The organism is Pedobacter miscanthi (assembly GCF_003315595.1).
GTDB classification, from domain to species: domain Bacteria; phylum Bacteroidota; class Bacteroidia; order Sphingobacteriales; family Sphingobacteriaceae; genus Pedobacter; species Pedobacter miscanthi.
In genome coordinates this window covers 1-46,266 of record NZ_QNQU01000037.1, presented here as the reverse complement: position 1 = coordinate 46,266, position 46,266 = coordinate 1, and the positions used below count along the sequence as shown (strand labels likewise).

Genomic DNA, 46,266 nt, shown 5'->3' with positions numbered 1-46,266 from the left:
ACGAGCCAAGGCTTTGAAGCGGATAGCAGGAACACACCTATATAGTAGCACGGAACTTGCTTTGCTAAAAAAAGAAAAACACTACCTAATTTAGAAACGTCCATCCTTATATAGGTTAAAATCTCTTGACTGTTATGAAGCTTTGCAGCGGATAGCAGGTGCACACCTATATAGTATAGAAATACCTATCCTTATATATATGTTAAAATTTGTTAACTGTTATATTGTACTGAATTGCTTTGCATAGCTTAGCGGCGAATTGTTTTTATTGATGTTATCGTATTATTAATTATCTTTGCAGAATGTTTAAAGTTAAACACTTAATTATTTTAGTATTTGTTGCCGCTCTGGGTATTGCGGGTTGTAAAAGTCGTTTCGAGAAATTGAGAGCGAGTAACGATGTTGCAAAAAAGTACCAGGAGGCACTTCGTTTGTATAATAAACGCGATTACAGTAAAGCACTGGTGCTTTTTGAGGATCTATCTCAAAAATACCGTGGCCGTGCAGAAGCTGAGGATCTGAACTATTATTATGCTTATACACTATACAGATTAAGTGATTATACTACGGCCAGGTACCAGTTTAAAAGTTTTGCAGATACTTACCCGGCAAGTAAAAATGCTGAGGAAGCCAGGTATATGGGCGCTTACTGTTACTATTTGGAATCGCCAAGTTTCTCTTTAGATCAGGAAAATACCTATAAAGCTATTGATGCGTTACAATTGTTCATCAACTTATACCCTACCAGCGATCGTGCTGCAGCTGCAGGTAAATACATTGCTACTTTACGGGGCAAGTTAGAGGATAAAGCTTTTGAAAATGCAAAAATGTATTTAACTACCGGCCCAAGTAACGTAGATAACTACAGGGCTGCCGTTATTGCTTTAAAAAATGCCCAGAGAGATTTCCCAGACATTAAATATGCTGAAGAAATGGATTTCCTGATGATTAAAGCGCAATATTTATACGCAAAAAACAGTTATATCATCCGTCAGGAAGACCGTTATAATGAAGCACTTGCTTTATATACAGAGTTTACGGAAAACCATCCTGACAGCAAATGGACTAAAGAGGCAAAAGGCCTTAAAACTGATGTTGAAGCGGGTATTGTACTTACCAAACAAGAACTGGCATTATATGCTGCCGATCAGGAAAAATACAAGCAAATGTTAATCAGAACAGGTAAATTAAAGGATACTGTTTCTGCCAAACCAACAAATGCCGATAATACGAATATTAAAAACAAGTAATAGATGAATACTAACAAACCTGCTGTACCAAATACTACAGTAACCAGAAACGTACACGATTTAGATAGAACTACTGATAACCTTTACGAATCATTAGTGGTAATTGCTAAAAGGGCAAATCAGATTTCGAACAACGTTAAAGAGGAGTTACACGGTAAATTGGCAGAATTTGCTTCGAGCAACGATAATTTGGAAGAAATTTTCGAAAACCGTGAGCAGATCGAAATCAGCAAGCACTACGAGCGTATGCCGAAGCCTGTTTTGGTTGCTATGGATGAATTTTTGAATGGTAAAGTGTACCACAGAAATCCTGCTAAAGAACAAAAGTAATCGGCGTAGCGCATAGCGTTTAGGGCAAAGCGTTTAGCACTACGCTCTATGCTCCATGCCTTATGTACTCTGCGCATTATGCTAAAAAATAAAAATATAATCCTTGGCGTTTGCGGTAGCATCGCGGCATATAAGTCGGCATTTTTGGTCAGGCTGCTCGTTAAAGCTGGTGCAAACGTAAAGGTTATTCTTACCCCTGATGGTGCTAATTTTATTACACCACTTACCCTTGCTACGCTTTCTAAAAACCCGGTTTACACCCAGTACTTCGAAGAAGAAACGGGCGTGTGGAGCAATCATGTTGAACTGGGCCTATGGGCTGATCTGATAATCATCGCCCCGATAAGCGCCAATACCCTGGCCAAACTTGCTACCGGAATATGCGATAATTTATTAACTGCGATTTACCTTTCGGCCAAATGCCCGGTTTACGTTGCGCCTGCAATGGACCTGGATATGTGGAAACACGAAACTACCCAAAATAATATTGAACGCATCATTAGTTACGGCAATACAGTTATTGCCCCTGCAAACGGCGAACTGGCGAGCGGACTTTGGGGCGAAGGCCGCATGGCCGAACCTGAAGAAATTGTTTCTTTTCTGGCTAATGCGATTAAAACAGCATCGCCTCTTCTTGGTAAAAAGGTGATGGTTACTGCAGGTCCTACTTACGAGGCGATTGATCCGGTACGTTTTATCGGGAACCATTCTTCGGGCAAAATGGGTTTTGCTATTGCAGATGAACTGGCAAAACTCGGTGCGGATGTTACTTTAATTGCAGGACCTACGGCTCAGAAAGCCGCACAAAGTTTAAAAAGAATTGATGTAGTAAGTGCCCAAGAAATGTTCGATGCCTGTTCGTCGGTTTTCCCAACAACTGATATTACGGTAATGTGTGCTGCTGTGGCTGATTATCGCCCGAAACAGGTTGCCACACAAAAAATCAAAAAGCAAGACAGCGACCTGGTACTGGAGCTTGAAAAAACAACCGATATCCTGGCCTCATTAGGGAAAGCGAAAAAAGCAAACCAGATTCTGGTGGGTTTCGCCTTAGAAACCAATGATGAAGAGAACTATGCCAAAGGCAAACTGGAGAAGAAGAACCTCGATCTGGTTGTTTTAAATTCTTTAAATGATAAGGGTGCAGGTTTTAAATCAGATACCAATAAAATTACTATTTTTAACAAAGCTTTAGAACGTACGGTATTCGAGATGAAATCGAAAACCGATGTAGCTAAAGATATTTGTGCTGCCATTTTAAAAATTGAGAAATGATAAAAAAGATTTTTTGGATATTGTTATTGCTTGGTTTCGGGAAATTACAGGCGCAGGAGTTAAATGCAAGGGTAACTTTACTCGCGCCACAGGTTTCGAACATCAGTAAACCAACAATAGAGGCACTTCAAAAAACCATCCGCGATTTTTTAAACAACAATAAATTCAGTAACGAAAGTTATAAACCACAGGAACGCATTGAGTGTAGTTTTGTGATTACCATTAACTCCTGGGATGGTGGTTCGGGCTATACGGCCGAAGCACAAATCCAGAGCAGCCGACCTGTTTTTAACAGTTCTTATAACAGCACGCTCTTAAACATGAGTGATAAGAATTTCGATTTCAGCTACCTTGATGGCTCAACAATCGATTTTTCTGACCAGAATTATATTTCGAACATCAGTGCCCTCCTCTCCTATTATGCCTATACCATTATCGGTATGGATAAAGACAGTTTTAGCAAAATGGGCGGCACACCTTTTTATAAAAAAGCACAGAACATCATTAATCTGGCACAAGCTTCAGGTAATACGGGCTGGAAAGCGGCCGACGGCTTGCGGAACCGGTTCTGGTTTAATGAAAACGTGCTGAACCCGATTTTCAGCGAGCTGCGTACATTTATTTATAGCTATCATTTAAGTGGCTTAGATCAGCTTACGGATAACGATAAGGGTTTAACACAAATTGTGGCTGCCTTACCCGCCCTGGCGCAGATGGATAAACAGAAACTGGGCTCCATTTTCCCGAATGTTTATTTTGCATCAAAGGCAGAAGAAATAACCAACGTACTCTCTAAATTAAACGGGCAGGAACGCATGAAAGCCTATAATATGCTGGCAGAAATCGACCCAGCGAATATTGGCAAGTACGAAGGACTGAAGAAAAATTAGTTGTTTGTTGGTTAACCGGTTAATTGTTTAAATCGGTTAATCGACCCGCGATACGCCAAACGCCAAACGCTAAACCAGCATATTTGTTATATTGACTGATTTACTTATAGCTATTTTTCAGAAAAACAGCAACAGTATTTCAATTAAAAGCCAGTCCTGTTTTTGTTCATACCTACCCGATATATTCAGGCGGGCGCCTGCAGACCTTACTAACAGGCCGGTATCCACGGCAATCAGGTTTAACAACCTAAGTCAGTTTTTCATAGGTCGGTTTTCCTTTCTAAAGCTTAATAGCTGTGCTACACTCCCTCCCGTCCGCACCTATATCAGTTAACTGATTAGCCAGTTTATACGGTAAACTCCTTTCAAATATAACATTCTCTCTTTTCCCACATGCTACACCACAGTTAACCAATTAACCGATTTATACAGTTAACCCTTTTTTAGATGCAACATTTCCCCTACTCCTGCGTCTTATCCTACAGTTAATCAATTAACCAGTTTATACAGTTAACCAGTTTATTGTACAGTTAACCCAAACACAAAAGTTAAAAATCTGTTAAAATATTTTGATATTACGAATATCTTCGTACATTTGATTACGAAATAATTCGTACAACATGTAACATATGAGTAATCAGAACATCAAACCTACAGAAGGTGAAATGGAAATCCTTCAGGTGCTATGGCAAAAAGGCAATGCAACGGTAAGGGAAGTGCACGAGGCTTTGAATAAAAAAGACTCGGGTTATACCACCACTTTAAAACTGATGCAGATTTTGCATGAAAAAGGCATGGTAGAAAGGGATACCAACCAAAAAACACATATTTATAAAGCATTGGTAAGTCAGGATAAAACTGAAAAGCAACTGGTAACCAAAATGATCGATAATGTATTTAATGGTTCGGCGGCAAGATTGGTGATGCAGGCTTTGGGTAACCACAGTGCGAGTGCGGATGAGATTGATGAAATAAAAAAATATTTAGATAGCCTTAAATAAGGTTAGGTGTAAGGTTGAAAGGTGTAGGGTTTAGATCCCTAATCAAACAGTAACATTTTCGGTTTATCCGGTATAAAAAATTAAAATCACCGTTATGGAAACTTTATTACAACAGTTCATTAAAGCATTTGGATGGAGCATTTTAAACTCGCTTTGGCAAAGTGCAATTATTTATGGCATCCTGTTCATCATCATGCTAAGTTTACCCAAATTGGCAGCAAAATACAAGCACAATCTTGCTTTCGGTGCAATTATTTTAATGTTTGCCGGTTTCGCCTATAATTTCATCAACCATTTAATGCATAGCCTGAGTAGCCAGGCTGCCGCCATTAATCCACAAAACATACAGGTTTATCAATATTTCAATAACCTTCCCCCAAGTTTCAGCAGCAGGGCAGAACAGTATTTTCCTATTGTTGTAGTATTTTATATTATTGGTATCCTGTTGCAATTATTTGTGATTGTAAAAGGCTACGGACAGCTTTCGAAATTGAAAAAAGAAAGTTTAAGTGTTATTCCTGACAGCTGGAAAGCCATTTTCGAACAGGTAACCACGCAACTTAAAATCAATAAAACAATTAAGTTCCACTTATCTTCTATTGTAAATGTACCCCTGGTTATCGGTTATTTAAAACCTGTGGTATTGTTTCCGCTGGCTTTGGTAAACCAATTGGATAACGATCAGGTAGAAGCAATTCTAATCCACGAGCTATCGCACATCAGAAGAAACGATTTTTTGTTAAACCTGATTAAAACCGCAATCGAAACGCTATTATTCTATAATCCTTTTGTATGGATGGCCGGTAGGTTTATACACATTGAGCGAGAACATGCCTGCGATGACCTGGTTCTGAAAATTACCGGAAAGCCATTAAACTATGCCCATGCCCTGCTTAAACTCGAACTTTTAAAAGATAAAAACAGTCCGGCTTATGCACTTGCGGCTACAGGCAAGACCCAAAATTTATATCAACGCATAAAAAGAATAACCAACATGAAAACGAATTATTTAAATGCCAAACAACAAATGGCAGCCCTTACATTGGGTGTAGCCTGCTTGTTTTCTATCGCCTGGATCAATCCGACAGAAAAGAAAAAAGAGACCAAAAAACTACATAAACAGGAAATATTGAGTGTACAACTTGTTTCGAACAACGATACAAAACACCTGATATGTACCGATACTACTAAAAAGCGTAAAATCAAAATCGTTACCATTGATGCAAACGGGAACAAAACCGAATACAACTCGGTAAAAGAAATGCCGGATAGCATTAGAAAAGATTTTTACAGGGACGAGCTTTTTGGAAGCAAAGGTGTATATCGCATCAATCTTGACAGTTCTTTTAGGTACAGGTTTAAGGATTCACTTTTCCGTACAAAAATCGATAAGGAATTTAACTCACCAGAAGCTCAGGCAAAATGGAGAAAATTTGGTGAAGATGTAGCCAAACAATACAACTCACCAGAAGCTCAGGCCAAATGGAAAAAATTGGGCGAAGACATGGCCAAACAATACAACTCACCTGAAGCACAGGCAAAATGGAAAAAATTTGGGGAAGATATAGCCAAACAATACAATTCGCCTGAAGCACAAGCCAAATGGAAAAAAATGGCCGAAGAGATGAGTAAAAAAATGAACTCGCCGGAAGCACAGGCAAAGTGGAGAAAGATGGGCGAGGAAATGGCTGCCAGATTTAATACGCCTGAATTTAGGGCGCAGATTGATAATATCAGATTGCAGGCATTAAAATCAGGTGATATGGTAAACTTATCAGGATTAACAAGATTAAATTCAGATTCATTGTTTAAAGGCAACAGAAATATGCTTACAGTTCCGGATGGCGCAGTGTTCTATTATAACGATAATAATAATAGCAACAGCAAAGTAAGGCAGACTGAAGAATACAAAAAGCTTAAAGAAAAATTCGATAGCGAGGTAAAAGAATTAAAAGAAAAGCTGGAAAAGAAAGAGAAAAAGGAAAAAGTTGAAGGCGGAAATAAAGGTACACAGGTAAGTCCTGCCATTATGATTTACGATAATAAAAACTTTACCAGCCCTGCAAAAGCACTGAACATTGAAAATGCAGTGGTAACTTACAAAAAAGCAGATTTTAAAAAAGCAGATCAACTTGCTGTAAAAAGTTTTGTGAAAGCCGATAGTCCAATTACCGTTGCGAATAACAATAACCTCAGCATTACGATTAAATAAAAACAGCACACAACCAAACAGATTATTGAACAGCGGGGATTATTCTCCGCTGTTTTTGTTTTGTATTAAACTGTTGACATAAATTTTAATATTTTTGCTTAGCATGCTACAAAAACTTTCCATTCGTAATTACGCATTAATTGATAGTCTGGATATCGAATTCGATAAAGGCTTAAATATTATTACAGGTGAAACCGGTGCCGGTAAATCCATCATATTGGGTGCATTATCGCTTATTCTCGGTCAGCGGGCAGAAAGCAAATACTTTTTTAACCAGGATAAAAAATGTGTTATAGAAGGCAGTTTTGTTTTGGCAGATGAAAACCTGAAAGAACTTTTTGAAGAAAATGATCTCGATTTTTCGAATGAAAGTCTCTTACGCAGGGAAATTTCTATTGATGGTAAAACAAGGTCGTTTATTAACGATACGCCTGTTAACTTATCCATTTTGAAACAGATTGGCGAAAAACTGATCGATATCCACTCGCAACATGCTACACAGGAAATAAATGATGCCGATTTTCAATTACTGATTGTAGATTCACTGGCCAATCATCAATCACTCCTGTTTAATTACCGCAACGGATTTAAAAAACTGAAACAGGATACTTCCCTGTTAAAAAAACTAATCGCCGATGCCAGCGAAGCCCGTAACAAACAAGACTACGAACAATTTTTGTTTAACGAACTCGAGCAGGCAAAATTGCAGGAGGGCGAACAGGAAGAACTGGAGCAGGAATTAGAGCGTTTAACCCATGCCGAAACCATTAAAAGGGCTTTACTTACGGCTTCAGGGTTAATTAACGAGAGCGAACCTTCTGCCCTTCAGATTTTAAAAGAAGCTTCGTTACAATTACAGGCTATCGAAAAATTTGATCCGGCAATTAATGTACTGTACGAACGTTTGCGATCATCAATTATTGAAATTAAGGATATTACCGATGAGGTTTCGGCCATAGAAGAAAATACTTTACACAGTGCCGACCGCCTCGAAATTGTAAACCAGAGGCTGGATCTGTTTTATTCGCTGCAACAAAAGCACAGAGTTGCCGACAACACAGAACTGCTGGCGCTTCAAAAGCAATTGGAAGAGAATCTGAATAAGTTATTATCTTCTGATGAACATAGTGAAAAGCTTCAGGCAGCAATCGACCAGCTGAAAAAAGAGCTGCATAAACAGGCTGATCAGTTAAGCGCAAACCGTAAAAAAGCCATTAAAACTGTTGAAGAGCAAACCGGTATCACCCTTAAAAAAGTAGGTATGTTAAATGCCAAACTGGTTTTGGATCAAAAAACTTTATCAGAGCTGAATAAAGATGGTCTGGACGAAATCAGTTTACTTTTTACCGCAAATGCCGGTCAGGCGCCAGCCCCGGTAAACAAAGTAGCATCAGGAGGTGAGTTGTCGCGTTTAATGCTGGCCATAAAAGCATTACTGGCCAAACATACTTCCTTACCAACCATCATTTTTGATGAGATTGATACTGGTATTTCAGGCGAAACAGCTTTAAAAGTTGGAGAAGTAATTGCCGACCTTGGCAAAAACATGCAGGTAATTTCGATTACACACCTACCGCAAATTGCCGCCAAAGGTACTTCGCACTACTTTGTACATAAAAATGAAGAGAAAGGAAAAACTACTACCGGAATCCGCAAACTTAAACAGGAAGAACGTATTGGCGTAATTGCAGAAATGTTGAGCGGGAAAAATCCGGGGGCATCTGCAATCGAAAATGCAAAAGAATTATTGGCTTAATCATCTACCGCCATGGTCTTTGTCTCCACATACCATTTCTAAATTAAAAATCAACAAAATTACTTGAGTGGTGGTCTGTGAGGACACAGACCATGATATTTGTGCCGTAAGATGTTACCATCTTACGGTTAAAATTAACCTGGCGCCTCGCTAAATCATTTGAAACCATGTCAGATGGTAACATCTGACAACCCTACTAAGTAATATTTCTTTTGCATCTTGAATAAACTAACTAATTAGTTTATATTTATTTCATGAAATCCTTATTCATTCTAATTTTATTATGTATTGGCGGGTCCTCTTTCGCCCAGCAAAGTTATATCCTATCGGGTACGGTTAAAGATAAACGCGGCGAAGGTTTGCCTGGTGCCGGAGTTTATATAAGTGGTTATAAAATTGCTACTGTTACCGATAATGATGGCAAATATACCCTACCCTTAAAACCGGGTAACTACGATATTTTAGTGCAGCTAATTGGCTACAAGGCCCTGAATCAAAATGTAGTCGTTTCTGACAAAGCTGTAAAACTCGATCTGATTTTCGACGAAAGTATAACCCAACTGGCCGAGGTTACCATTAAACCTGATCCAAACAGGGAGCATTACATCAACATGTTTAAAGATTTCTTTATCGGTACCACACCCAACGCCGAGCAATGTAAACTCATCAATCCAAACGTTCTCATCGTAGACTACGATAAAGAAACCGCTAAACTCACCGTCAAAACTACCCAGTTCCTGATTGTGGAGAACAAGGCACTTGGTTATCGCATTAAATACCTGCTGAACAATTTTGAGTACGATGGTAAAACGAGGATTATTTATTATGAAGGTTTTCCCTATTATGAAGATTTAAAAGGATCGGCACGAAGAAAGAAAATTTGGGAGCAAAAGCGGATCACAGCTTATCTAGGCTCTTCGCAACACTTTTTTAAAGCCCTTTTTAATCGGCGTGCTACCGAAGAAGGTTTTATTATTAACAAACTGATTTCAAAAGAAAATCCCGACAAACCTTCCGACAGTATTATTAATGCCAATATTAAACGGTTAACCAAGGCACAAACCGGTTTAACCAGGCCTTTAACCCTTACCGTGGGCGATTCATTAAGTTATTGGTTAAGAAAGAAAAACCTGCCAAACGGAATCTCGATTTTAAGCCGCGCCCCTATTGCACAGGATACGCTGGTACATGTAAAGAACGAAAATATAAAAAGCATCAACTTTACCGATAAACTTTATGTGGTTTATACTAAGGAACGCGAAGATCCGGCTTATGCCAATCGGATTGGTTTATCAATTGCAAGGCCATTGGATATGCCCGATTATCAGATTTCGACCATCAGTTTACAGCTTGCGCCGGTATATTTTTACCAAAATGGTTCAATTTATAATCCACGATCGATGATTTATTCAGGTTATTGGGCCTGGGAAAAAATTGCCGATAGTGTACCGATGGATTATTTGTTGCCAGTTGATGTTGAGGGGAAAAAATAGAAATATCAATAGATAATTATCAGGTTCGATTTTTTCCTTTTTTTGAAAAGCAGGTACAGTGCTATTCGGTTCAAACAGTCCCGCCCTTCGTTACAAATCCTCGCCCTCATGCTTCGGGCTGTGGGTTTTTCACTGCGGTCGGGTTTAGGTGGCAGGGATTATAACACTATTTGGGTTTTTGAGTAATGCATAAACAGACTTTGCTTCGAAGAACAACGCTCTGGTCTTAGCGTCTCGCTAAGACCAGAGCAAAAAACAGACTAAATCCGTTTAAAATATGGAATGTCGTAGCGAGACGCTACGACTAGAGTAGATTTCTCTTCTATGTTGCACTCCGCTCGAAATGACGGCTAATTTAAAATGTTAAATTTGTTAAAAATCTTTTCCGTCTTTAATAAATATTAAGCCTTTTAATTACATTCGTCTCTATGATTAAAAGCTTTTTAGTAGCCCTTATGCTGATCATTTTGGGTACTAATGTTGATGCTCAAAACACCTTCTCCATCAGTGGCCTGGTTCGGGATCAAAAAGACGGATTACCCGGTGCAAGCATTTATTTAAGTGGTTATAAAATTGCTACGGTTGCTGATAACGACGGACGCTTTAAATTATCAAACCTAAAACCCGGCAGCTACGATATCCTTGTTCAGCTGGTGGGATATCTACCCTACTCTAAAAGTGTAATTATTTCGGATAAATCGGTACAGGTAGAACTGGTGCTGAAAGAAAATGTTGCCCAGCTGGAAGAAGTAGTGATCAGGGCCGATCCTAACCGGCAGAAATACATCAATCAGTTTAAAGAATTTTTTATCGGCAAAACACCCAATGCCACCCAGTGCAAAATATTAAATCCACAGGTTTTAAATGTAGATTTTGACGTCACCAAAAGTACTTTAACCGTATCCACCACCGAATTTTTAGTGGTAGAGAATAAGGCTTTAGGTTACCGCCTTAAATACATGCTCGATCATTTTGAGTATAATTCGCGTACGCATATTATTTATTATTCTGGTCACCCGTTTTTTGAAGAGCTTAAAGCTTCGGCAGCAAAAAAGAAAAAATATATCGCCGCACGCGAAATCGCCTATTATGGTTCTTCGCAACATTTTTTCCGTTCACTTTATGCCAACAAAGCACAGGAAGAAGGTTTCATCATTAACAAAATGATCAAAATCCCCAATCCAAACCGTTATCCGCAGTACGTAATCAATACCAATTTAGAGAAGATTAAAGCCGTACCCGAAAAAACAGGCATCAGGCAAACGAAAGGAAAAATAGATACTGCATTACTGGCCTTTTGGACCAAGCAACAGGAGATGCCCAAAACCATCGATAAATTTTCGAGGGCTGATGTACTTACCGATACGCTGGTACATTATTACAACCAGAATTTAAAATACCTCAGTTATACGGATGCTTTGCTGATCCAATACACCAAAGAAAAAGAGTCGCTTGCCTACTCTAAAACGGGTTTCTGGATTTTCAGGCCACTGGATGTACCCGAAAACGAAATTTCTGTTGCCAATTTAACAGGTGAGGGTGTACGTTTTTATGAGAATGGCGGCATTTACGATTCCCGGTCGCTGCTTTACGAAGGTTATTGGGCTTATGAAAAAGTAGCTGATATGGTGCCGATGGATTATGTGCCACTCCCAAAAAGTAATAAAGCCATTGTTGAAAAGTAGCTATTGATCTCACTTTAAAATTACTAAAAATATTAGTAATTTTAATTTATGATTGGCGAAGAAGAAAAACATTATTTTAAAGGACGGGGCGCTCAGGTTAATCCGCATAATAAGTTTTTAAAAGATGTTTACATTAAAGAACACAATGAAGGGATTGATGACTGGGAAGAGAGTGATCGTAAAACTTCTTTCATTTTCGAAAATTCAAAAACCATTGTCAATAAAGTAGATAGTCCGGATGTGGGCATGGCTTACTCACTCAATCCCTATCAGGGTTGCGAACATGGCTGTACCTATTGTTATGCACGCAATTCGCACCAATACTGGGGCTACAGCGCAGGGATTGAATTTGAACGGAAAATCATCGTCAAAAAAGACGCCCCTGCCCTGTTTAAAAAATTTCTGGAGAAAAAAGGCTGGGATGCCACTACGATTTCACTCTCTGGCAATACCGATTGTTATCAACCGGCCGAAAGAAAATTTAAACTTACCCGCCAGCTGCTTGAAATTGCTTTGGCCTACAAACAGCCAATCGGCATGATTACTAAAAATGCTTTGATCCTCCGCGATCGGGATATTTTGCAGGAGATGGCCAAGCTAAATCTCTGTATGGTGTATGTTTCGATCAATAGTCTGAATGAAGATCTCCGACAGGTGATGGAACCCCGCACAACAACGGCCAAACAACGTTTAAAAATAGTAGAAGAATTGAGTAAAGACGGAATACCCATGGGTGTAATGGTTGCGCCATTGGTACCAGGTTTAAGCGATCATGAAATTCCAAAAATTTTAAAAGCCGTCGCCGGTGCCGGAGCCATTAAAGCAGGTTATACCGTAGTGCGTTTGAACGGGGCTATTGGGCAGATTTTTGAAGACTGGCTCAGAAAAAACTTTCCCGATCGTTTTGATAAGGTTTGGCATGCGATACAGAGCTGTCATGGTGGCAATGTTAACGACAGCCGTTTTGGCGACCGTATGCGTGGTGACGGAAATATTTCGCAAATGATCAGGGATAATTTCAGGCTCCACTGCCGTTTAAATGGCTTAAATGTAAAAGATATTATTTTAGACCACACACTGTTTAAAATACCCAGCAACCAGGTGAGTCTGTTTTAACATTCGGGGAGAAAAATCCCTGGCGCTCTCGGCCGTGGTTTATAATCACGGCCATCTCAACATCGTTGGTCCTGATTTGCAATTGGGGCCCTTGAGCTGTGGATTTGTAATCCACATCCATGGTTAAAAATTCAAAAACCAATTTGTAATCTACCCCTATAAAACTTAGTTTTAACGCCATGAAGATTGCATTGATTACCTACCTTGATAAAGGTGCCTATGATACCACCACAGTTGAAAGCGAAGACGACAAACTCCTGTTTTTTTTAAAGGAAAAGGAACTAAATATTGAACAGGTAATCTGGAATGATGAGAACATTAATTGGGAAGATTATTCGCTTGCTATATTAAAATCACCCTGGGATTATTTCGACCTGATTAAAGATTTTTATCAATGGCTAAATCTTTTAGAAGAGAAAAAAGTAAAATTACTTAATCCTGTAGAGGTTGTGAGGTGGAACTCAGACAAAAAGTACCTTCAGGAAATTGAAACTGCAGGCTTAAAAATTATTCCAAGTGCCTTTATCAATAAACAGGAAAAGGTAAATCTTGAAGATTACTTTAAAAAATTTAATACCGATAAGTTAATTGTAAAACCCTGCATTAGTGGTGGGGCAAAAAACACATTTAAAGTAACTACAGAGAATGTTGAAGAAGTAAACCAAAAGCTAAACCAGCTGATTCAGGAGGAAGATTTTATTATCCAGCCATTTTTACCCGAAATACTGGAAAGTGGTGAGTGGTCTTTTATTTTCTTCAATGGTGTATATAGCCATTCCTTAATCAAACAGGCAAAAGCTGGCGATTTTAGGGTTCAACCCGCACATGGCGGAACAGTTCATCCACAAAAGCCAGATCAGGACTTAATTGCAAGAGCACAAAAATATGTCGATTTATTTGCTAAAAACTGTCTGTATGCAAGGGTGGATGGCACTTTTGTAAACGGCGAGTTTTTATTAATGGAGCTTGAACTGATAGAACCATTTCTTTTCTTAAATACCGAACCAAAAATTTATGAGCGGTATTATCAGGCTTTAAAGGAGTTGATGTAAAAAAGTTATCAAGCTGGAGATTATTCCATCCAGCCGTCACCCTGAACTTGTTTCAGGGGCTTTCCTGCAAGATTAGACCTCTCCACTCCGCTATGCTTCGGTCGAGGTGACGTAAGAAGGTCGGGATTCAAATCCCGACCAACCTAACATTATTATTTCGCAGCAAAAACCTGCACCCAGTAGTTATCTGAGGTTTTGGCTGCTCCCATTTCTTTAAAAGAAGCATTCATAATGTTTTTACAATGGCTTTCACTGGCAATCCACTCATTAAAAACCTGTACTTCGGTAGTTTGACCTGAAGCTAAATTTTCGCCAACGGTAGTCCAGGTATAACCGGTTGCAGTAACGCGATCGCCTACAGTTTCTCCATTGGCAGAGGTATGTACAAGACTTTTTACCGAAGCAATGTATTTACTCTGGTAAACTGCTGCAGCACCTAAGTTTACATTCCATGTAAGGGCGGCAACGGGCGGCATGGTAACTGTACCGCATTTACATCCAACCAAACGGGTATCGTTAACCAGTTTTAGCAACGCATCATTGTTGATATTGGTCGCGGTGGAAATTTCGATTTTAAATGTTTTGGTGTTTGTTTCCGGGTTATTGGAATCAGATCCTTTTTTACAGGACAACGCACAGCACAGCGCTATGCACATTAGTGGAAAGACGATAAACTTCATTTTATAGTTTCTTTAAGGAAAGGTACGAGGTTTTTATAAAAAAAATAATTTTCCCTCTATCTTTTTTGCATTCCGAAAACAACTAAATTTTGTTTGTAAATTCCGTTTTAAACAAAAAAACTCCCGGTTTTTACCGGGAGTTTTAAATTTTATTTTGAAGAATCTTCTTCTTGCTTTGGTTCTTCTTTTTTCTTCTCGCCTTTTTTATGTGCAATCAAAATTTGTTCAGAAGTTTTATCGTAATCGATTTCCAGCACATCCCCGTCGGTTAATTCACCTTTAAGGATTTCTTCAGCAATCGGATCTTCAAGGTATTTCTGGATTGCTCTTTTTAGCGGGCGTGCTCCAAAATTACTGTCGAAACCTTTATCAGCAATGTAATCTTTAGCATTATCGGTTAATGCGATATCGTAACCAAGGGTATGAACGCGACCGAATAAAGCTTTTAATTCAATATCAATAATCCTGAAGATTTCTTCTTTACCTAAGCTGTTGAATACAACTACATCATCTACACGGTTTAAGAACTCAGGGGCAAAAGCGCGTTTCAAAGCACTTTCGATTACGCCACGACTGTGAGAATCGGCCTGGTTTGTTTTTGCTGTTGTAGAAAAACCAACTCCCTGTCCGAAATCTTTTAGCTGACGGGCACCAATGTTAGAGGTCATGATGATGATTGTATTTCTAAAATCAACTTTACGGCCTAAACTATCAGTTAACTGTCCTTCATCTAAAACCTGCAATAAGATATTGAATACATCCGGATGGGCTTTTTCAATCTCATCCAATAAGATTACGGCATAAGGTTTTCTTCTAACTTTCTCAGTTAACTGTCCACCTTCTTCGTAACCCACATATCCCGGAGGCGCTCCCACTAAACGTGATACCGCAAATTTCTCCATGTACTCACTCATATCAATCTGAATCAGCGAATCATCGCTGTCGAACATGAAACGGGCCAGTTCTTTTGCCAATTCAGTTTTACCTACTCCGGTTGGACCTAAGAAAATAAATGAACCGATTGGTTTTTTAGGATCTTTTAATCCAGCTCTTGTACGTTGGATAGCTTTGGTCAATTTCTTGATCGCATCATCCTGACCGATAATTTTCTCAGCCACTTTATCGTACATGTTCAACAGTTTCGCACTATCTGTTTGGCCAACACGTTGAACAGGGATTCCGGTCATCATCGAAACCACTTCGGCTACGTTATCTTCTGATACTTCGTAACGTTTAGTTTTGGTTTCGGCTTCCCACTCTGCTTTTGCTTTATCTAATTCTTCAATTAAATTTTTCTCTGTATCGCGGAGTTTTGCAGCTTCTTCGTATTTCTGGCTACGTACAACCTTGTTTTTCTCTAACTTAATATCTTCGATCTTCGCTTCGATATCGATAATATTCTGCGGAACGTGAATATTGGTAAGGTGAACACGCGAACCGGCCTCATCTAAAGCATCAATAGCTTTATCAGGCAAGAAACGGTCTGAAATGTAGCGCGACGTTAAAGTAACGCAGGCTTCAATAGCTTCCTGGGTATAAGTTACACCGTGGTGTTCCTCATATTTATCTTTAATACGGCTTAAAATTTCGATAGTTTCATCTGGTGTGGCAGGTTCTACCATTACTTTTTGGAAACGACGATCTAAAGCACCATCTTTTTCAATGTATTGACGGTATTCATCTAAAGTTGTTGCACCGATACATTGAATTTCGCCCCTTGCCAAAGCAGGTTTGAACATGTTAGATGCATCTAACGAACCTGATGCACCACCGGCACCAACAATGGTGTGGATCTCATCAATAAATAAAATTACATCGGTCGATTTTTCAAGCTCGTTCATCACGGCTTTCATACGTTCTTCGAACTGACCGCGGTATTTTGTACCTGCTACCAGCGATGCAAGATCGAGGGTAACCACACGTTTGCCAAAAAGCACACGCGAAACTTTACGTTGTACAATACGCAAGGCCAAACCTTCTGCAATTGCCGATTTACCAACACCTGGTTCACCGATCAAAATCGGGTTATTCTTTTTCCTGCGGGATAAAATCTGCGATACACGCTCGATTTCTTTTTCGCGGCCAACAATCGGATCTAAACGACCCTCTTCTGCTGCTTTAGTCAAGTCGCGACCGAAATTATCAAGAACCGGGGTTTTGGATTTAATATCCGAAACCTTTTTTGGTGTACTAAAGCTTTCTTCTTCGCGATAATCATCATCACCTCCTGTTGAAGCGCTGTTTGAGATATCGTCTCTAAAACCATTTTTATTCACTTCAACCTCCTGTTTAAAAACATCATAAGTAACGCCATACTGCAATAAGATCTGCGAGGCGATGTTATCATCATCTCTCAAAACCGATAACAATAAATGTTCGGTGCCAATTAAATCGCTTTTAAATATTTTAGCTTCTAAATAAGTGATTTTTAAAACTTTTTCTGCCTGTTTTGTTAATGGAATATTGCCTAAGTTTACTGTAACACTCGAAGTACCGCGAACGGCATCTTCAATTGAGCGGCGCAATTTACCGGTATCAACCCCTAACGATCGTAAAATTTTTATAGCCATACCATCGCCTTCGCGTATGAGGCCCAATAATAAATGCTCGGTTCCGATGTAATCGTGCCCTAAGCGGAGCGCTTCCTCCCTACTAAAAGAGATTACATCTTTAACCTGTGGTGAAAATTTTGCTTCCATAATACCTTTCTTAACAGCTACGTCCCTAAACTATAAAATAAATTATAAAAAGCGACTGTACCATTTTGTTTATTTTATCAACAATTGCGCCATATAGGTGGATAAAAGGCAGTATTCATATCCACCAACCCAAAAAATACGGTTTGAATATCGTTCCTATAAATATATATCTATCTACGTAATAACTGTTTTATAGGTTTTAAAAGGGAATTTAATCAGATACTACCTTTTAAAATATCATTTTGTCGGTTTATTGTAAGGATTTCTTCGATTCGAATAACTGACAATTTGTTGCTTTTTACTTAGGCAATTTACAAGTTTTGACAGAAAAACAAAAAGAACGTGACATCATTTAACAATTAAACAGACATTTATCAATGTAAACAGACATGTTTTGCGAAACGCTATACCAGTAATACGAAAATAACTGTTAACAGGTTGTTTTTGTTTTAAAAAAGAGGAAGCTGGTTTGGATGGAAAATGGATGATGTAAAATGGAAGATTGGATGGAGAGCGGGTTATATTCCGTTATAAAAACTCCGCAAAAACTGCAAAGGAACATCAGAAGGTGCCGATTTGTTGCAGTGCTCAATAATATCATTTAAATTGAAATGCCCTGATATGGATTGAAAGCTATCATCCCCAGAATCTTCAAAGCCCATGCTCCATTCATCAAAAATATGTTCACTGTATTTTCCAATTTGCAGTAAGGTTACCGATTCGTGCCGGTTATCATTAGTTATTTTGTTATAAAGCTTACGTACTGTGCGCTCATCACCTTCAAGCAATTGCATAAACCGTCCCCGGCTCTTCGTAATTTTTTGGCCTTTTACATACAATAATATGCCGGTAATATCATTTTTCCGGTTAAAATCCCTGCTTTGATTGAGTAAGGTTTTTAACATATCTGCATCAAAAGGATTGCTTTCTACACTATTATAAATCAAATAAAAAACCGGTTCTATATTTCTACCTGCCGCTTGCATAAGATAATTGAGAAATTTAATTTATAATTGATTGATAAACCATAATCTACATAAAGCAGCACGTTAACAATGAATTAACATCACTGCAAAGATTGCACAAAATCTTAGAAAAACGGCTAAGATTAATACATGCAATTAAGAAAAATTATTAACCTGCACTTAAAAACAATCGTTTGTGTAGAAATTTTCTAATACAATATAATCTACAATTTGTCCATTTTCCGTATCACAACATTCATAATTAAAATATATTATTCTTAAAAAATCTAAGGATTTTTTTTTATCGTATATGTTGCTAAGTCCTCTTAAAATCAGGTCAGGCAAATGGCATCCCTTTATCAAAAACTTCTAATCGTACTCATTCTCCTCATTGCTTTTGCGGGAAGAATAGCAGTATCTGCCGTAGCTTTACCAAAAATTGTAAAGGAAACTGTAAAAGAAAGCAGCAGTAAATCCGAAAAATCCGAAACGGAGGAAAATGATGAACAGGCAGAAGAAAAAATTAAATTGGAAGATTTTATTTCCAACGGTTTAATAAAAATCAATTTTTTGAGTATAGCCACCTTAAACAACAAATTGTTTTCTGGCGATTACCGACTTGTTAAGTGCCCCCTTCAAACATTAAAATATCCCCCAAAGCAAGCTTAAACGCTTAATTCCAACTAAATTTTCTTAATTAAACATTCACAACATGATTAAAACTAAACACTTAATCATAGTGGCCCTATTGGCTATTATGACCCCTATTTTATTTTCTGCCTGCAAAAAAGACCGCAATAATGGTCCTGAACAAGAAACGCTTACTCCTGGGCCTGATATTAACTTTTATGCCCTTACCGCAGATGGCAAATTACTTTTGATTAATGCCAAAAATCCTAATGCTGTAACCTCGCAGGTGAGCATTTCGGGGTTACAGACCGGAGAAACCATTTTAGGCATCGATTTCCGCCCGGCAACAGGCCAGTTATATGGCTTAGGAAGCACCAGCCGCCTATATGTAATTGATCAGAAAACAGGAGCAGCCCGATCAATTTCTGCGTCCCCCTTTACCCCTAACTTAAGCGGCACTTCGGTTGCTTTCGATTTTAACCCTACAGTAGACCGAATCCGTTTAATAACTTCATCAGGACAAAATTTACGTTTAAACCCTGAAACAGGAACAGTAGCTGCAACAGATGGTATAATTAATGGAATTAGCAATGCCAAAGTTTCATCTGCTGCTTACACACAAAATAAAGCCGGAGCCAGCACTACAATACTTTTTGATATCGATGTAGCAAATGATAAGCTTCATAAACAAGACCCACCAAATGATGGAAAATTAGTTGAAGTAGGAAGCCTTGGTTTTGATGTTGAAGATGCTGGTGGTTTCGATATAAATCCTGATGGTACCGCAGCATTAGCCGCTTTAACAGTTGGTGGCAAATCGGGACTGTATTTAATTGACTTAAATTCGGGCAAGGCTTCAAAAATCAGTAATGTAGACCAGCAGATTACCGGCCTGGCTATTCCGACCGAAGCTGTTGCCTACGCAGTATCGAACAGTAATGAATTGTTGATCTTCAATCCAGCAGCAGCTATGCCGACGCTTGTGGTTAAAGCGATTACTGGTATACAGGCCTGAGAAAGTATTTTAGGTATAGATATGCGTCCTTTAAATGGACAATTATATGCAATTGGAAGTACCAGCAGAATATATACTATAAACGCATCATCAGGCGCAGTTGCTATGGTTGGTACCGGGCCATTAACTACGTTATTAACGGCAAGCCAGGTTGGTATAGATTTTAACCCAACTGTTGATCGTATCAGGATAGTTGGAAATACCGGACAAAATTTCAGGATCAACCCAAATGATGGTGCATTAACGGTTGATGGCTCTATTTCGTTAGCCAGTGCATCGATTTCAGGTGCGGCCTACACCAATAACTTTGCAGGTGCTACAACAACTGTATTATTTGATATCGATTCGACAGGCGACCGTTTATATAAACAAGATCCACCAAATAACGGTACTTTAGTTGATGTAGGTCCTTTGGGCACAAATGTTGAAGCAACCAGTGGTTTCGATATCGGCGGTACAAGCGGACTTGCCTATGGTATATTTACCGTTGGCGGAGTACAAAAATTATACTCGGTAAACTTAACCAGCGGTGCGGCAACAGCAGGGGCAACTATTACTACAGCAGTAAGGGGTTTTACACTTGGTTTAGGTTTTTAGCATAACATAATATATAATAAAAAAAGCAAAAGCCTTTCAATCCTGGAAGGCTTTTGCTTTAACTAATGTTTACGGTTTCTACTAAGAATTAATCCGCTGGGCGTAAAAGTAAAGCTTTAATCTGCACTTATATCTGCTGATCTGCTTTATGAACAAAATCTGATAATTACATTAAAACAGGATTAGAATTGGGTTATTAGTGATTGGGTTAACTGGTTAATTGTTTACCCTTCGACTACATTCAGGAGGTTAACTGTGGTGAGACAATTGTTGAATTGCAGGATTGTTAAATTGTTAAAGCAAATTGCCATTTGATAAAGGTTATCGTTTATTTTTTAGTTAGTTGTTTATTCTTCAACTCCCAAATGTTCAGAATAAGATTATGCCCAGGTGGATAACTGCCGTTAATCGCTTAGCGCCATACGCCAAATCCTCTGCTCTATGCTCACCAGCCTCAAATTATTTCAATCGTTAGAACTGTTCGCAAAGCAAATACATCATACCATCACGTCATATTAAAACCACATTAATAAAATAATAATTATACATTGGTTTTGATAAGGTACTGGAAATAAACTATTAGCGCATCATTAATGGTGCGGTGGGATAGGATACTATGCGCTTTTAGCTAAATCGAAACATCCTTATCGTTTGGGCAATAGCATATAAATAACCTAAATAAATCACTAACCAATTAATTAAATCTTATGAGAAATGCAACAAAAACATGGCTCGGCACCCTGCTGGCCTTAACCGTTCTTTATTCCTGTAAAAAATCGGAAATGAATCCAGAACAGGAATTGTTTAATGAGCCTAAAAAAGAAGTAGCCACTACCGAACTTATTCCGGGTTCATCGTTTAGGGTAGTTGGTTATATGCCTTCCTGGGCGGGTGCAGTTAACCAGATCCAGTTCAGCAAACTTACACATGTAAATTATGCTTTTATTCTGCCAACTTCAACCGGCGGATTGCAGGCTTTGCCTAATCCATCTAAATTGCAGAGTCTGGTGAGTTCGGGCCATGCCGCAGGTGTAAAAGTATCCATTGCTGTTGGCGGATGGAACAACGGTGACGATAGTGCTTTCGAAGCGTTTGCGGCAAATTCGACCTATCGCACTAATTTCGTTAATAACATTATGGGCTTGGTAAACCAGTATAACCTCGACGGGGTTGATATTGACTGGGAATATCCAAATACTGGTGCTTCGGCTAATAATTTTACGCTCCTGATGCAACAGTTAAGCACACAGCTTCATAATAACGGAAAGTTACTAACCGCAGCCGTAGTTTCGGAAGGCGGGGCAAGTATCCAAAATGCTGTTTTCAATGCGGTAGACTTTCTTAACCTGATGGCTTATGATGGTGGTGGCGCCAATCACTCTACTTATAGTTATGCTGCAGGTTCTATCAATTACTGGCAGGGCCGCGGACTTTCGGTCGCAAAAACAACACTAGGTGTGCCTTTCTATGGCCGGTCATCTAATTCTTATGTTGATTATAAAGATATTCTGGCCCAGGGCGGAAGTCCGAATTCTGATACTTTCGGAAATGTAGGTTACAACGGTATTCCTACCATTAAAAGTAAAGCAAATCTGGCTTACGACCAGGCAGGCGGCATCATGATCTGGGATCTTAATGCAGATGCCACAGGTAGCAATTCATTATTAACTGCCATCTATGATACGCTTGTTGGCCGTGTAAACAACGGAGGCCCAAGTATCCCATTTGGTACTGTAATTTCGCTTAAAGGTTTTAACAATAAGTATGTGAGCGGACAGAATGGTGCTGCCGCCATGACCTGTACCACTACTACAGCTACATCAACCGAGCGCTTTACCGTTATAGATGCCGGCGGTGGCAAAGTAGCACTAAGGAGCATGGGTAAATATGTATCTTCTGAAAACGGAACACAAGCCATTACCTGCAACCGGCCAACTATAGGCGACTGGGAAAAATTCGACTGGGTTGTTGCAGCAGATGGAAAAGTGGCTTTAAGGGGCAATAATGGCAAATTTATTTCGAGCGAAAATGGCACCCAGGCCATGACCTGTACCCGTGCAACCGCTTCGGGATGGGAATATTTTGCAATTAACTAAGCCAAATTCATTTACCAAATAAAAAAACCGCTTTGAATTTAATAATCAAAGCGGTTTTTTTATACCTATATCAGGAATAACATAATGGAATGATGGATGCCTAACCTCCGGTGCTCGAAATATTTACATTACTCATATCTACAGCATAATTTACCGGGCCGCTAGATGGCATTGGTGGACCTGAAACCCATTTAATTACCACATAACCCGAAGCCGTAATCCCGGTTTCCATCAGGCGTCCGTCGGTTTGCAATTTTCTACCATATATATAAGTAGAAGGATGGCAGGCAAGAGAACCGATTACCACACCAACTTCCCATTGACCCTGCGAATAAGGATTGCTGCCAAAATAGGTGGCAGCATAATTTACATTGGTTAAACTGAAAGAAGTTGGCCCGTAAGTATAAGAAAGATTCGAATTGTTCGGTGTAAAAGTACAGGCAAAAAAAGCATGGTTCTTAACTGCCGGTATTCCGGATTTTGCATTTAGCGCCACTGAAATATTAAGCAGCAGTAAAATTACTAAAAGTGATTTTTTTAACATAATTTGGTTGTTTAAGGGTTAATTAAATATAATAGCTCTGTTATAGGTATGCAGATGTAATTTATGAGATCTGGTACTTAAGGTGGTGTCCTTAAAAAGGAAAAACTACTTAGGCTCTGCTCAGGAAAACATTTTGAAATCCACTTTGCAGAAACAGCACTCATGATAAGGGTTTAAATTTGGTTACCTTAAATTATCACTTAAAATGGAGGTTAAAAATGCATAAAGCAATCATAATGATGGATAATTATGCCAAGCCATTGGTAGAACAGCAAAAATAGTTTAAAGTATTCGGCATACATAGAATTTCATCCGTATCGTTATACGCATGATAAAGAGTATTATAAACGGTTGGGATTTTATGATAATATATAGATTCTAAATCGGATAGGCAGTTTCACTTTTGGGTTCCGATAGCACAAAATAACTCTGTACCGTGGTAATATTGGGTAAGGTAGCCAGTTTATTGCGTAAAAATTCATGGTAGGTGTCCATATCCCGGGTAGCTATCCGGAGTATAAAATCGTGTGCACCAGTCATCTGCAAACATTCCATCACTTCAGGGAATTTCGAAACTTCTGTTTCAAATTTAACCAGCGTGGCCGCGGTATGCTCTTTAAGCAGAACATGCGAAAATGCGATCAGGTTACGGTCTATCTTCTTACGGTCGAGGATGGCAACAATCTTTTTAATATACCCCTGTTCCTTTAAACGCCTGATCCGCTCGTGCACGGTTGCGATAGATTTATGAAGCTTTAGTGCAATTTCTTTGTTGGTAAAAGATGCATCCTGCTGTAAAAGCTTTAATATCTGTATATCTACCTTGTCTAAATCGCCCTGTATCATTTTTAATGGGTTGAAAAAAATTATAATTGATGCTGCTAAAACAGTATCAATCTGAAAATTATTGCAATTATTGTGCAATATAGCAGAAAATTTATGGAAATAAACGCTTGTATTGATAAAACAATATACATTATAGACTTTTACCGTAATTAATCACAAAATGATTGAGGTTTAAAATATAATGTCAATGGTTAGTTATCAAACTGTGTTTCAGGATAAGTTTGAGCATCTTTCGATGCTCATCGGCAATACCCCAATGCTCGAGCTTTCTTATATCTATCAAGGCAAAAAAGGATTAATTTATGTGAAATGCGAGCATTATAATTTAACCGGCAGCATTAAAGACCGGATGGCGCTTTATACCTTACAAAAAGCTTATACCGAAGGTAAGATCAAAGCAGGAGATAGAATTGTTGAGGCTACCAGCGGTAATACGGGTATTGCTTTTGCAGCCATTGGTAAGGCGCTTGGGCATCCGGTAACCATCATTATGCCCAACTGGCTGAGTAAAGAGCGCATGGATATTATTAAAAGCCTGGGGGCCGAAATTATCCTGGTGAGCAAAGAGGAAGGCGGATTTATCGGCAGCATTAAACTGGCCGAATTTATGGCCAGCCATAACCCTGATATTTTCTTACCTAAACAGTTCGAAAACCTCGCCAACCCTGAAGCTCACGAACAAACCACTGGAAAAGAGATTTGGGAACAGCTACGGTTAAAAAACCTCACACCTGATGCTTTTGTTGCCGGGGTGGGTACAGGCGGAACAATTATGGGCGTTGGAAATTTCTTAAGAAAGCAGAATGCAGACATTAAGATCCATCCGCTGGAGCCGGCTGAATCGCCAACCTTAACTACCGGTTACAAAGTTGGCAGCCACCGTATACAGGGAATTTCTGACGAATTTATACCCGACATTGTTAAGCTAAAGGAACTGGACGAAGTTGTACAGGTGAACGACGGGGATGCGATATTGATGGCACAGAAACTGGCTTCAAAGCTGGGCCTCGCTGTAGGCATATCATCGGGTGCAAACGTAATCGGAGCCATAAAACAGCAACAAAAAATGGGCACACAGAGTTGTGTAGTCACCATATTTTCGGATAGCAACAAAAAATACCTCAGCACCGATCTGATGAGGGAAGAGCCTGTTAAAACAGGCTACATTACGCCAGAAGTAGATTTTATCGATTACCAGGCTTTTAGCAGATTACATTAACCAACCACTATAAACAAACAAACTATAACATGAAAAAAATCACTTTTTTAGTCTTTGCCATTTGCCTGGCCAATCTTGCGGCACATAGCCAAATCTTAAAACCCGTAACCTGGAGTTATGCTGCAAAAAAAACAGGAGCAACAACAGCAACAGTATTTATTAAAGCTACCATAGATCAGGGTTGGCACCTGTATTCGCAATTTGTTAAAGAAGGCGGGCCGGTTAAAACAACCTTTACTTTCCCATCATCGGGCACATACGGTTTGGTTGGTACGACAACCGAGCCAAAAGCAGTTACCAAATACGAATCTACCTTTAAAATGAATGTAAGTTATTTCGAAAAATCGGTCATGTTTCAGCAAAAAATAAAGCTGAAAGGTAAAACCGCAACTGTTAAAGGCAGTGTAGAATTTATGGTATGTGATGATAAACAATGTTTGCCACCAGAACAGGTAGATTTTAACATTCCTGTAAAATAAGCGGAACAGAGCGTATGATATCCTTTAAGAAAATCTGTCTCGGGTTGCTGTTGCTTTGTGCCATATCCTTAAGTGGATATGCACAGAACAGCGCCGATACCAGCAACCTTACTTTTACCGAAATTAAACCTGAAACCGTTAGCAACACCGTTAAAAAAAACGATTCTGTTGCAAAAACGCCTGCCGTTCTTCAAAAAACAGTAATCCAAACCAAAGAAGCCCACAAAACCTTATGGGGAATTTTTATTGCAGGTTTTGTGGGCGGTTTGGCAGCCCTGTTGATGCCATGCATTTTTCCGATGCTGCCTTTAACCGTAAGTTTTTTCACCAAAGGAGCTGAAAAAGGAAAAGCATTTAGACGGGCTGCATTGTATGGCTTTTTCATTATCCTTATTTATGTCGTACTCGGTTTGCTGGTAACCATCATTTTCGGTGCCGATGCACTGAACAGCCTTTCTACAAACGGCATCTTTAATTTTTTCTTTTTCCTGTTGCTGGTAGCTTTCGCTGCTTCTTTTTTAGGGGCTTTCGAAATTACCCTGCCCTCTTCGTGGGTAAATAAAATGGATGCCAACTCAGACAAAGGCGGTATTGCCGGCTTATTTTTTATGGCTGGCACGCTGGCTTTGGTATCTTTCTCGTGCACCGGCCCCATTATTGGCACCTTGCTGGTACAGGCGGCAACAACAGGTGCTTTGTTAGGCCCGGCGATAGGCATGTTCGGCTTTTCGCTGGCACTGGCTATTCCTTTTGCATTGTTTGCGCTTTTCCCATCGGCTATGAACAAGCTGCCAAAATCGGGCGGTTGGTTAAACAGTGTTAAAGTTGTGCTGGGTTTCCTCGAACTGGCCTTTGCCTTAAAATTTTTAAGCAATGTAGACCTCGCCTACCACTGGGAATGGTTTGATAGGGAGATATTTTTAAGCCTGTGGATCGTAATTTTCGGCATGATGGGCATTTACCTGCTCGGTAAGCTCAGGTTTTCGCACGATAGCCCACTGAGTTTTATTTCGGTACCACGACTTTTCCTTGCAACCATAATATTAGCTTTTACGGTTTATCTTATACCGGGCCTTTGGGGTGCTCCTTTACGCAGCATATCGGCTTTTTTACCGCCGCAGGAAACACAGGATTTCGACCTGTATACTACCAGCTTATTGGCCGGAAAAACAACAATAGCAAACGATGGCCCACATAAATATGCCGATAAATTTCATCCAAAATTAAAGCTGAATACCTATTTTGATTATAACGAAGGTATAATGGCAGCTAAAAAGCTGAATAAACCCGTACTCATCGATTTTACCGGACATGCCTGCGTGAACTGCAGAAAAATGGAAAACAATGTATGGCCGGATCAGGAAGTGTACAAAATGATCAGCAATGATTATGTACTTATCCAGTTGTATGTTGATGATAAATCGGAATTGGCCCCCGAAGATATAGTGATTACACCCGAAGGAAAAAAACTAAATACCATAGGCAAAAAATGGAGCGATCTGCAGGCCAGAAAATTCCAGGCGAACTCCCAGCCTTTTTATGTGCTGCTGGATCCTAAAACGGAGGCTTTGTTAACACAGCCCCAGGGTGCAGATTATGAGGTAGCCAATTACAAAAAATTCTTGCAAGACGGTTTATCTGTCTTTAATAAATAGAAAAAGAAACTGCAGGTTGTAGAAGTCCTGCAGCAATACAGTTTAGGTTACTAATGACTAAAAGGACATAGCCGGATGGCTTGTCCTTTTTTTATATCAATGGTTATTTCATCTGTAATAACAAATTTTACAGGCAAAGTATCCTTGTTTATATTGAAAATTACAAGTTTATTTACAGCATAGAACCTGGCTTAATTTCATACAAACAAAATACCGGGTTGATCCGTTTAAATCCTGTTATTAAATTCCAAAGAACGCTCAAATCGCTAATTATCTACAAAATGAAATTACAACTCCTCTCCCTTATCTTAACATTAAACATATCCTTACAGTTGAATGCCCAAACGAAACAGGTTAATCCGCAGGGCAACAAACCATTAGTACAAACAAGTAGTCTTAACTCAGCCGTAAAAGCTATCCGTGAAGAATATAACCGGATTAATTCTCTTTCACTTAAAAGTGAAAAATTCAAATACGAGGCAGAAGGATGTGTAGAAGATGGAACGGTAAGCTATTTTAAGGAAGGAAATGTCATTGTTAAAGTTATAGAAACAGGAAGTATTGGAGATGGGAGCTGGATTAACCAATACTATTACCATTCGGGCAAGATCTTTTTTAGTTATGAAAAAATTGTAGGCGGACCGGCCATAGGCAAGGTAACCACTACCGAACGCCGGTATTATATTCAGGATGATAAACCCTTGCAGCAGATGGAAGATAAGAAGATTGTTAAAGCTGATGCCCGGGCTTTGGAAATTATACAAACCGCATATAAGTTATTAAAAGCTTATAAAACCAAAGATTTTGCAGCGGCTTTATGTAATCCGTGATCAATAGTTAAATAAATCACTTTCAACCTTTGCCTTCTGCTGTTTTCAATTTGTGTTGACAGCTGGCTTATGTTTATGTAGTGAGATACTCTTCATATATCTGCAGATAACAAAAAAGGCAGCTACAGATAATCTGCGCTGCCTTATAATATTTCAAAATACGATGGTTTAATTTGCTATGGCCGGACTTCCTGAAGAAGGGGCATTATAACTAAATTCACTAACAGGAACATCCCAATAGTCCCAATAGTTATAATCGATAAAGCAGGGTAAAAGCGTCCAGCTTCCGGCAGGCGTTGCACCAATTTCTGTATTTGATATCACAACGTTAGCGTTTGCTCTACCCCCACCTGCACTGGCTTTTGCAGTAACACCCCAGCGCCTGGCATCATAAAACGCTAATCCTCTAAGCGTGAGTGCAATTCTACGCTCCCTTCTTAGTTCTTCAAGAGCCTGTACCTGGTTTAGGCCGGTTCCCACTGTAGCTGCCAATCCTGCACCATTTGCCGTACGAACCTTATCTACAAAAAATAATCCTGCGTCGATATTGTTGTTTCTGATTTCAACTTCGGCCAGCATAAGGTCGTTTTCTTCCCACGATCCCGCAAAATTAGCAAAACCTGTTCTGGCATTGGTTGACCAATATCCTCCATTCTGGATAGCGGTAAAGAAATAACGGCCACCAAACTGGTAACCCCTGGCCTGTCTGTTAACTTCCGCAAGGGGCAATGTACTTACGCCTTTTACAAAGCGCTGATCGCCCGGTTTAAAATCCTGTGCCCAGCGCTCAGATGGATACATCCAGCCGGGATTGTTTGCATGTGAATTCCAAAGCAAAATATGCTGCTGGTTGTTTGGAGAAAGTCCTTCAGCTGCAACAGCAGAAATACCCAACAGGAATGTAATATCTCCCTGAACCAAACCTGCAGTAGCAAGCGTTTTAATATTTGTTAAATCAGCAGCCGTTAGCTCAGCAACTTTCTTATTTACCAGAATATTTCTTGCTTTATAAGTATTACAACCTCTGATCCACATTTGTGGGGTGATGGCAACATTCGGAGTAGGTTTGTTAAAAGCAGGGATAATGGCATTCATTGTTGCAATATATACAGCATCGTTTGCTGCAACTGGCGTTAATAATGCAATGGCCTTATCAAAATTGGCATTTGCTTCTGTAATTATCTGCTGGCGTGTTTTATACTGTGACTCAGTACTTCCATCAGTTTTATCGTTTATTACGCCGGCAACATACATCGAGCCTATGCGCGAATATGCAAATCCTTTCCACCAATAGGCCCAGGCCTGCAAAGTAGCCTTTTCTGTAGCAGGAATTGCCACAGCAGGGTTATTAACTGCCTGAAGCAGGAAATTTGCTTGTCCGTTTACAAAATATGCAAGATTCCATTCGTAAACCAGGGCATTGGTTTGAGAACCATTGGTTGCCGACAGATTGTTTAAAGCTTTGAGCTGTGTAGGCTGATCGATTACCAGAACACCCGGTATAACTTTATTATAAGGTGCTGGTAAAGTAATTTTGTCTACCTGGTTTACATACCTCCATCCCCAGTTACCGGCAGAACACCATTGCTCATCTCCCATGAAACTATGCATATTCATTGCATGCACCAACAGGTTATTACCAACATATAATTTATTCCAGATACCCAAAGCAAATTGCTCAACCCCTTTTACCGATGCCAAAGAACCTGAGGGTGTAGGCGAATTGGGATCATCCAATTGCAGATCGGATTTTTTACAATTAGTCAAAAGCAGGACTATTGCAAAAAAAGCTATTATTTTTTTCATTTTATTTAAATTAAAAGTTCTGTAATAAATAATTAGAAACCGATGTTTACACTAAACTGGAAAGATTTAAGGTTAGGTGCACCATAATAATCAACACCGGTAAATGATCCGATACCATTAATTGTACCTCCCTGGTTTGTTAATGCCGAAGTTGCTTCGGGATCTAAACCTTTATATTTAGTCCATGTGGCAAGATTTCTTCCGGTAGCAGTAACCGAAATGGTTCTTAGCCACTTTTGTTTAAGTACGTTTGTTAAATCGTAGGTAACCGATAAATCTCTCAGCCTTACATAACTGCCGTCTTCCACAAAGTGTGAAAGCGGTGTGTTGGTATTATAAAGACTATTATAGAATGCAACAAAAGATCCTTGCTGTCCGGCAATGGTAATCGGCTCATCAAAGTCCTTATGAAGCCTATCTCTATACATCCATTGTCTCGTTTGATTATATACCTCTCCTCCTTTTACCCAATCGAACTGGAACCCTACGGTTAATTTTTTAAAAAGTGTAAAACTGTTAATAAATGAGCTCGAAAAATCCGGGTTAACATTACCAACTACTGCCAGATCATCAGCACCGGTTAATACAACATTATAGTTTGCTAAATTAACCACATAACCATTGCTGGCTACAGCATAACCCGAAGCACTCGCTTCAGGAATGTACCTTGTTCCATTTGGACGCAACTGATCGATACTGGTTAACGGTCGCTGCATGTACAAATCTCCGAGGTTACCTCCGGGCGACAGGTAAAATACACCGTTTGTAATCGGTACATTGTTTGATACTTTTGTTACCTCGGTCTTCGATTTACCTAGCCTAAATCCAAAATTCCAATCCAGATCTCTCGATTTATAAGCTTTGATATCGAGTGAAATATCAAATCCGTTACTCGAAAGGCCAACCAGGTTATCTCGAAGGCCAGTTGCCCCGGTAGATGGTGCAGCAGGAGCCTCCTGTATAACATCGTCTGATTTTCTTTTCCAGTAGGTACCGCTTAATACCATATTACTTAACCAATTTCCCTTCAATGGAGTTAAGGTAAGGTCCGTTCCAATCTCCAGCTCGGTGGTTTTCTGGATTAACAAAGCCGGATTGTTTGCCGTTGATCTTGTGTAAAGCGTTGAACCACTTTCTCCAAAGTTACCTCTGCTAAAAGTTACCTGTCTGTCGTAAATGCCTGGCTGAACACCTGCTTCGCCGTATGCAGCACGCAGTTTCCAGTTAGATACTAAATCCTTACTCTTAAAGAATTCAGAAGGGTTGAAGAAAACGGTGCCCCTAGGAAAGGTTGCCGCTTTTCCCTGTCCGCCAAAGGCAGAAGAATAATCAGACCTAAAGCCTACAGAAACACCAAAAAGGTTTCCATACTCTATAGTTTGGTTGGCTAAGAAACCATATACCAACGACTCCTCAAAAGATTCGCCTCCGGTTCTTGTTGTAGCTGCCGACAAGGTAAACGGAGGGTAGGCCGGCAACGTAACACCCTGGGCATAAAAATAATTGCTTTTAAACTTTCTGGCGTCATAGGTAAATTGAGTAGAAGTCTTAATTGGTAAGCTTGATTTAAAATCTTTTTCGAAATCCGTCCTAAAAAATGCACTTGCATTACCGTAATGTACAGCAGAATTTTCGTACTCTTTTGTAATACTTCCTTCTATAACAGAACCATAAAAAACGGTTTGAGCCCTTCCTACCTGATTATAGTAGAAATCGCCCTGCTCCCAGCGGCGTGTATCCAGAGCATATTTAACGTCGAATTCTAAAAACCTAGGCAATTTGTAATTTACGCTAAAGTTCTGCACAAGCCTGGGTGTTTTACTATAGCGCTCTCTTGCCTCACGTTCGGCCAGGGGATTGTTTCCGTCGGTCAAGGTACTCGGTTTAACTACGTACTGACCATTGGTAGGGTTGCGGAAGGTAAAATCGATCCACTGTAAAGAGTTAACCAAATTAAACCTGTTGGACGACAACAAATCTTCCTTTGAATATATTAATTGTGTTGAGGATCTGACATTCAAACCCTTAACTGGACTAAAACCGAAATTTAAGTTTAGGTTTGTTCTATTAAAATTATTACTATATACATCCTGCTGCGAGAGATTTGACATACCAAAAGAGTAATCGGCCTTTTCAGTGCCTCCCCTTACCGTTAAAGAATTGGTGAATGTATTGGCCACCCTGTTTCCCTGATCGATATGATCGTATGTTGGCAAAAGAATGGGTTTATTATTCTGAACCGTTTTATCCGTTCCGAAGGGCAATGCAGTTGGATTTGGCCAAACGCCAATTGCACTGGGTGCCAAAACAGAACCGTTACTTGCCACAATATTTCCAGCTGCATCAGTTACCCAGTGATGGTTAGTTGCAATTAAATCATTCAGCCTCACAATCCTGTCATTACTATACCTGGATACGAAATCAATAATTAATTGACTGTTTTTAGCACCCTTTTTTGTAAAAACCTGAATTACACCATTTCCACCCTGAGCACCATACAACATACCTCCTGCAGATCCTTTTACCACTTCTATTCGGTCAACGATATTTGGATCCAATGAAGTTAAAAGATCCGAACTTGCCTGCACCCCATCAATCAGAATCAGTGGAGATGAACTGGCAAGATTGGTAAATCCACGTAAGATAATCTGTGCGTTGGCACCCGGCTGGCCACTTCTCTGTATAATCTGTGCACCGGCAATCTGCCCCTGTAGTGCCTGGGTTACATTTGTTGTTGCACTTTTGGGAAAATCTTTTGAATCTAAAGTTGCAACATCAATCGGCACCAACTTTTTCTGGGTAGCTACCCCCACACCGGTAACCACAACATCGGTAAGTGTTTTCGAATCGCTTTCCAAAACAACATTAATCACTGTTGCGCTTCCAATCGTTCTTGTTTGCCTCACATATCCTATGTACGAAAATTCAATTTGGGATACATTGCTGGGAACCCTAAGTGTATACCTGCCATCTGCACCGGTTTGGGTACCGCCGTTAGCACCATTAATTTTAACACTTACGCCTGGAAGGGGCAATCTATCTTCCGAGCCCGTAACAGTCCCTGTAATTGTTCTTTCTTGCGCCATTGCAGAAGTTGCAACAAACAGCAATATGAACAAACTCTGTACAAGTTTTTTCATAAAAAAGTTTAGTTTAGTTAATTATAGTTCAATAAAAATTTAACATTTGCTGAGTAAAATTTTAAAAAAACAATCCCTCTTCATCCCCTGCCCGTCTCCAATCATACACTTTAGTTGATTGTTAAAGGGGGGATAAATGAACAATTATGGCCTTAAATTTAAGGCGCATTTTTGCCGGTCTTATTTAATCTTATTGTAGTCTGGTGGATATTTAATCTGGTGGGGCACCTATGATATTTTTTGGCATTGAGCTGCCTTGTTCTGTTCTTTCTTGCCACATTACTCCAATAGCAAAGCATGGCAATACGAACAAACTCTGCATGAGTTTTTTCATAAAAATTAGTTTAGTTTAGTTTTCGGTTTTTAATGATTACACCATAAATATACCAATAACAGCACTTTAACACAAGAAACAAACAGCAAAAAAAAGAGAATATTTTCATGATACAGAAAAAAGCCTCTAATAATCAGCAGAAAGCATGAAAAACATAAAAATGAGGCATTACTAATACACAAAAATGATACAATTACATTAAAATGAGATTAGAATACCACTGAAAATATAAAAAAAGACGAAATACTTTCAGAAAAACAAAAAATTCAGGAGTATAATAAAAATAAATGATTACTAATCTGCAATTCGCAGAATAATTGAGCCAGACTCAGGCTTCAACTGAACCAACGAAGCATTTTCTGGCTTTACGAAAAATCCTTTTTCGGCTACCAACTGATAAATATGCCCGTCAAAATTATAATCAATCTGGTTAGCCTTAATACCCGTAAGGGGTACTTTAGCTTTATCATTTACTGCCAGTTCAAAATACCAGTTCAGAGGTACCGTTCCTGTGGTTTTAATGATCATGATCTTCTCTTTTAAATCGATCTCAAAGGTACCTTTACCCGATGGCCATGAAATATGGGCTGTATTAACATCTACATTTGTAAATACCGGATTGCCGCCTTTTACGGGTATAGGCTGGCCATTATCGAGTGTTAACAAACGTAGCCCCGTGGGATGACCTGTTTTACCCCATTGAAAGCCGTCAACAACAGGTAAGGTGTAAAAAAAGCTCTGGTTAACTGTTGTAACTCCCTTAAAATATTTATCAGGAATGATTTCATTAAACAGGTGAATATCTGCAATACGCATAGTTCCTTCTTCCCAAAGTAAATTGAGTCGGTAAAAACGGCTATTGTACCAGATGGTTTTCTTATCACTTTCGCCAAGATCTTTAGTTACTGTAAATGTTGTAGCCGGAGTAACCTTATATTTCTTTTTAAACCACTCACCTGATGCTGACATCGTTTCTACCCGCACCTTACCTTCATCCCTTAGATGGGCAATAATTGGCATCTGCAACTCTAAACCTTTTTTCATATCATTCCAGGTGAAGGAATTTTCCTGACCGGCCTGCGTGTAATTAAACCCTAACGAAGGATCGTTTACAAAGCTGTTGAAAAACCAGTTTATCCATTGCTCATTACCACCGGCATGCTTATATACAGGCTCTAATGTGGTTACTGAACGCCCATCGGCATATTGCCTGATCGGATCGCTACCCAACATCCGAAACACAGGTACGGGCAGCTGTTTATCAACATGCTGAGCAGGCATATAGGCATTTATGCGACTGGGATAGTAAGCCTGGTTCCAGTAACCACCCCATAGGGTAAAGCCATCGGTACCTACCTGATCCTTACAATTGGCCGTTGCCACAATCTTGTATTTATCATACATATAATTTAAAGAATGTGCATCTATCACCCATGAAGCCACTGATTTAGGGTAGTATCCAAATATTTTTTTAAAGTCGGTAAAATAAACATCTATAATCTTCTCACGTTCAGCTGGTGTATAACCTACAGAAAAACCCACATCCGAATGCCAGTCCCAGGCATATTTACCGCGCCATTTAATACCTGCCTTTTCGATTAATGGTAGTGGCAGTTCCCACCATGCGCCAATCTCGAACTTACCTTTTGGCAGCGTTTTTAAAAGTGAAATGTAACGTTCATCAATCAGGGCATCATATTGCAGTAAAAATGTTCCCCCGAGTTGATACTGTTTCATTAGTTTTACCTGGTTTACCACAGTTTCGTAAAGCACATCTTTTGTTATATAAGCCTCCCTCGGTTCGATATCACGAATGAAATTAACAATATTGACGATCCTTGGTGAAGAAGATTTTTGCGCATAAGAAAAACATGTAGATATGATCAACAATAAGAGCATCCATGATTTTATAAAAAGAGATTTATTCATAATTTTTATTTTGCAATTGTTGCGTCGAATCATTTATGCAATCCTCCATCTGCATCAAGTAGTAATACAATTACGGCATGGTTTAAGCCCTCAATTGGTATGTATAATTATATCTGGCAAAAACTAAATTATCGGAACTTTCTGACTAAGGCATCCTGCACTGTCCTGATTTTATTATGGATCCTAAAACCTTAAACACAAATCATATAGCCAAAACTGGCCTCTTTGCGACCTGCTATCAAATTTAGGATATAATCACAAAACATTTTGTAATGGGGATGTTGTTCTTATCCTTGTAAGCAATTTCGGTATTCCTATCATATAAAAACATTAACTCATTAAATCATTTATAAATCATGTCTGATGAGAAAATAATCCTGGTAAATTTTGATTTTTTTCAACATACTGTGACTGAAGCACAATAAAGGCCGTTTATTAAAGCAGTTGAGAGGAGTTGCAGGTATTTGTGAAAGGAAGAATATTATATTTATTCAGCAATCCATTTGGTGGCCACTGTGCACTGAAATAGAGGGACCACCCTTATTGAAATACACAATTAAGGTCATATAACTATTCCAACAAATCTAATTTAACAGAACTTATTATCTACTGACCAAAGCCATTATAGATAACGCGTTTCCCGTTTGCAACCCGGATTTATTATGGCTGAGGAATACATTGCTGCACGATGATGTCCGCTTCCGAAAGGTTCCTGAATAATGCCCGGAGCATTAGCTCGCCCTGTAGCTGGATTCTCACATGGATGATTCCCTTCTGATCATGCTCAAAAAGGCCCGATCCGTCCTGCGGCATGCTCAACACCACTCCGGTTTTCGAAAAAATATGCAGCAGCTCTGGCCGTTTTTCATCGGGTAGAAAAATAGCGAGATCAAATTTCCCGCCTAATTTTCGGTCATGAATGTCAGGCATCCTGGCTGCCACACAACCCGTGAAAAGTAGAACTAACATACAAAAATAGCGCAAAATTATATTTGTAGAAACCCATTTTGTAGCGATATTCTTCATATAGCTTTATTTAATAAAATGAAAGGTTAATGGATGATTAAAATTGTGATCCGGTATGGTAAAACTTGAACAATACGAAATCAGCGCACAACCTGTGTGGTGTGCGAAAATCACTCATTGCCGGGATATACCAAGGTTATGGTGGCTATGGCGAAGCCTGTTGACAAACTATTATTTAACCGGTCAGGCGCCATCCATTGAGCAAACACGCACCTAACCGGTTAATAGCTATATGAGCAGTTTAGCGGATTACTTCAGCCAGTTTTTCTTCCAGTTCTTTTCCCCTTAGATTTTTGGCAATAATCTTTCCTGCGGGATCAATCAAAAAATTCTGGGGGATAGCTGCGATGCCATAAGCTTTTGCTACTGCATTATCTTTTCCTTTTAAGTCTGACAATTGGATCCATTCAAAGCCATTGGATTTGATGGCGTTTAACCAAAGATCTTTTTTATCATCAATGGAAATGCCTATAATTTCGAAGTTTTTATCCTTGTATTTGGCATAAGCACTTTTTAAATATGGATATTCGGTGCGGCATGGGCCACACCAGCTTGCCCAAAAATCAACGAGGACAAATTTGCCTTTTTGATCTGAAAGGGATATTAACTTTCCTTTATCGCTGGACTGACTAAAGTTTGCGGCAAGTTGGCCGATCGATAGTCTTTTGGTCAGGGCAACCTTGGCTTCTACAGCTTTAAACCTCTCTGTCTCACCGTATTCAGGTTTTAATGAGACCATCATCCCTTCCACATATTTAAAATCCTCAACGATCACTGAGCTGTTCTGCAGGATATTAAAAGACATCGGCGATTTTGGGTGGGCCTGAATAAATTTAAGGGTCTCCTCTTTTGCTATCTTCTGCCGGGCATAAAGTAACCTTTGAAAAGCTGCTGTAGAATCTTCAGGAAGTTGGTGCTGTTGGGCTTTCCAGATCCGGTAAACCGAATCCCCTACACTGTTCATCAACTTTTTATAAATCTCGTAATCCTTTTGGCCCTCGCCACCGGAGATTTTAGCATCAAATAAACGTTTACCCTCAATGGTGACCGTCCCGTTCTCAAGCAAAAACGATTTGCCTTCGCTGGCTGATCCTTCCGGTTTCACATTTGGTGGATAGATCCAGTGCACATATAATGTTGCGTCTGTCGGATGATCCAGACTCCCGGAAAAGGTAAACTTACCATCCTGCGCCATTGCCGAATCGGCAACCTTACGCTCACCGTCGCGGAAGTAAAGGAAAACTTTTATCGGAACGTTCGAGCCAGAAAGATTTCCCTTAAGCGTAAACTTTTTCTGTTGTGCCATGGCAGATGTTACTGTACAAATCAACAGCAATAGATATATATTGAATTTCATATTATTTTTGATTTAAATTTTTAATTGATATAGCCTGGATTTTGTGTGAGGTTTCCATTTCTGCTCCGCTGATCAGCTGGAATCGGATATAATGCTGCTTCGGGCTTCCATGTAGGCTTAACTGCCCCAAGTACGGTGTTCGCTCTTGCTGTTCTTTTAAGATCAAACCACCGGTGCCCCATTTCGCAGCTCAGTTCGATCCTCCGCTCACGCTCAACGGCAAGTAATAATGCGTTTTTGTCATTGGCAGGTGTAGCACCCAGACCCGCACGCTGACGGATCATCAACAGATCCGCCCTGGAACCTGTCAAATTGTTAAGCTGTGCACGTGCTTCGGCACGGATCAGATATTGTTCCCCTAGCCGGAACAAAGTGAAGTATTCAGCGTTTCCAGGCGTTGTGCCTTTATATTTGGCTGGGCAGGTATACACAATGGCATTGGGAGCGGTAACCGTAATTGTCCATGCTGTTCTGCGCGCATCTCCAGTTTCTGCCGCGTAAGCATTTTTCAACTGTTCGGTAAATACATATTTAGGTATAGTAGGCGCTGTTGGACTGGGCAACATCGCACTTGCATATGGATTTATTCCACTCGCATCATTATATAATTGCAGGATGGCTTCCTTACTTGTTGGTACAAAAATCCTGTTCAGATCTTCAAGGCCGAACAATGCCGTATTATCCAATAATGAGGTAGCCTGTGTTTCGGCGGCTGCCCAGTTGCCCTGATAGAGATAAGTACGGGCGAGCAAAGCGGTAGCCGCCCATTTATTGGCACGGGTTCTTGCTCCTGCAGACAATATATAACTGGCGGGCAGGTTTGCCTGGGCAAAAAGCAGGTCGTCTGTAATCTGTGAATAAACAGCCGCTTCAGGGCTACGAGGACTTGTTTTGTTTGCATCTACATCAGTAGTGGTTACCAAAGGCACATCCCCAAATAGGTTGATTAAATAGAAGTAACAGAATGCCCTGATAAACCTGGCCTCAGCAATACTCTGCGCCTGGAACTTTGGTGTAAGGTTGCTCCCTGCCGGTACATTTTCGATAATCGCATTGGCGGCATAGATAACCGAATAGGGTGCCGACCATAAATTGTTGTTTACTTCTGTATTGGTGGTGAGGATACTATTCAATACAAATTGATTAACGGGTTCCAGGTTATAATTTGTAAGCTCATCCGCGCTGTAACCGGGGAATCCGGACATCAGCACGCTATACCTGTTATTGGTGATCAAACTGCTGTACATGCCAGCCAAGGCTCCCTTAACAGTGGTTGAATCTTTATAGACTTCTTTATCCAGTAACTGGCCGCCTGAAGCATTGTTTTCTATCAATTTTTTACAGCCGCCAAAGGTGGTTAGCAATGTAATGAGCATTAGCGCAAGTCGGGCCTGCCCTGTATATTTAAAAGAATTTTTCATTTTTTTGAAGATTAAAAGGTTGCTCTTATACCGGTTGTGAACATTTTTAAAGGTGGAATCTGTGTTGTCAGCGTTTCAGGATCCAGGCCTTTGTAATTAGTGAAGGTGATCAGGTTCTGACCGCGGACATACACCTGAAGCGATGACATTCCTATCTTTTTGCTGAATGAAGCCGGTACACTGTAGCTCAACGAAACATTCCTCAACCGTATGAAAGAGGCCGATTCTACTGCAGTATCCGATCCGGTAAACAGATTATATTTGCTGCCCGCTGCTGATGCGGTATTGGTTGAATATTTTAAGCCAACATCAGCCAGGGTAACCGGAAGGTTGTAACCGAAACCCGGGTAGGTCCCAAAATTTAGATCACCCCTGGTGGCTGTACGGCTGATCCCGGTTAAAAAAATATCCAGTTCAAAACCTTTATAGGTAAATGTGTTATTAAAGCCTCCGTAATATTTTGGATCATTGTTACCGTATACATGCTGGTCTCCTTTTCCATTTTCAAAAATCCCGCCGGTGATTACACCATCGCCATTTAAATCAGCTACAGTAGCGATTCCGTTAACGATACCCGTTGACTGGTATACCGTACGGAGATTAAGCGACTGACCGACTACATAGGTGTTGTTATTGGTAGAAGTTAAAAGGCCCGGATATGAAACAAGTTTATTTTCCGGGAAAGTGATGTTAAAAGATGAAGTCCAGCGAAATCCGCCTTTTTCGATATTGATCGTATTCAGCTCAAGCTCTAGGCCCCTATTCTGCACTGTAGCGTCAAAATTTGAAGTGTACTGGCTGAATCCTGTTTGTGCGGCGAGGGGCACGCTCTGCAGAAGATTGGTTGATCTATTGCGATAGTAAGCGGCAGTGAACAAAATCCTGTCCTTAAGAAAACCCATTTCCAAAGCGATGTCGAGCTTTTTGGTTTCTTCCCATTTTAGATAGGGGTTTGCCACCCTTGCCGGGGTAAGCGTAGTAGACGGCCCGTATGTGGAGGATCCTGAATAGTTTGACTGATACTCATAATCCCGGATCTTATCATTACCAACCGTACCGTAACTCGCTCTTAACTTTCCATAGCTTAACCATTTAAGATTATCGCTGATCAATTTTTCCTTGCTGAATATCCATCCCAAGGCAGCACTTCCGAAATTCCCGAACCGGTTGTTGGCACCGAATTTAGTAGAACCATCCCTTCTGATGTTCGCACTAACCAGATATTTATTATTTAAATTATATTCCGCGCGGCCGTATACAGAGGTGTAACGGAAATCGGCATAGTCAGAATTCTTGGCCAAAATGTTGACCTGGTTTAAGCTCGTCGCCAGCTGTGGATTGGTATAGTTGCCCAAAATCCAGAAAGGCTGCACCGTTTCCACCTGCTGCCAGGTACCACCGGCAATCAGGTTTAATTTGCCTTTTCCGGTATCAAATCCGTAAGTAACCTGAGGCTCGGCGATATAGGTCCTGATATAATTATTATTCGAAGTGATCTGGGGCAATGAATTAAAAGATGGATTTGTAGCGGAGACCGGAGTAACCATGTTTCCCTTTACATCTATTAAATTGTATCCACCATTGGCTTTGATATCCAGTCCCGGTAGGATCGTATAACGTAGGGTTGCAGCCGCATTCAGGTTGGTAGATTTTAAGTTATTATAGGTATTGAAGGCAGCCAGTGGATTGGTATATCCCGGGCCCCAATATAACGCACCGGTAGGAGTATATAAAGGATAATTCGGTGGAAGGCCATAATTGGTTAAGTTCATGTTGTAAATCGGGATCTGGTTATTGTCCGAATTGTAACTTACGGTGGCGGTGGTAGCGAATTTGGAGTTCCTGCTTTTGTGCTGCAAACTTAAACGGAGCTGAGTTGCTTTATCATCGGATCTGTCATAATAAACTGTCGATTCCCGTCGAAAAGTCCCTCCCAAAGTGAACTGCGTAAAAGCATCACCGCCGGAGATTGCCAGGCCCGCATTGGTTTGTTTTGAGGTATTCCCGATCAGCAGCTGCGGAAAATTGGTAAAAGCATTCTGGTCGAAGAGCACTAAATCCGGAGCATTGGCAGCTGTCGGGGTAATATTGTCATTGGCAAATGCCTGCCGTCTGATGTTCAGATATTCTTCAGTGCCCAACATTTTGACCAGGTTAGATGCCTCACCGAACCCCTGACTGAAATCTGCTGTAACATTTGTCCGCCCCGGCCGGCCTTTTTTTGTAGTGATCAAAATTACCCCATTGGCTCCACGCGAACCATAGATTGCAGTAGCATCAGCATCTTTCAAAACAACCACATTATCAATCTCAGCAGGGTTAATCGTATTTAAAGGACTGAAGTCACTCTGGGGGGAAAAAGCACCGATACTTTTCTCCACAGGACCACTTCCAAAAGGGACACCATCTACGATATACAAAGGAGCGGATGAATTTAATGTCAGGCTGTTCTGTCCGCGGATGGTTACCGATACGTTCCCGCCCGCATAACCAGCGCTTTGGGTGATAAACAATCCCGGTACACGCCCCTGTAAAGCAATAACTGCATTTGAAACAGGCTGTTTGGTAATTTCATCCCCGGTAACTTTACCTGTTGAACCCGTGCTTAATCTGCGTGTGGTCTGGCTATAGGACATTACAGTTACCTCATCCAATTTGCCGATGCTGGCTTTCAACCTGATGATACCAAGGTCTGCCTTTGCAGGAAGAACAACAGTAGTATAACCCACGTAGCTGATTTCGAGCATTTCCCCGCCTTTGAGTCCGGGAATGATAAAATCCCCCCCTGAGTTGGTGTAAACAATTTTTGGTTTACCGATAATTTTAACTGTGGCTCCCGGGATTCCCAGTCCAAGTGAGTCGACCACTTTTCCGCGTGCGTCGATATCAGCTGTAAAAAGCGCATCCGCAAGGTTTTTTACCTTGTCTATATAGGTCGATGCACTTTTTTTAAGCACAATGGTCTTATCCTTAAGTTCGTAAGCGAGATTGGGCTGGCCTTCAAGAATCCTGTCCAACGCTTCAGTAAGCGAAAGTCCCTTGAATGAAACACGGACATTTTTGGTATTGCCCAATAAGGCGTCTGGGTACACCACATTTACCCCCGCTTGTTCAGCAATGGTTTCCAATGCGGTTTTAAAGGGTATATCGCGGACATTCAGATTGATTTTTTGACCGAAGGTAGAAGCACTGACCTGCATTAAAAAGGCGGTTGATAAAATAATGAGCAGCTTCATAGTTTTGATTAAAACTTTTGAGTCAGGACATGGCCGGGCCATGCCTTTGGTAAAAGCATAAAAATTCATAATTTCGTTTGGTTGGGTTAAAGTTGATAAAACGGTTTCGCAATTGTTTTTGGGTTAACTCAGCTTGCCATGGTAGTGCGTCAACACTGCCGTGGCTTTTTTATGAGCTGCCCATAGAAGTTTAAATTTTCTGTCGTAGCGGTCTGATCATGGTGATTGGTTTAGTTTAGTGAACGATTATTATTTTACTGGTTGATAATTATAGTTTTTCCCTGGATTTTAAACTGTAGTTCTCCCGTGGCCTGGAGAATATCCAACAGTTTCGAAATGTGATCGTATCTGGATATCGTACCTGAAAATGTTAGGTTGGCCAGTGAAGGATTTTCGAACACTACTTCCACATTATACCATCTGGCCACTCTTTTCATGATATCGCCAATGGGCTCGCCCTTGAAAACAAAGAGACCATTTTTCCAGGCGATTTCATCCTGTGCGTTTACTGCAATGATTTTTAGGCCATTATTGTCAACAATTGCCTGCTGGCCATGGATTAACTGCCCTGATTTTTTATCGCCCGAAACTACCTCGGCAATACCTTCGGTAACCGTCGTTCTTACCGATTGCTCATCTGCGTAAGCCTTGATATTGAATGCGGTACCGATATCCTGAACAGTCTGTCTGTTGCTTTCTACCCTAAAAGGCTGTTTCACATTGTGCACTACTTCAAAGTAAGCCTCGCCGGCCAAACTGATTTTACGCTCTTTGCCATCAAATGTGGAAGGGAAGCTCATTTTTGAATCCGAGTTCAACCATACTTCTGTCCCATCGGGAAGGGTAAAGCGGTAGGTTTGCCCCTTTGCTGTAGCAGCAAATAACATCATTCCGTTTTTCACTTGATTACTGGCTGATGAACCTGAAACAACAGTACCATCCAAATAGGTCAGCTCAGTACCGATTTTAACACCACCTTTGGTTCCGTTCAATCGGAAACTGGTTCCATCAGCTAAGGTTATGGTCGCTCCGTTTGTGCCCGGCGCGAGATCTGTAGCATAATATGAATTTTTCTCACCCCGTAGATGGAAGAGAAGGAAAACGCCTATCAGCAGAACAACTGTTATTGCTGCAGCAATAGAGATATTCGGCCAAAGTTTAATGTTTGGCCTTTTACTCGCACTTACGGTAGCATGGATCTGCTGCCAGGACTGCTGTTGCAGGATAATTGTATCAATATTAAGTTCCTTCCAATGTTCAGCTTTCTGAAAGTGCTCAAAGCAAAGATTATAAAGCCGGAGCTCCGACTCCGTAGCTTTGGCATCGGCAACTTTTGCGGCCAGCAGGTTAAATTCTTCGTTGGTCATTTTTACGGCTTATTACCTATAAGTAACTTAACTACGGTAAATACTTACAGCGAATAGAAAAATAATTCAGAAATTGTCTATTTGTGGCTGCGGGCTAAGTTTTTGAGGATAAATGAAAACTTAAGATATTATAAATGTGCTTATGACTTCAGGTATCAAACCCGTTATCCTAACCCAAAAACTCCATCAGACAAAGAAACTAACCCAAAAGTAACTGTTGCCCAACTCGCTTTTCAATTTAGTAAGGGCACGAAGGATCTGAACAGAAACTGTTTTTTCTGAAATTCCGAGTTTCTGCGCAATTTCTTTATTACTCAGGTGCTGTTCGCGGCTCATCTTAAATATCTCGCGGCAACGGTCTGGAAGTTTTGAAGTGAAACTTTTGATGATGGTTTGCAGTTCTTTAAGCTCTATAGTGAGTCCACTGTTATCCTGAATGTCTTCAATATTATCCAAAGGAAAATGATCCCGGATTTTAAGGCTCCGGATGTAATTCGCAGACTGATATTTGACTGCCATTAACAAATATCCCCGGAGATTTTTGATCTGGTGAGCCGAGCGGTGCTCCCAGAACCACAGCATCACCTCCTGCACAATATCCAAACAAACATCCTGGTCGCGGAGCACGTTGTATGCCGCACGGAAAAGGTCACTGAAATATCGGCCATGGATTTCCTTAAAGGCATCAGTGCTGCCCTGGGCAATCAATGTTAAAAGTTCTGAATCCGTTTGTTTGTTAATTTCGGCCATTTACTAGAGTATGGCTAATGTAGCAAATATTCTCCACTTCAAATAACAGGCAAAATAACCGAAAATAATTCGGTTGTTTAATTTCCTCTGCTGATTCACTAAGCGGTGAATGAGGCAGATAGCAAGCAAATACATTAATTTAACAAAAGGCCGGGCTTCTGAACGCTGTGATGTAAAAGTCACTAGATATGCCTGGCGTTTAGAATCTTACTATTAGGCATTTCGCCGGAAATGTAGGTGCATTATTTACCGAGAAAATACGGTTCCTATAATTTGACCTGAACTTAAAAATTTTATTGAAACTGCTGGATGAAGAAATCCTGACCTTGGGATCAAGGCGTACAGTTTGGAACGAAACAAGGTGTCAACATAAAGGAGAAACGAGCGTAACTTTTGCCGAAATGCCCAGTTTAAAGCATAACTACGATTATGTTGGTTTTGGCACCTGAATATAAATTTCATCATTCCTATCTGAACAGCCTATAATCAGCGCTATAAAGCATGAATAAGTTTTTATCTTTTACTTGTCAGAGGAGGAAACGGCAAGATGAAACATTCAAGGCAGTATAACTGTAACAAAGAGAGATGCAGATGAGCCAAATCCAGATATTAAGAGTCGCTCTCCAGGCGTGAGCGGCAGAAATAGCGCTAACAGGTTATCAGCGGTCATTACTACAGATAAGATTAAAAAGCGACTGCGTGCGAAGGCATACCATAACCCAGTGAAATGCAGACCGACGATTAGCCCTACTGTAGGAAGGAGTAGCTGCCCCAAATTCCATGTAGTGAACCATGTTTGCACAATCATGATGGCAATGACCTCGGCGATGACAGCGACCACATAATAATTCCAACGCGGCTTTTGCCGTGGTAGTGTAGCCTTCCGCCTTAAAATCCAAATGCCAGTTGCTGCGAAAATAAAAACGCCAAAAATCTGGAGAATTGTGCCGGCAGAACTGGTCACAGCGCCCACACCAACGGACCACCAAAGCATGGCAAAGATAAGCCCAATTAGCGCGCCCAATTTCATATCGCAGCCTCCTTGCCGAATACAAACGTATAATTCAACACCCGCCCGACCAACCAAGCATTGCTGGAAAAAATTCTGTAGAGCGAATCTATTTTTTTCATGATTGTTTTAAATGTTTGTTAAGGTATCGTTTATTAAGATTCTTTTACTTGGGCTGCATATTCTGGCGAAAGTGACTCCTCCGCTTCGGACCAAACTGACCGCCAATTTGATTACCGGGCTGTAGCATAAAGTTCCTTTCCCCCTGAACAAATATAAGCCGACAGTTTTCAAATTTTTCCTCAACGACAAGCTTTCCAGGCTATCTGTTTTCAGGGATGTTCATTTCTTTAAATTTCAGCCTACCAGACAATCTATGCCAAGCACCTTAAAAAATGCTTAAAAGCGTTCAAAATAGCCTCTTAAGCCAAAGCTTAGCTGAGGCTTGTCTTTTAGAACCTATGGCTTTGAACTAGCTTTAAATAATACTTGATCAGGAAATTCTGTGCGAAGAAAATCTGACTCAAGATCAGCTCGGCCAGTTTGCTCCGAAACAGGCGGCCACGATGGAGCCAA

At 40.2% G+C, this 46,266-nt stretch carries 35 protein-coding genes; 19 read left to right on the top strand and 16 right to left on the bottom strand.

The genetic code is table 11. The features are described from left to right. Window positions 1–302: 302 nt before the first annotated feature. The 11 genes from DRW42_RS26755 (at window position 303) to DRW42_RS26700 (ending at window position 14,060) form a co-directional block, all read left to right on the top strand. Entirely contained in the window at window positions 303–1,250 is a 948-nt protein-coding gene (locus DRW42_RS26755; RefSeq protein ID WP_113951922.1) for an outer membrane protein assembly factor BamD, read from the top strand. A 3-nt stretch (window positions 1,251–1,253) separates the two neighbouring features. Further along, entirely contained in the window at window positions 1,254–1,580 is a 327-nt protein-coding gene (locus tag DRW42_RS26750) for a DNA-directed RNA polymerase subunit omega (protein ID WP_047798485.1), read from the top strand. 78 nt (window positions 1,581–1,658) lie between these two features. Beyond that, window positions 1,659–2,855, top strand: a complete 1,197-nt coding sequence (coaBC, locus tag DRW42_RS26745; protein ID WP_208643657.1) for a bifunctional phosphopantothenoylcysteine decarboxylase/phosphopantothenate--cysteine ligase CoaBC — start codon at window positions 1,659–1,661, stop codon at window positions 2,853–2,855. Next, the gene (gene porD, locus DRW42_RS26740) at window positions 2,852–3,745 is read left to right on the top strand and encodes a type IX secretion system protein PorD (protein WP_113951921.1); all 894 of its coding nucleotides are present in this window, start codon (window positions 2,852–2,854) and stop codon (window positions 3,743–3,745) included. Before coaBC ends, porD begins: the two co-directional genes overlap by 4 nt. Before the next feature lie 629 nt (window positions 3,746–4,374). Next, entirely contained in the window at window positions 4,375–4,746 is a 372-nt protein-coding gene (locus DRW42_RS26735; RefSeq protein WP_113951920.1) for a BlaI/MecI/CopY family transcriptional regulator, read from the top strand. A gap of 94 nt (window positions 4,747–4,840) precedes the next feature. Further along, window positions 4,841–6,958 carry a M56 family metallopeptidase gene (locus DRW42_RS26730; RefSeq protein WP_113951919.1) on the top strand — a complete coding sequence of 706 codons (2,118 nt, stop codon included), beginning with the start codon at window positions 4,841–4,843 and terminating at the stop codon, window positions 6,956–6,958. A gap of 103 nt (window positions 6,959–7,061) precedes the next feature. After that, window positions 7,062–8,714, top strand: a complete 1,653-nt coding sequence (gene recN / locus DRW42_RS26725; protein ID WP_113951918.1) for a DNA repair protein RecN — start codon at window positions 7,062–7,064, stop codon at window positions 8,712–8,714. Between the two features lie 254 nt (window positions 8,715–8,968). Continuing rightward, window positions 8,969–10,207, top strand: a complete 1,239-nt coding sequence (locus DRW42_RS26720; protein ID WP_113951917.1) for a carboxypeptidase-like regulatory domain-containing protein — start codon at window positions 8,969–8,971, stop codon at window positions 10,205–10,207. A 428-nt stretch (window positions 10,208–10,635) separates the two neighbouring features. Then, complete coding sequence (locus tag DRW42_RS26715; protein WP_113951916.1) at window positions 10,636–11,892, top strand: carboxypeptidase-like regulatory domain-containing protein; 1,257 nt, start codon at window positions 10,636–10,638, stop codon at window positions 11,890–11,892. A gap of 48 nt (window positions 11,893–11,940) precedes the next feature. Next, window positions 11,941–13,008: a PA0069 family radical SAM protein gene (locus DRW42_RS26710; RefSeq protein WP_113951915.1), complete on the top strand. Its 1,068-nt coding sequence runs from the start codon at window positions 11,941–11,943 to the stop codon at window positions 13,006–13,008. 179 nt (window positions 13,009–13,187) lie between these two features. Next, the gene (locus DRW42_RS26700; RefSeq protein ID WP_113951913.1) at window positions 13,188–14,060 is read left to right on the top strand and encodes an ATP-grasp domain-containing protein; all 873 of its coding nucleotides are present in this window, start codon (window positions 13,188–13,190) and stop codon (window positions 14,058–14,060) included. A 152-nt stretch (window positions 14,061–14,212) separates the two neighbouring features. Here the strand turns inward: DRW42_RS26700 and DRW42_RS26695 are convergent, their stop codons facing one another. The 3 genes from DRW42_RS26695 to DRW42_RS26685 form a co-directional block, all read right to left on the bottom strand. After that, on the bottom strand, window positions 14,213–14,740 hold the full coding sequence (locus tag DRW42_RS26695; protein ID WP_113951912.1) for a CAP domain-containing protein: 528 nt from the start codon (window positions 14,738–14,740) through the stop codon (window positions 14,213–14,215). Window positions 14,741–14,889: 149 nt separating this feature from the next. After that, a complete protein-coding gene (locus DRW42_RS26690) occupies window positions 14,890–17,439 on the bottom strand; it encodes an ATP-dependent Clp protease ATP-binding subunit (protein ID WP_113951911.1) in 2,550 nt (849 codons plus the stop codon). 518 nt (window positions 17,440–17,957) lie between these two features. Then, a complete protein-coding gene (locus DRW42_RS26685; RefSeq protein ID WP_113951910.1) occupies window positions 17,958–18,425 on the bottom strand; it encodes a BLUF domain-containing protein in 468 nt (155 codons plus the stop codon). Between the two features lie 324 nt (window positions 18,426–18,749). Here DRW42_RS26685 and DRW42_RS26680 point away from each other — a divergent pair, with 324 nt between their 5' ends. The 4 genes from DRW42_RS26680 (at window position 18,750) to DRW42_RS29130 (ending at window position 22,742) form a co-directional block, all read left to right on the top strand. After that, a complete protein-coding gene (locus DRW42_RS26680; protein WP_113951909.1) occupies window positions 18,750–19,073 on the top strand; it encodes a hypothetical protein in 324 nt (107 codons plus the stop codon). A 43-nt stretch (window positions 19,074–19,116) separates the two neighbouring features. Beyond that, a complete protein-coding gene (locus DRW42_RS29140; protein ID WP_208643656.1) occupies window positions 19,117–20,049 on the top strand; it encodes a DUF4394 domain-containing protein in 933 nt (310 codons plus the stop codon). Between the two features lie 6 nt (window positions 20,050–20,055). After that, window positions 20,056–20,646, top strand: coding sequence for a DUF4394 domain-containing protein (locus tag DRW42_RS29135; protein ID WP_341866243.1), 591 nt, complete (start codon window positions 20,056–20,058; stop codon window positions 20,644–20,646). A 707-nt stretch (window positions 20,647–21,353) separates the two neighbouring features. Then, window positions 21,354–22,742: a glycosyl hydrolase family 18 protein gene (locus tag DRW42_RS29130; protein WP_208643654.1), complete on the top strand. Its 1,389-nt coding sequence runs from the start codon at window positions 21,354–21,356 to the stop codon at window positions 22,740–22,742. A gap of 100 nt (window positions 22,743–22,842) precedes the next feature. On the opposite strand, the gene DRW42_RS26665 is transcribed toward DRW42_RS29130, so the two are convergent. Both DRW42_RS26665 and DRW42_RS26660 read right to left on the bottom strand, forming a co-directional pair. After that, window positions 22,843–23,286, bottom strand: coding sequence for a hypothetical protein (locus DRW42_RS26665; protein ID WP_113951908.1), 444 nt, complete (start codon window positions 23,284–23,286; stop codon window positions 22,843–22,845). 378 nt (window positions 23,287–23,664) lie between these two features. Beyond that, on the bottom strand, window positions 23,665–24,132 hold the full coding sequence (locus DRW42_RS26660; protein ID WP_113951924.1) for an Lrp/AsnC family transcriptional regulator: 468 nt from the start codon (window positions 24,130–24,132) through the stop codon (window positions 23,665–23,667). Window positions 24,133–24,319: 187 nt separating this feature from the next. Between DRW42_RS26660 and DRW42_RS26655 the strand changes: the two genes are divergently transcribed. From DRW42_RS26655 to DRW42_RS26640, 4 genes are all read left to right on the top strand, one after another. Further along, window positions 24,320–25,351 (top strand): PLP-dependent cysteine synthase family protein, encoded by a 1,032-nt coding sequence (locus tag DRW42_RS26655; protein WP_244215375.1) that lies wholly within the window; start codon window positions 24,320–24,322, stop codon window positions 25,349–25,351. A 29-nt stretch (window positions 25,352–25,380) separates the two neighbouring features. Beyond that, complete coding sequence (locus tag DRW42_RS26650) at window positions 25,381–25,830, top strand: protein-disulfide reductase DsbD domain-containing protein (protein ID WP_113951906.1); 450 nt, start codon at window positions 25,381–25,383, stop codon at window positions 25,828–25,830. 14 nt (window positions 25,831–25,844) lie between these two features. Beyond that, window positions 25,845–27,485 carry a protein-disulfide reductase DsbD family protein gene (locus tag DRW42_RS26645; RefSeq protein ID WP_113951905.1) on the top strand — a complete coding sequence of 547 codons (1,641 nt, stop codon included), beginning with the start codon at window positions 25,845–25,847 and terminating at the stop codon, window positions 27,483–27,485. 281 nt (window positions 27,486–27,766) lie between these two features. After that, window positions 27,767–28,315 (top strand): hypothetical protein, encoded by a 549-nt coding sequence (locus DRW42_RS26640; protein ID WP_147243820.1) that lies wholly within the window; start codon window positions 27,767–27,769, stop codon window positions 28,313–28,315. 168 nt (window positions 28,316–28,483) lie between these two features. Here DRW42_RS26640 and DRW42_RS26635 read toward each other — a convergent pair whose 3' ends face one another. The 11 genes from DRW42_RS26635 to DRW42_RS26590 form a co-directional block, all read right to left on the bottom strand. Beyond that, a complete protein-coding gene (locus tag DRW42_RS26635) occupies window positions 28,484–30,121 on the bottom strand; it encodes a RagB/SusD family nutrient uptake outer membrane protein (RefSeq protein WP_113951903.1) in 1,638 nt (545 codons plus the stop codon). Between the two features lie 32 nt (window positions 30,122–30,153). Continuing rightward, window positions 30,154–33,261 (bottom strand): SusC/RagA family TonB-linked outer membrane protein, encoded by a 3,108-nt coding sequence (locus DRW42_RS26630; protein WP_113951902.1) that lies wholly within the window; start codon window positions 33,259–33,261, stop codon window positions 30,154–30,156. Window positions 33,262–33,472: 211 nt separating this feature from the next. After that, window positions 33,473–33,595, bottom strand: a complete 123-nt coding sequence (locus DRW42_RS29420) for a hypothetical protein (RefSeq protein ID WP_279634225.1) — start codon at window positions 33,593–33,595, stop codon at window positions 33,473–33,475. 294 nt (window positions 33,596–33,889) lie between these two features. Beyond that, window positions 33,890–35,524 carry a hypothetical protein gene (locus DRW42_RS26625; RefSeq protein WP_147243819.1) on the bottom strand — a complete coding sequence of 545 codons (1,635 nt, stop codon included), beginning with the start codon at window positions 35,522–35,524 and terminating at the stop codon, window positions 33,890–33,892. A gap of 660 nt (window positions 35,525–36,184) precedes the next feature. Then, window positions 36,185–36,550: a hypothetical protein gene (locus tag DRW42_RS26620; RefSeq protein WP_147243818.1), complete on the bottom strand. Its 366-nt coding sequence runs from the start codon at window positions 36,548–36,550 to the stop codon at window positions 36,185–36,187. 241 nt (window positions 36,551–36,791) lie between these two features. Beyond that, window positions 36,792–37,907, bottom strand: coding sequence for a TlpA disulfide reductase family protein (locus DRW42_RS26615; protein ID WP_113951899.1), 1,116 nt, complete (start codon window positions 37,905–37,907; stop codon window positions 36,792–36,794). 20 nt (window positions 37,908–37,927) lie between these two features. Next, window positions 37,928–39,328 (bottom strand): RagB/SusD family nutrient uptake outer membrane protein, encoded by a 1,401-nt coding sequence (locus tag DRW42_RS26610; RefSeq protein WP_113951898.1) that lies wholly within the window; start codon window positions 39,326–39,328, stop codon window positions 37,928–37,930. An 11-nt stretch (window positions 39,329–39,339) separates the two neighbouring features. After that, window positions 39,340–42,564, bottom strand: a complete 3,225-nt coding sequence (locus tag DRW42_RS26605; RefSeq protein WP_244215374.1) for a SusC/RagA family TonB-linked outer membrane protein — start codon at window positions 42,562–42,564, stop codon at window positions 39,340–39,342. Window positions 42,565–42,818: 254 nt separating this feature from the next. Beyond that, window positions 42,819–43,931, bottom strand: a complete 1,113-nt coding sequence (locus tag DRW42_RS26600) for a FecR family protein (protein ID WP_113951897.1) — start codon at window positions 43,929–43,931, stop codon at window positions 42,819–42,821. 186 nt (window positions 43,932–44,117) lie between these two features. Beyond that, window positions 44,118–44,681 (bottom strand): RNA polymerase sigma-70 factor, encoded by a 564-nt coding sequence (locus DRW42_RS26595; RefSeq protein WP_113951896.1) that lies wholly within the window; start codon window positions 44,679–44,681, stop codon window positions 44,118–44,120. 556 nt (window positions 44,682–45,237) lie between these two features. Continuing rightward, complete coding sequence (locus DRW42_RS26590; protein ID WP_113951895.1) at window positions 45,238–45,711, bottom strand: hypothetical protein; 474 nt, start codon at window positions 45,709–45,711, stop codon at window positions 45,238–45,240. Window positions 45,712–46,266: the final 555 nt, after the last annotated feature.

Excerpts from the sequence above, each read along its gene's own strand:
- DRW42_RS26735 (WP_113951920.1), top strand. The coding sequence starts at position 4,375 with ATGAGTAATCAGAACATCAAACCTACAGAAGGTGAAATGGAAATCCTT.
- DRW42_RS26630 (WP_113951902.1), bottom strand. The coding sequence starts at position 33,261 with ATGAAAAAACTTGTACAGAGTTTGTTCATATTGCTGTTTGTTGCAACT.
- DRW42_RS26655 (WP_244215375.1), top strand. The coding sequence starts at position 24,320 with ATGGTTAGTTATCAAACTGTGTTTCAGGATAAGTTTGAGCATCTTTCG.
- DRW42_RS26650 (WP_113951906.1), top strand. The coding sequence starts at position 25,381 with ATGAAAAAAATCACTTTTTTAGTCTTTGCCATTTGCCTGGCCAATCTT.
- DRW42_RS26605 (WP_244215374.1), bottom strand. The coding sequence starts at position 42,564 with ATGAAGCTGCTCATTATTTTATCAACCGCCTTTTTAATGCAGGTCAGT.
- DRW42_RS26600 (WP_113951897.1), bottom strand. The coding sequence starts at position 43,931 with ATGACCAACGAAGAATTTAACCTGCTGGCCGCAAAAGTTGCCGATGCC.
- DRW42_RS29420 (WP_279634225.1), bottom strand. The coding sequence starts at position 33,595 with ATGAAAAAACTCATGCAGAGTTTGTTCGTATTGCCATGCTTTGCTATT.
- DRW42_RS26685 (WP_113951910.1), bottom strand. The coding sequence starts at position 18,425 with ATGCAAGCGGCAGGTAGAAATATAGAACCGGTTTTTTATTTGATTTAT.
- DRW42_RS26695 (WP_113951912.1), bottom strand. The coding sequence starts at position 14,740 with ATGAAGTTTATCGTCTTTCCACTAATGTGCATAGCGCTGTGCTGTGCG.
- DRW42_RS26690 (WP_113951911.1), bottom strand. The coding sequence starts at position 17,439 with ATGGAAGCAAAATTTTCACCACAGGTTAAAGATGTAATCTCTTTTAGT.
- DRW42_RS26590 (WP_113951895.1), bottom strand. The coding sequence starts at position 45,711 with ATGAAATTGGGCGCGCTAATTGGGCTTATCTTTGCCATGCTTTGGTGG.
- DRW42_RS26615 (WP_113951899.1), bottom strand. The coding sequence starts at position 37,907 with ATGAAATTCAATATATATCTATTGCTGTTGATTTGTACAGTAACATCT.
- DRW42_RS29140 (WP_208643656.1), top strand. The coding sequence starts at position 19,117 with ATGATTAAAACTAAACACTTAATCATAGTGGCCCTATTGGCTATTATG.
- DRW42_RS26595 (WP_113951896.1), bottom strand. The coding sequence starts at position 44,681 with ATGGCCGAAATTAACAAACAAACGGATTCAGAACTTTTAACATTGATT.
- DRW42_RS26750 (WP_047798485.1), top strand. The coding sequence starts at position 1,254 with ATGAATACTAACAAACCTGCTGTACCAAATACTACAGTAACCAGAAAC.
- DRW42_RS26625 (WP_147243819.1), bottom strand. The coding sequence starts at position 35,524 with ATGAATAAATCTCTTTTTATAAAATCATGGATGCTCTTATTGTTGATC.
- DRW42_RS26620 (WP_147243818.1), bottom strand. The coding sequence starts at position 36,550 with ATGAAGAATATCGCTACAAAATGGGTTTCTACAAATATAATTTTGCGC.
- DRW42_RS26665 (WP_113951908.1), bottom strand. The coding sequence starts at position 23,286 with ATGTTAAAAAAATCACTTTTAGTAATTTTACTGCTGCTTAATATTTCA.
- DRW42_RS26700 (WP_113951913.1), top strand. The coding sequence starts at position 13,188 with ATGAAGATTGCATTGATTACCTACCTTGATAAAGGTGCCTATGATACC.
- DRW42_RS26680 (WP_113951909.1), top strand. The coding sequence starts at position 18,750 with ATGGCATCCCTTTATCAAAAACTTCTAATCGTACTCATTCTCCTCATT.
- DRW42_RS29130 (WP_208643654.1), top strand. The coding sequence starts at position 21,354 with ATGAGAAATGCAACAAAAACATGGCTCGGCACCCTGCTGGCCTTAACC.
- DRW42_RS26715 (WP_113951916.1), top strand. The coding sequence starts at position 10,636 with ATGATTAAAAGCTTTTTAGTAGCCCTTATGCTGATCATTTTGGGTACT.
- DRW42_RS26635 (WP_113951903.1), bottom strand. The coding sequence starts at position 30,121 with ATGAAAAAAATAATAGCTTTTTTTGCAATAGTCCTGCTTTTGACTAAT.
- recN (WP_113951918.1), top strand. The coding sequence starts at position 7,062 with ATGCTACAAAAACTTTCCATTCGTAATTACGCATTAATTGATAGTCTG.
- DRW42_RS26640 (WP_147243820.1), top strand. The coding sequence starts at position 27,767 with ATGAAATTACAACTCCTCTCCCTTATCTTAACATTAAACATATCCTTA.
- DRW42_RS26645 (WP_113951905.1), top strand. The coding sequence starts at position 25,845 with ATGATATCCTTTAAGAAAATCTGTCTCGGGTTGCTGTTGCTTTGTGCC.
- DRW42_RS26720 (WP_113951917.1), top strand. The coding sequence starts at position 8,969 with ATGAAATCCTTATTCATTCTAATTTTATTATGTATTGGCGGGTCCTCT.
- DRW42_RS26730 (WP_113951919.1), top strand. The coding sequence starts at position 4,841 with ATGGAAACTTTATTACAACAGTTCATTAAAGCATTTGGATGGAGCATT.
- coaBC (WP_208643657.1), top strand. The coding sequence starts at position 1,659 with ATGCTAAAAAATAAAAATATAATCCTTGGCGTTTGCGGTAGCATCGCG.
- DRW42_RS26660 (WP_113951924.1), bottom strand. The coding sequence starts at position 24,132 with ATGATACAGGGCGATTTAGACAAGGTAGATATACAGATATTAAAGCTT.
- porD (WP_113951921.1), top strand. The coding sequence starts at position 2,852 with ATGATAAAAAAGATTTTTTGGATATTGTTATTGCTTGGTTTCGGGAAA.
- DRW42_RS26610 (WP_113951898.1), bottom strand. The coding sequence starts at position 39,328 with ATGAAAAATTCTTTTAAATATACAGGGCAGGCCCGACTTGCGCTAATG.
- DRW42_RS26755 (WP_113951922.1), top strand. The coding sequence starts at position 303 with ATGTTTAAAGTTAAACACTTAATTATTTTAGTATTTGTTGCCGCTCTG.
- DRW42_RS26710 (WP_113951915.1), top strand. The coding sequence starts at position 11,941 with ATGATTGGCGAAGAAGAAAAACATTATTTTAAAGGACGGGGCGCTCAG.